Source organism: Rummeliibacillus sp. TYF005 (assembly GCF_003844195.1).
In the GTDB taxonomy this organism is placed as follows: domain Bacteria; phylum Bacillota; class Bacilli; order Bacillales_A; family Planococcaceae; genus Rummeliibacillus.
The window spans coordinates 1-47,938 of record NZ_ML122570.1; the positions used below are offsets into that span (position 1 = coordinate 1).

47 protein-coding genes, 2 pseudogenes and 1 other annotated feature are annotated in these 47,938 nt (G+C 33.8%); of the genes and pseudogenes, 11 read left to right on the forward strand and 38 right to left on the reverse strand.

Translation table 11 applies throughout. From position 1 onward, the window contains the following. Positions 1–61 precede the first annotated feature (61 nt). Entirely contained in the window at positions 62–1,279 is a 1,218-nt protein-coding gene (gene eis, locus CW357_RS13345; protein WP_241155094.1) for a GNAT family N-acetyltransferase, read from the reverse strand. 208 nt (positions 1,280–1,487) lie between these two features. Between eis and CW357_RS13350 the strand changes: the two genes are divergently transcribed. Both CW357_RS13350 and CW357_RS13355 read left to right on the forward strand, forming a co-directional pair. Then, positions 1,488–1,667 (forward strand): Fe3+ hydroxamate ABC transporter substrate-binding protein, encoded by a 180-nt coding sequence (locus CW357_RS13350; protein ID WP_119415124.1) that lies wholly within the window; start codon positions 1,488–1,490, stop codon positions 1,665–1,667. 47 nt (positions 1,668–1,714) lie between these two features. Then, a complete protein-coding gene (locus CW357_RS13355) occupies positions 1,715–2,182 on the forward strand; it encodes an NUDIX hydrolase (protein ID WP_124218299.1) in 468 nt (155 codons plus the stop codon). Here CW357_RS13355 and nagZ read toward each other — a convergent pair. Then, the gene (gene nagZ / locus CW357_RS13360; protein ID WP_124218300.1) at positions 2,179–3,921 is read right to left on the reverse strand and encodes a beta-N-acetylhexosaminidase; all 1,743 of its coding nucleotides are present in this window, start codon (positions 3,919–3,921) and stop codon (positions 2,179–2,181) included. The genes CW357_RS13355 and nagZ overlap by 4 nt on opposite strands. A gap of 265 nt (positions 3,922–4,186) precedes the next feature. Next, positions 4,187–6,148 (reverse strand): thioredoxin domain-containing protein, encoded by a 1,962-nt coding sequence (locus CW357_RS13365; RefSeq protein ID WP_124218301.1) that lies wholly within the window; start codon positions 6,146–6,148, stop codon positions 4,187–4,189. A 193-nt stretch (positions 6,149–6,341) separates the two neighbouring features. Here CW357_RS13365 and CW357_RS13370 point away from each other — a divergent pair, with 193 nt between their 5' ends. The 3 genes from CW357_RS13370 (at position 6,342) to CW357_RS13380 (ending at position 7,297) form a co-directional block, all read left to right on the forward strand. Further along, the gene (locus CW357_RS13370; RefSeq protein ID WP_124218302.1) at positions 6,342–6,647 is read left to right on the forward strand and encodes a hypothetical protein; all 306 of its coding nucleotides are present in this window, start codon (positions 6,342–6,344) and stop codon (positions 6,645–6,647) included. 258 nt (positions 6,648–6,905) lie between these two features. Next, positions 6,906–7,100, forward strand: coding sequence for a hypothetical protein (locus tag CW357_RS13375; RefSeq protein ID WP_119415129.1), 195 nt, complete (start codon positions 6,906–6,908; stop codon positions 7,098–7,100). After that, positions 7,100–7,297 carry a YwbE family protein gene (locus CW357_RS13380; protein WP_124218303.1) on the forward strand — a complete coding sequence of 66 codons (198 nt, stop codon included), beginning with the start codon at positions 7,100–7,102 and terminating at the stop codon, positions 7,295–7,297. The genes CW357_RS13375 and CW357_RS13380 overlap by 1 nt, the downstream gene beginning before the upstream one ends. 170 nt (positions 7,298–7,467) lie before the next feature. Here CW357_RS13380 and CW357_RS13385 read toward each other — a convergent pair whose 3' ends face one another. The 9 genes from CW357_RS13385 to CW357_RS13425 form a co-directional block, all read right to left on the reverse strand. Next, positions 7,468–8,571 carry a 5-methyltetrahydropteroyltriglutamate--homocysteine S-methyltransferase gene (locus CW357_RS13385; protein ID WP_124218304.1) on the reverse strand — a complete coding sequence of 368 codons (1,104 nt, stop codon included), beginning with the start codon at positions 8,569–8,571 and terminating at the stop codon, positions 7,468–7,470. A gap of 98 nt (positions 8,572–8,669) precedes the next feature. Beyond that, positions 8,670–9,587: a LysR family transcriptional regulator gene (locus CW357_RS13390; RefSeq protein ID WP_124218305.1), complete on the reverse strand. Its 918-nt coding sequence runs from the start codon at positions 9,585–9,587 to the stop codon at positions 8,670–8,672. A gap of 231 nt (positions 9,588–9,818) precedes the next feature. Then, positions 9,819–10,670 (reverse strand): DegV family protein, encoded by an 852-nt coding sequence (locus CW357_RS13395; RefSeq protein WP_119415133.1) that lies wholly within the window; start codon positions 10,668–10,670, stop codon positions 9,819–9,821. A 246-nt stretch (positions 10,671–10,916) separates the two neighbouring features. Further along, positions 10,917–11,861 carry a hypothetical protein gene (locus tag CW357_RS13400; RefSeq protein ID WP_124218306.1) on the reverse strand — a complete coding sequence of 315 codons (945 nt, stop codon included), beginning with the start codon at positions 11,859–11,861 and terminating at the stop codon, positions 10,917–10,919. Positions 11,862–11,929: 68 nt separating this feature from the next. Continuing rightward, positions 11,930–12,115, reverse strand: coding sequence for a hypothetical protein (locus CW357_RS13405; RefSeq protein WP_124218307.1), 186 nt, complete (start codon positions 12,113–12,115; stop codon positions 11,930–11,932). A 434-nt stretch (positions 12,116–12,549) separates the two neighbouring features. After that, entirely contained in the window at positions 12,550–12,897 is a 348-nt protein-coding gene (locus tag CW357_RS13410; protein ID WP_124218308.1) for a PadR family transcriptional regulator, read from the reverse strand. A 159-nt stretch (positions 12,898–13,056) separates the two neighbouring features. Then, entirely contained in the window at positions 13,057–13,533 is a 477-nt protein-coding gene (locus CW357_RS13415) for a VanZ family protein (RefSeq protein ID WP_119415136.1), read from the reverse strand. A gap of 416 nt (positions 13,534–13,949) precedes the next feature. Then, positions 13,950–14,867, reverse strand: coding sequence for a phosphotransferase (locus CW357_RS13420; protein WP_119415144.1), 918 nt, complete (start codon positions 14,865–14,867; stop codon positions 13,950–13,952). Between the two features lie 17 nt (positions 14,868–14,884). After that, positions 14,885–15,178, reverse strand: coding sequence for a hypothetical protein (locus tag CW357_RS13425; protein ID WP_119415145.1), 294 nt, complete (start codon positions 15,176–15,178; stop codon positions 14,885–14,887). 308 nt (positions 15,179–15,486) lie between these two features. Between CW357_RS13425 and CW357_RS13430 the strand changes: the two genes are divergently transcribed. Beyond that, complete coding sequence (locus CW357_RS13430) at positions 15,487–16,362, forward strand: YitT family protein (protein ID WP_124218309.1); 876 nt, start codon at positions 15,487–15,489, stop codon at positions 16,360–16,362. A 218-nt stretch (positions 16,363–16,580) separates the two neighbouring features. Here the strand turns inward: CW357_RS13430 and CW357_RS13435 are convergent, their stop codons facing one another. The 3 genes from CW357_RS13435 to CW357_RS13445 form a co-directional block, all read right to left on the reverse strand. Beyond that, the gene (locus tag CW357_RS13435) at positions 16,581–17,117 is read right to left on the reverse strand and encodes a hypothetical protein (RefSeq protein WP_124218310.1); all 537 of its coding nucleotides are present in this window, start codon (positions 17,115–17,117) and stop codon (positions 16,581–16,583) included. A 429-nt stretch (positions 17,118–17,546) separates the two neighbouring features. Continuing rightward, positions 17,547–19,139 (reverse strand): HEAT repeat domain-containing protein, encoded by a 1,593-nt coding sequence (locus tag CW357_RS13440; RefSeq protein ID WP_124218311.1) that lies wholly within the window; start codon positions 19,137–19,139, stop codon positions 17,547–17,549. Positions 19,140–19,438: 299 nt separating this feature from the next. Continuing rightward, a complete protein-coding gene (locus tag CW357_RS13445) occupies positions 19,439–20,011 on the reverse strand; it encodes a histidine phosphatase family protein (protein ID WP_124218312.1) in 573 nt (190 codons plus the stop codon). A 550-nt stretch (positions 20,012–20,561) separates the two neighbouring features. Here CW357_RS13445 and CW357_RS13450 point away from each other — a divergent pair. Beyond that, positions 20,562–21,248 (forward strand): Dph6-related ATP pyrophosphatase, encoded by a 687-nt coding sequence (locus CW357_RS13450; protein WP_124218313.1) that lies wholly within the window; start codon positions 20,562–20,564, stop codon positions 21,246–21,248. Between the two features lie 216 nt (positions 21,249–21,464). On the opposite strand, the gene CW357_RS13455 is transcribed toward CW357_RS13450, so the two are convergent. The 12 genes from CW357_RS13455 to CW357_RS13510 all read right to left on the reverse strand — a co-directional run bounded on the left by CW357_RS13455 (position 21,465) and on the right by CW357_RS13510 (position 31,709). Next, the gene (locus tag CW357_RS13455) at positions 21,465–21,617 is read right to left on the reverse strand and encodes a GNAT family N-acetyltransferase (protein ID WP_124218314.1); all 153 of its coding nucleotides are present in this window, start codon (positions 21,615–21,617) and stop codon (positions 21,465–21,467) included. Positions 21,618–21,765: 148 nt separating this feature from the next. Further along, positions 21,766–22,260 carry a S4 domain-containing protein gene (locus CW357_RS13460; protein ID WP_124218315.1) on the reverse strand — a complete coding sequence of 165 codons (495 nt, stop codon included), beginning with the start codon at positions 22,258–22,260 and terminating at the stop codon, positions 21,766–21,768. A 221-nt stretch (positions 22,261–22,481) separates the two neighbouring features. Beyond that, complete coding sequence (locus tag CW357_RS13465; protein WP_124218316.1) at positions 22,482–22,991, reverse strand: DUF2798 domain-containing protein; 510 nt, start codon at positions 22,989–22,991, stop codon at positions 22,482–22,484. Positions 22,992–23,435: 444 nt separating this feature from the next. Beyond that, positions 23,436–24,665, reverse strand: coding sequence for an MFS transporter (locus tag CW357_RS13470; RefSeq protein WP_124218317.1), 1,230 nt, complete (start codon positions 24,663–24,665; stop codon positions 23,436–23,438). Positions 24,666–24,726: 61 nt separating this feature from the next. Beyond that, positions 24,727–24,990: a binding site (T-box leader), on the reverse strand. A 313-nt stretch (positions 24,991–25,303) separates the two neighbouring features. Further along, a complete protein-coding gene (locus tag CW357_RS13475) occupies positions 25,304–25,591 on the reverse strand; it encodes a hypothetical protein (RefSeq protein WP_124218318.1) in 288 nt (95 codons plus the stop codon). Between the two features lie 142 nt (positions 25,592–25,733). Then, positions 25,734–26,105 carry a hypothetical protein gene (locus CW357_RS13480; protein WP_124218319.1) on the reverse strand — a complete coding sequence of 124 codons (372 nt, stop codon included), beginning with the start codon at positions 26,103–26,105 and terminating at the stop codon, positions 25,734–25,736. 344 nt (positions 26,106–26,449) lie between these two features. Beyond that, positions 26,450–26,974, reverse strand: coding sequence for a hypothetical protein (locus CW357_RS13485; RefSeq protein ID WP_124218320.1), 525 nt, complete (start codon positions 26,972–26,974; stop codon positions 26,450–26,452). A 195-nt stretch (positions 26,975–27,169) separates the two neighbouring features. Next, positions 27,170–28,306 (reverse strand): hypothetical protein, encoded by a 1,137-nt coding sequence (locus CW357_RS13490; RefSeq protein ID WP_124218321.1) that lies wholly within the window; start codon positions 28,304–28,306, stop codon positions 27,170–27,172. 1 nt (position 28,307) lies between these two features. Continuing rightward, a complete protein-coding gene (locus CW357_RS13495) occupies positions 28,308–29,534 on the reverse strand; it encodes a hypothetical protein (protein ID WP_124218322.1) in 1,227 nt (408 codons plus the stop codon). 5 nt (positions 29,535–29,539) lie between these two features. After that, positions 29,540–30,409, reverse strand: a complete 870-nt coding sequence (locus tag CW357_RS13500) for an ABC transporter ATP-binding protein (protein ID WP_124218323.1) — start codon at positions 30,407–30,409, stop codon at positions 29,540–29,542. Continuing rightward, positions 30,403–31,158, reverse strand: coding sequence for a hypothetical protein (locus CW357_RS13505; RefSeq protein WP_124218324.1), 756 nt, complete (start codon positions 31,156–31,158; stop codon positions 30,403–30,405). The genes CW357_RS13500 and CW357_RS13505 overlap by 7 nt, the downstream gene beginning before the upstream one ends. Next, entirely contained in the window at positions 31,155–31,709 is a 555-nt protein-coding gene (locus tag CW357_RS13510) for an RNA polymerase sigma factor (protein ID WP_164489604.1), read from the reverse strand. Before CW357_RS13510 ends, CW357_RS13505 begins: the two co-directional genes overlap by 4 nt. Positions 31,710–32,046: 337 nt before the next feature. Between CW357_RS13510 and CW357_RS18790 the strand changes: the two genes are divergently transcribed. Beyond that, complete coding sequence (locus CW357_RS18790) at positions 32,047–32,856, forward strand: methyl-accepting chemotaxis protein (protein ID WP_305794142.1); 810 nt, start codon at positions 32,047–32,049, stop codon at positions 32,854–32,856. 263 nt (positions 32,857–33,119) lie between these two features. Here the strand turns inward: CW357_RS18790 and CW357_RS13520 are convergent, their stop codons facing one another. Continuing rightward, on the reverse strand, positions 33,120–33,491 hold the full coding sequence (locus tag CW357_RS13520) for an iron chaperone (protein ID WP_119415148.1): 372 nt from the start codon (positions 33,489–33,491) through the stop codon (positions 33,120–33,122). Between the two features lie 495 nt (positions 33,492–33,986). On the opposite strand from CW357_RS13520, the gene CW357_RS13525 reads away from it, so the two are divergent. Further along, positions 33,987–34,772: a GNAT family N-acetyltransferase gene (locus tag CW357_RS13525; protein ID WP_119415149.1), complete on the forward strand. Its 786-nt coding sequence runs from the start codon at positions 33,987–33,989 to the stop codon at positions 34,770–34,772. Between the two features lie 83 nt (positions 34,773–34,855). Here CW357_RS13525 and CW357_RS13530 read toward each other — a convergent pair whose 3' ends face one another. The 3 genes from CW357_RS13530 to CW357_RS13540 form a co-directional block, all read right to left on the reverse strand. Beyond that, the gene (locus CW357_RS13530; protein WP_369973758.1) at positions 34,856–36,334 is read right to left on the reverse strand and encodes a multicopper oxidase family protein; all 1,479 of its coding nucleotides are present in this window, start codon (positions 36,332–36,334) and stop codon (positions 34,856–34,858) included. A 73-nt stretch (positions 36,335–36,407) separates the two neighbouring features. Then, positions 36,408–37,451, reverse strand: coding sequence for a sensor histidine kinase (locus CW357_RS13535; RefSeq protein ID WP_158582325.1), 1,044 nt, complete (start codon positions 37,449–37,451; stop codon positions 36,408–36,410). Then, positions 37,441–38,109 carry a response regulator transcription factor gene (locus CW357_RS13540; RefSeq protein ID WP_124218326.1) on the reverse strand — a complete coding sequence of 223 codons (669 nt, stop codon included), beginning with the start codon at positions 38,107–38,109 and terminating at the stop codon, positions 37,441–37,443. Before CW357_RS13540 ends, CW357_RS13535 begins: the two co-directional genes overlap by 11 nt. Before the next feature lie 243 nt (positions 38,110–38,352). On the opposite strand from CW357_RS13540, the gene CW357_RS13545 reads away from it, so the two are divergent. Continuing rightward, positions 38,353–39,063 (forward strand): VIT1/CCC1 transporter family protein, encoded by a 711-nt coding sequence (locus tag CW357_RS13545; RefSeq protein WP_124218327.1) that lies wholly within the window; start codon positions 38,353–38,355, stop codon positions 39,061–39,063. Positions 39,064–39,166: 103 nt separating this feature from the next. On the opposite strand, the gene CW357_RS13550 is transcribed toward CW357_RS13545, so the two are convergent. Then, positions 39,167–40,060 carry a TetR/AcrR family transcriptional regulator gene (locus CW357_RS13550; RefSeq protein ID WP_119415154.1) on the reverse strand — a complete coding sequence of 298 codons (894 nt, stop codon included), beginning with the start codon at positions 40,058–40,060 and terminating at the stop codon, positions 39,167–39,169. A gap of 221 nt (positions 40,061–40,281) precedes the next feature. Between CW357_RS13550 and CW357_RS13555 the strand changes: the two genes are divergently transcribed. Then, on the forward strand, positions 40,282–41,823 hold the full coding sequence (locus CW357_RS13555; RefSeq protein WP_124218328.1) for a DHA2 family efflux MFS transporter permease subunit: 1,542 nt from the start codon (positions 40,282–40,284) through the stop codon (positions 41,821–41,823). A 61-nt stretch (positions 41,824–41,884) separates the two neighbouring features. Here the strand turns inward: CW357_RS13555 and CW357_RS13560 are convergent, their stop codons facing one another. From CW357_RS13560 to CW357_RS18905, 6 genes and pseudogenes are all read right to left on the reverse strand, one after another. Next, positions 41,885–43,081, reverse strand: coding sequence for a chromate transporter (locus tag CW357_RS13560; RefSeq protein WP_119415156.1), 1,197 nt, complete (start codon positions 43,079–43,081; stop codon positions 41,885–41,887). A 308-nt stretch (positions 43,082–43,389) separates the two neighbouring features. Further along, positions 43,390–43,551, reverse strand: coding sequence for a small acid-soluble spore protein O (gene sspO, locus CW357_RS13565; RefSeq protein WP_241155095.1), 162 nt, complete (start codon positions 43,549–43,551; stop codon positions 43,390–43,392). A 167-nt stretch (positions 43,552–43,718) separates the two neighbouring features. Further along, complete coding sequence (locus CW357_RS13570) at positions 43,719–44,264, reverse strand: NUDIX hydrolase (protein ID WP_119415157.1); 546 nt, start codon at positions 44,262–44,264, stop codon at positions 43,719–43,721. Between the two features lie 137 nt (positions 44,265–44,401). Beyond that, positions 44,402–44,641, reverse strand: a pseudogene (locus tag CW357_RS18630) (GNAT family N-acetyltransferase); the annotation flags it as partial. A gap of 327 nt (positions 44,642–44,968) precedes the next feature. After that, a partial coding sequence (locus CW357_RS18900) for a leucine-rich repeat protein (RefSeq protein WP_371684211.1) occupies positions 44,969–46,955 on the reverse strand: 1,987 nt, incomplete at its 5' end. 1 nt (position 46,956) lies between these two features. Next, a pseudogene (locus CW357_RS18905) lies at positions 46,957–47,897 on the reverse strand (leucine-rich repeat domain-containing protein); the annotation flags it as partial. Positions 47,898–47,938 lie beyond the last annotated feature (41 nt).

Here is a 47,938-nt window from a genome sequence, read left to right on the forward strand (position 1 = left end):
GCACAACTCGGAATCCCTTTTGCACAACTCGCTCTCCAATTTAGAAACAACTATCGGTATTCTAAAAATAATCTACAAATGTTGGGACGCCTGTGGGAATGATTCTTTCTAATAAGAGGATGGAGGAGGGATCTCCTTTTATTCTTTCTATTTTATATAAATAAATTGGTCTTAAATAACCGAGCAGCATTGTTATTAAGGTTTGGACGGTCATTTGAACAACATCTTCTATTAATTCATCAGAAATTTTCTGTACTTTTAGACCTTTTTCATCGGAGTAGATTTCAAAAGTACCTTGATTCCATTCGGCTAATGGGTCACTAATAGCCCAGCGCATATGGAATTCGTTTTCTGCAAAAGGAAATTGCTTCACAAAACCGATTAGATCAACAATCCGAGCCATAAAATAAGGGGACAGACTTTGTTTGATCTCGCTATCTTGCATCAGAAATGCGACTGCCTCGTTACCGGTTGTTTTACCAAATACTTTATAGACCATGGATTGATGAGCATAGATAAAATTCCAAAGGGCTTTTCGAGCTACTTCTTTTAAAGTGATGAGTTCATCGATATAGAAATTTTCTTCCATGATTCGATAGAACATATAGCCAAGCGCGTTTCCCTCTTCATCATAATAAACAGCAGCCTGTAAATTGGCATCACTGTCGATAAACTTTTCCTCCCAGTAATCTTCCTGATACTTTTCGTTCCATGAAATTTCATTTCGAATCATCGCACCATGTGTACGCATCGCAAATTGATGATACACATTTTTCACATCTTCATCGGTTGTAGATGCACGACGCACTTGTCCAGGAATATGATCATAATGAGGAATTTGGGTATCTCGAATTTGATATTCTACAATATCACTCATAATTTCAAAACCTTTTTTTCGATAATACGGAATTGAATATGGAAATAAATAAGAAATCGTATAGCCGTCTTTTTTCATTTGCTTTAGACTTGCGTATATTAATTTATGCATTAAACCGTGGCGAGAATATTCAGGATATGTTCCAACAGCTGTGATTCCACCCATCTTGTAAACACGATTATGAATATTGACTTCAAATGGCAGATTTAATATTTGCGCAACCAAATGATCCCCGTCAAACCAACCAAGCGCAACCCCTTCATCAAACTGTGTGGATTTAGCTGACACAAAGAGACGATCTTTGTTGATGGATAAATTCATTTGAAAAACATAGTTAAGTAACTCAATCGATTGTTTAATCTCTGTTTGCTTTATTTCCCGCATATGTAAGTTCGATTTCATCATAGTTCCCCTTTTTCCGTTTTCTTTATGTTTCCCAGTTTGTATCAAACTAATCGAAATATAAGGATAAATCTTGGCAGGTCTATTTGAAGTAGTTATAGAACTTTTATATAAATAATTGATTATAGGCTTAAACATCGAGATAAGCGCTTACTAAATATAGAATAAAAATTCATATATAAAGTCTAAAAGGAATGGGGAATTAAAATTGTTTGGAGAAAAACCTAAATGTTCTGTTTGTAGTAAAGAAATTGAGGATAATGAGGTTGTTTTCGTGAAAATGCGTTATCCAAAGCATAAAGGAATGACGGAAATTAAAGCCTATCTAAAAAATGAAGGTCGTTTCATCTGTGAAGATTGTTTTCATAAGAAGACAAACCAACTTTAAATACTTAAAAACCACATGCTAAATTTTAGTGAGAGGATGAAAGAGAAATGGCTATGTCAGACTACTATGAAAAGTTAAGAGATAAACTTGGTTCAGACTTAATTTTTATGCCGTGTGTAGCAGGAATAGTTCGGAATGAATCTGGAGAAATTTTATTTCAGAACAAAGGGAACGGAGAAAATTGGAGTCTGCCTGCTGGGGCGATAGAACCTGGAGAAGCACCTGCTGAAGCTGTGATTCGAAAAGTTTGGGAAGAAACCGGTCTATATGTTGCTCCAAAAAGACTAATAGGAGTATTTGGCGGAAAGGAATTTCGTTATCAGTATCCAAATGGTCATAAAGTTGAGTACAATGTGTTCTTATTTGAATGTGAAGTTCAAAGTGGTGAACTAAACCCGATAGACGATGAAACTTTTGAATTACGCTATTTCAACTTTAATGAAATGCCTGAACTTGCATTACCATATCCTAAATCAGTTTTCGAGTTACCCGCCAACGTTGACTGTACATATTAATGCAAATAATTTTTCAAAAGGCTATTAATAGAGTTGTTTATTTCATTTATGTTCGGATTTTTTACCTTTTTGTCGTTAATGTTATATTTCCTTTTTAGTTGGATAATTCTTTCTGTACTTTCATTTAATCTTTGTTCGGAAATTTCTCCATTTTGAACAGCCCTTTTTAAAGAGGCGATAATTTTCACGACATTATCATAATTATGGCCTACTAAAATAATATCGCTTCCTGCCTTAACCGATTCTACCGCTGCTTTGCCTATATCAAAATGTTCTGTGATAGCTCCCATCGTCATATCGTCCGTTATGATGACTCCATTGAAACTAAGTTTATTTCTAAGTAAATCTGTCATGATTGCTTTTGACATAGACGCCGGATTTGTTTTATCCAATTTAGGCAATAAAATATGAGCGACCATCACAACATCTGCTCCATCATCTATCGCACGTTCAAATGGTATTAACTCTAGTTCTTTCAGTTCCTTCAAGCTTTTATTTACAATCGGGAGATCTAGATGAGAATCAACTGATGTATCTCCATGTCCAGGAAAGTGCTTAATTGTCGGGATAACGTTTTGCGACTGAATCCCTTTCATCGTTTGAATCCCAAGTTCACTTACGATTTCAAGATTGTTTCCAAATGAGCGATCTCCGATAACAGGGTTATTCGGATTACTATTAATATCAAGAACAGGTGCAAAATCGAGATTTAAGCCGAATTCTTTTAATTCTCGGCCTAAAAGTGTTCCGATTTTATAAGAAAACTCACGATTATTTACCTTTCCAATCTGTTCATTAGTAGGAAAATTAGTAAGTCCTCCGGGCAATCTTGTTACACGTCCACCCTCTTGGTCAGTACTTAAAAATAGCGGTAGACGCGAACTGTTTTCAGTTTTCAATTGATTTACAAGTTGAATGGTTTGTGCAGGGGTGTTGAAATTATTTTTGTAAAAAATAATGCCCCCAATATGGAATTGGTTTACTAATTTTTTGGTGTTAGCATCCATCGTGGTTCCAGAAATCCCAGCAAGAATCATTTGCCCAATTTTTTCTTCTAAACTCATTTTAGAAACCACCTCTGAAGGGAGTGTAACTTCTGGCTGTTTTCCAACATGTGCTTGTTGATCTATTTTCGTATAGAGTGAGATATGGTCAACTTTAGGATTTGGTTCCTGCTCTGTTGTATTAGACAATACCCATAATAATTCAGTTGAAGTAGATGCATGGTAGACAAGGATCATTTGATTATGCGTTTTGTCCTTATAATATCGAATGGCATCTGGCTCTCCTCCAACTTTCTTAATATCATTTAAGGATATCTTTTGTAGTTCGGAATCATAAGATCGTAAATCATTCACAGTCTTACCGGCATAGCCAATTGTAGATTGATGACTTTCGTACCCTTCATACCTACCTTTAGCAGCCTCTGTTACAGAATCTGACTTTCCCCACTTTTTATTTACTTCCTGCCATGCTGTTTTACCTGAAACAAAAGGAATGTTCGGAACCTTCCCTACCTTAGATAATGAAAAAGTTTCCTCAACAAGTTTTGAAATCTGCTCATCTCCCAAATCGGCTGTTTTTTTATCGGTTGGATGATAAGTTATCACTGTCTTCTCTTTTGCCGGTGTTTTTTTGTTTTCTTTAATTGCGTAAACAGCCATGAACAATGCTAAAGTTAAAAGCGGAATCGTAAAAATCAGTAGCAGCTTTTTCCACGAAAATCTTTTTCTATGCATTTTTCTAATTTCTCTTTCTCCTACCGGAATTATTTTTAACTATCCTCTTCTTTCTGGCTAAAAGCCCCATTTAAGCGAGGAGCTGTTGATGAAGGTTTAGTATAAATTCAATTTAGCGCTTATTATATCCTTCTATTTTATGTATGTATTTGGTTATTTGATCTTTCATAATTTGTTATGTGATTAATAAGGAGCTTTCTTCGTAGCTGTGTGGAGTTTATTTTCATAAAAAAAGGGACTCTACATACTTGCAAGTCCCCATTCTTTATTTATTTTTCAATACTGCTAAAGCTTCGGTTGGATCTGTGATGGCTAATTGGCAACTGTAATTTTGACATACTTGTAATTCAAAGTCGCCCTGTTGTTTTAGATGCCAAACGTCAAATGGACGATATTGTGAGAAAAGCTCGGTGCGGATTTCATCTGTAGGGTTTGTTAGATGAATTTCACTTGAGGCTGATTGATGAGTCAACATGAGTTGCAATAACCACAAGGTTGCGGACGGATAGCGATTAATATCTGCGGAAAATGCGTTAAGAACTTCGTCAGCTAGTTTGATATATTCTTCTTTTTCAGTGAGTTTTCCAAGACGCCAAAGTTGCATGGCAATGGTGCTATTCCCTGCAGGATAAGCATTATCTATAGCAGTCTTTTCTCGAACGATTAATGTTTCAGCTGCATGATTCGTAATGTAAAAGCCACCATTTTCTTGATCATGGAATTGTGAAAGCGTCTCTTCAACCAATTTTTCTGCACGATTTAAGTAAACTGAATCACCCGTTGCTAAGTAAAGCTCATTTAATGCCCATAAATAATTCGCATAATCGTCGATAAAAGCAGACTGTTTTGCTTGTCCATCTCGATAACTAACTAGCAACTTCCCATCTTGCACAAGATGCGTTTGCAAAAAATCATCCACTGATTTCGCAAGGTCGATAAATGTTTTATCTTCAAATACAGCCCCTGCTTTTGCGAATGCACTGATTAATAAAGCATTCCATGATGTGAGGATTTTATCATCTACGTGAGGATAGACTCTTTTTTCTCGATAGTCTAGCAGCGATTTACGACATTGTTCCAGTTCCTCTTGAGAAAGGAGCATTTTTTCCGTTTTAATTAGATTCGGAATATTTTTCCCTTCAAAATTACCATGCGGACTAATATTTAAAGTTTTGGCATATTTAGTCCCTTTTTCTTTTCCAAGGATTTCAATGATTTCATCGTATGACCAAATATAATATTTTCCCTCTACACCTTCACTATCTGCATCAATCGCACTATAAAATCCACCTTCTGGACTTTGCATTTCTCGTTGTAAAAATGTCATCGTTTCAAACACTACTTGCTTAAAGGAATCATCTTTCGTAATTTGATAGGCTTCTGTATAACAATGCAATAAAAGTGCTTGGTCATAGAGCATCTTCTCAAAATGCGGAACGAGCCACATTTGATCGGTAGAATATCGTGCAAAACCGAAGCCGATATGGTCGTAAATCCCTCCAAGATGCATTTGCTCTAATGTTTTTGTTGCCATCCGTAACGCACTTTCTTTTCCCGTTGAATGATAATAGCGCAGTAAATATAAAATTTGCCCCGCAGTTGGAAATTTAGGTGCTGTTCCAAAGCCTCCATAAATACCGTCAAAATTGGACTGCAAATTTTGAAATGCTTCATTCGTTCGCATTGATGGTATAGGTGAACTCTCTTGCTGTGCCATATCATGTAATGCTGTCACAACATTGTCCACAACTGTTGCAATTTGCCCCGGATCTTCATGATAAACCTTTGCTAAATTCGGGATAATCTCCATCAAGCCAGGTCTGCCATACTTACTATGCTTCGCAAAATACGTCCCCGCATAAAACGGCTTCTGATCAGGCGTCAAAAAGACATTCAAAGGCCATCCCCCTGACCCCGTCATCATCTGACACACATTCATATAAATCGAATCAATATCAGGTCTCTCTTCCCTATCCACCTTAACGCAGATAAAATATTCATTTAATAATGATGCAACTTCCTCATCTTCAAACGATTCATGTGCCATGACATGACACCAATGACAAGTTGAATATCCAATGCTGACAAGTACCGGTTTATCTTCTTCCTTTGCTTTTTGAAAGGCTTCTTCCCCCCATGGGTACCAATTCACAGGATTGTATGCGTGCTGCAAAAGGTAAGGCGAAGTCTCCGCAATGAGTCTATTGGGTTTATCAGTATTAGGCATTGGATCACCCTCTTTCTTTAATTACTTCAAACTAAATTGTAACCATAATTATTTATATTTAATAATAAAATAATGGCCCCAAAAACACTCTTTTAGGACGGAAGAGAATAAAGATCAAAAAATAATTGACTTTAAATAATTAAACCAGTTATAATAATTGGAATTTAAAGGGTATTTTAGGAGGCAGCTTAAAATGCGTAAGGTAGGAATTTTATTTGAATTTGTGCGAGTGCTCATTTTGTTGTTTTTCTTAACAGCTATTCTATATTATCCGTTAAGAACACTATATGAAACAATTGGTATCGAAACGGAAAATTATTTTTATATACTTACTTTTGCTATTTTGTTGATTGTCTATGTTATTTATACGAACAAATTACAATTTACTGGTTTTTATACTAAAGGAGCAAAAAAGATGCCTCCTAAGATAACATGGTCAATTTTATCGATTTCATTTCTATTAATATCAGTTCCTATCATAATTAATTATATTGGTTAAATATAAAAGGCAATATTGAGAGGAAAAGGTGTTCTGTTACTTTGCATGGAATACATCATAATCTTATCTTTTCACACCTTTATAAACTAAAATTCTTCTTTCGTACTTTGAGGTTATCAAGGACACTACACATAATACACAACCCAACAGATTGGATTTTTCTCAATTACAGCCCTGGTATTTTAAATACATTCTTTCACATATGAGCTATAATAGATATACTGGACTAACTATATATTTAATAAGGGGACAATTCCTATGACCGAGAATAATCATTCTGAGGCACCAAAAAAGAAAATCAGCCTGCGTGATGCAGTGAAGCAACAGCTTGAAAACAAAAAGAACCAAGCTTCCGCTTATAAAGGAAAACCGAATACCGACCATTCAACAAAAAAAATGAAAAGCCAACAAACGAAAAAAGCAAGCAATACCCGCAGAAAAATGGGTGTCTAATGAACGGACAAAATCGGAAAGATATTTTACCAAGTATGACTGTTGATATTGTTTTAAAAAAGGATCAAAGAACAGGGAAGCTTACTAGAGGGATTGTAAAAGATATCCTTACCAAATCGGCCACCCATCCTCACGGTATTAAAGTTAGGCTAACAGATGGACAAATTGGACGAGTCCAGGAAATTCACTCTAAATAAAAGAAACGAAAAAGCATTCAAGGACCAGTTCAGTTCCCTAAATGCTTTTTATTATTTTCACAATAAATGATTTATTTTGGCTATCATCTTTTGAAAGAAATAAAGTTTTTTCAGTTAAAGATGCTAACTTAGCAATCTAATTTCTCACAAATTACATATTTCCTAATTCATTACTCCCAAACTTCCTCTGCAATTTCTTTAACAAAACGAAGTTTGCGCCATTGTTCTTCTTCCGTTAAAATATTACCTTCTTCTGTGGATGAAAAGCCACATTGTGGACTTAGACAAAGTTGTTCAAGCGGTACATAAGTTGCTGCTTCTTTAATGCGCGCTTTAATCTTTTCTTTATCTTCTAATTCACCTGTTTTAGATGTTATTAATCCTAATACGATTTTTAAATCTTTACGGTTTACATATTTTAATGGTTCAAAACTGCCTGAACGTTCGTCGTCAAATTCTAAAAATAAACCATCTACGTCTAAACCACCGAAAATCACTTCAGAAGCATAATCATAGCCACCGCTTGTAAAGTAATTAGATTTATAGTTACCGCGGCAAATATGCATTGTGATTGTTAAATCTTCTGGTTTGTTTGCAATCGATTCGTTAATCATCGTTTGCAATACTTTTAATTCTTCAGCTGGATCTAAACCTTTAGCACGTAACTTATCATGACCTTCTTGTGAAAATAGATCTGCCCAAGACGTGTCATCTAATTGTAGGTAACGACAACCTGCATCATAAAAAGCTTGGATTGCTTTTTGATAAGCTACAATGGTATCTTTTCTAAATTCTTCAATGTCACTATACACTTCTTCGTTCATATCAACACGTCGAACAAGCATATTTGGACTTGGAATTGTTTGTTTAACAACTGCTTCACCGGCATGTTGTTTTAAAAATTTAAAATGTTCTATAAATGGATGTGTTGAAAAATCTATTTTCCCAATAACACGAATGCCTTCCTTACGTGTCTCCATGTTATGAAAATCTAAACCTTTATCTTTTTCGTAATATTCTACGCCATCAAGCCCGCCTAAAAAGTCAAAATGCCACCAGCTTCTGCGGAATTCACCATCTGTAACTCCTAATAAGCCATTTTCTTTTTGCTTTTCAATAATGCGGATAATCTCGTGATCTTCTACTTTTTTCAATTCATCATATGTAATTGCACCTGATTTATATTGTTCACGTGCTTGTATTAAATTGGCTGGGCGTAATAAGCTACCTACTTGATCATAACGAAATGGAATTGTAATAGTTTGTACTGTCATCGTATCTATCTCCTTTAATTTGTAACTTAAGGAGATTGTAGCATGATACATTTGGTAATAGATAACACATATAAAGTATCTCTAGCTATAGTTTTAAACTATAGCAGACCTTGTTCCTTGGCAATTGCTTCTTTTAAATACTCAATATAAATATTCGCTAGAGGGCTAGTTTTGACATTTTTATGTGTAATATACCCAACTGTTATACGTTCATCTACCTGTAAAGGAACCGCAACGATATCGTCACTATTTAATTCATGACTAATCACACCTGTAGAAATTGTATATCCGTTTAGTCCGATTAATAAATTAAAGAGTGTAGCACGATCACTAACAGTAATATTTTTAGGTCTTGAGATAGTACTTAAAATTTCCTCAGAAAAATAAAAAGAATTATAGTCTCCCTGTTCAAAGGAAAGGTATGGATAAGGAACTAAATCTGATAATGTCACAAAGTCTTGTTTTGCGAGTGGATTTTTTGAGCTGATAAATACATGTGGCTTTGCTTCAAACAATTCGTGAAATATGAGATTCCCTTCTCTAAGAAATTTATGGATCACTTTTTTATTGAAATCATTTACATATAAAATACCAATTTCACTTCGTAGATTTTTTACATCTTCAATAATTTCATAGGTCTTTGTTTCTTTTAACGTGAATTCATATTCATCTCGATTGTATTCTTTTAACAACAGTACAAATGCACTTACCGCAAACGCATAGTGCTGAGCAGATACAGAGAAATGTTGTTGTAATGATTGAGTATTTGAATAGCGATTTTCTAGAAGATCAGCTTGTTCCACTACTTGTCGTGCATACCCTAAAAACTCTGACCCTTCAGGTGTCAAAACAATTCCTTTATTGGTTCTCAAAAAAATAATTATGCCAATCTCATTTTCTAACTCTTTAAGTGCATTGGAAAGGCTTGGCTGGCTAATAAATAAATTTTGTGCAGCTTTACTGATGGAACGGCTTCTTGAAAATTCAATTACATATTTTAACTGCTGTAGTGTCATTATGCTATACCTCTTTCTATGGTGTATTTCCATCTCTCAGTCAGATGTAATTGTATGTATAGGGATTCTTTCTTCGTTCCCCTTTAGATTATAAGGTCTATAATAAAAAATATTTAAAAATCCCACGATAACTGTAACAAACTTAGATCATTTTATCTATATAATTATAGAAAAAGCAGATGGTATAGAAATGCATTACCCTTCTATACCATCTGCTTTTATATTTTCATCTTAATGTTCTATCCCTGAAATCCCGAAGCATCCAGGTCCAGAATGCGTAGAAATCGTTGGACCACCTTGTATCCAAGTAATATTTTTAAAACCATTTTCCTTCGCAAGCTCTTCCATATTCCTTTTTATACTTTCATCAAGTCCTACCGAATAGATTAAAGTTAGCTGTTTTCGGTCAATGTCGTATTGGTCTAAGAAATCTCGCATCAGTTTTTCCGCAACTTTGCTCATATTCCCACGATATTTTCTAGTCGGAACAAGCTTTCCTTCCTTTAGTTCGATGCAGGGCTTTATCTTTAACAATGACCCTCCAATAAAAGCAATATTGCTCACCCGTCCACCCGCTCTTAAAAACTCTAAACTATCCGGAATAAAAGCAAACTTTGTTTTAGAAGCAATGGATTCAATTTTTTCTATTAAATCGATATGGTCAATCGTTGGGTTTTCCTTAAGTAATTTTGCCGCGTACATTACAATTGTGGCTAATCCACCTGTCACATTTAGCGTATCAATTAAATATAGATTTTCAAATTCTTTCGCCGCGATTAAGGCACTTTGAAAAGAAGCCGATGATCTTGACGTATACCCCAAGTGTATAATGATGCTATCTGGAAATTTCTCTCGAATTCCTGAAAATAAATTATGATATTCCTGTTCATTCGTTGATGTTGTTGTTGGGATTTTTTTAGTACGATTATGATAATCATAAACTTCCTCTACAGAGAGCTCGCTCTCTAAATAATCTTTTCCATCCATGATGACATGCATCGGAATGATTTGAATTTGATATTTGTCAATAAAGTCCTTCTGTAAATCTGCTACACTTTCTGTAGATAAAACAATCTTGCTCATTGTGCATCCCTTCCAACTCACGCAGCCGTTCACGCGTACGTATATTTTGGGTTATTCTAAATATACTCCAGAAGCCAGAATAAAATTATTTTGAAAAAATGCTCTCTCCTCTCACATAGTTACTACATTTTAACTTTTGTTACTTCACCAATTGAATGTGGGCTGATATGGTACAAAGTGCAGCCAAAACTAGCTCTATTTTATACTTAGATTCATAGTCACCTTCACACACCTTATCCTTATTACCTAACGGATTTTAGACTTTTTAAATCCATCATATGCATTAACTACTGCACCAATTATAAAGATGCTAATTCCTCCCCCAACTACCCACATATTAAATTGTTCTTTTGTAATCGTAAATGCAGTGGTCATATACTCAATGAACGCTTCACTCATTAGATTCGGATTCTTCAAAATTACAATGAAGACAATGGTTGTAATGATTTGGAGAACAGTATTACTAATCGCCATTCTTTCTGTCCATTGTTCTTTGAATAGCTTATAAATTGCAAAAGCTATTTCTAATCCAATGATCATTACAATAATTGGCCAATACTGTAGTAAAACATCCTGATTTAAAGCTGGAATCACAAAATCCAATCTTTCCCCATCCCCTTTATATACCCCTAAAAGCTTGTCGGCATAAAAATAAAGGGTTGCCCAGATTGCAGTCCACATTAAACTCCCGAACACCTCAAACTTCGAAATGGCTTTTTTCTTCGGGATATAAGCAATATTTTCCAAATCATCTGCTGTCCATTTCCCCAAGCTTGCGGTTAATGGTTGCTGTTCTTTGTCCTTATCTAATCTTTCTATAATAGCAAAGGTAGCGGTTAACCAAAAGAAGACTTGAATCCCTACTTCAATGATCAACAAAATACCTTTACCAATAATGGTTAAAACAACATTTAGAATTGCCTCATCTCCATTGTAGCCAATAATATTTTGGGCAATCATTGTAATTAATGAAATGACAGCTGCAATTGGCAGAATCATTTTTAATAATGAGTGATATACATCAAAATAGCGCGGACCTATAAGATGCATTGGTTGGTCTTTGTAACCACTGGCCAATACTGCGGGGCTCCCTAATTGATTCAATACGTGCTTAACATCTTCCTCCATATAATTACTCGGTAGCATATCCTCAATCGTCGAACGTAACTCGAGTGCAATATCTGTACGCATTTTTTCAGGTAGCCTACGAATAACTTCTTGAATATCAATTCTATTAAAAGTAAAATATAATAGTATATTTATTTTATAAAAATTCCGTAAATTATTATCCCTAAAATTATTAGAAAAATTATAATGCCACCAATAGTTGGACTTCCATATAGAGTACGATTTAAAGAGTCATTTGTATTGATTTTACTTTTTTTTTCGCTCTCCCATTTTTCTCTATCTTTTTTAAATACGTCCATTTTTTTATTGTTACTCATATAAGTCACATCCATTTTTGTTATTTATTCTCTTGTCTTATTCTATTTTCTTAAGTTATTCTCCTTTTGTTTTATCTAACATAAAGGCGAGGAGAGAAGAGAAGGCTTGGCATTAGTCAACGGTAAATCGGAGCGGAATGGTTCAGCGGTCTTTGCTGATCCATGCAGTGAGAATTTAAGGAGTTGACTAATGGAGACAACCCAAACCCTCTTGGCACTGAACAAACCACGTTTGTTCCTGCCAACCGGCGAGGGCTGGAAGTTTTGAAACCTGGGTTTCAAACCGCCGGAGGCTAATGCTATCCAAGGGGCTCCCTTGGTCGTAAGTTTGAGGGGCGAAACCCTCAAGGTCTTATGCATGCTGTGGCATGCTTTGGCGATAGCCAACTAGCCTCGCAGAGCACGAAACTCTCAAATGAGAGTATATCTAAATGTCAATTAACTGCATCTTCCTCATCCCTTCTCAACAGCGTATTAAGTTCGTTCGAGATATTCATCCATTCCTTTTCCAGTTGCGAAAGGATTTCCAATCCATATTCACTCAAAACATAGTACTTACGGGGCCTACTCTCTGATGTATCCCAACTACTTGAAACCAACTCCTGTTTTTCTATTCGGCGAAGTAACGGATATAGGGTACTTTGATCAATAGAAATTCCTGATTTCTCTAATAACTGCACCAGTGAATACCCGTACTGTGGCGTTCTTAACTGACTTAAAACAGCTAATGTCAGAGTCCCTCTCCTCAGCTCTGTTGTTAATGAATCCAATAACTTACTCATACGCTCACCTCTCTTGTACTTTTATTACAAGTATTTAACCTATACTATGTGTCGTACATTATTTTAGTTCCAGAAATAATCTTTTTTTCAGCACTAAAAAAGAAACCATGATAGATATCGGTTTCTTTTATACGCTTGAAAAAAGTCATACACTTGTATTTAGTTATAAACAAAAAGAATGATAGTTAATAAAATGACAGGAATGCCTACCACTATTGATAAGATTGAGATGGCAACATGCACTCGCTCTTTTGACTTAAATATTACTTTCAATACGAGGTAGATCAAAATCCCGATTAAACCCCCTGCAGAATTTAACAACAAATCATCGATATCACTTGCTCCACGCTTAAAAATATATTGCAGTACTTCAATACCTAAGCTTGTCCCAATCACTGCTCCGAGCACTTTCCAAAAATGAAACTTTTTCATCCAGTTAGCAAAATAGATCCCTAGTGGAATAAACATCAATATATTTCCCCATACATTTAACGTAAAGCCTTGCTCTGCAATCATGTCAAAGGGAGTCAAGTTAATGCTTCGTCTAGCATCTCTTGCAAAAAACACCGTATCGATTAGTAGATACAAATAGAATAATAATACAATCCAATAGCCTAAATTTAAAAATTTTTTCATTCAGGTTTCTCCCTCTATATTTTTCCACTAGTATCATAACCTATAAAACTTTAAATAAAGGCATATAAAATCTTGTTTTTATGCTTTCAATCACAATGTACCCTATACTGCATTAATCAAGAAACGCCCTGGTGGAGCTTTTATTTCAAAATAATATTTTTCCCCTCTCTTCAAATCTTTTAATTTAATACTTTTTCCAGGAGATAGTTGAAATTCATCAATAATGAGTTATCAAAGTTGGAATTCTAATATACATTATAATTAAAGATTTTCATAAACTATAGTAAAAGCAGACGCCAATTAGAGGTATGGTACCAACACTTCTAAACCGTCTGCTTTGTATGTTTCAAAAAATATTATGTTAGTTGAAAAGAAAGCTTTCAAGTCAAGCACAACATTCACATAAGCTGATCTACCTAAATTTTATAATCAGCTGAGTTGAAAAGAATATCAACTAGACTTCTATATAAGTTATATTGGTTATGATCAAGCCAATCTTCTTCATATTCTGCCATTAACCACATAACTTCATCTAAAAAAATATGTTGTAACACTGCATCCCAAACCTCTTTTTCTAAATCAGTTATTGTCGTGTATTTTTTATATCCTTCTAAAAATAACTTCCATTGTTTTGGCGTGAATATACAATCTGGTGCTGTATCGAGCTCATTATGAAATAATAGTAAAACTAATGCTAAGTCAAAAATTCTTGGCAACCATGTAGCGTTGTCCGGGTCGATTAAAAATGGTTTGGGTGTATATACTATATTATTTGCTTTGTAATCATATGGTGTAGCCACTAAAGGCAGCTTTAAATCTTTTATAGTTGCTTGGTTTTTAACAGCTTCTAATAGTTTTTGTTCCATACCGTCTACTGAGAAAGTACGGTTTGTCTTCTGAATGTTTTGCCGAATGGATTGCATGTCGCGTAATACTTCTTGCTCAGTAAAATCAAAGACATCATATGTAGGTAAATAAAATTCATTGATCTGACTTGAAACTGAGTGGATTCTACCTAGCAACTTACCTGACTGATAAATTTCTTCATCTTTTGCTGTATATTTATTTCCATCGATAAAAGGATACATCACGTAAATGGACTCATTAATTTCTATGGGTTCAGTTAAAGGTGTCACGATATTTATTTCATGCTCTTTTAATGTTTTTAAAAAGCACATTAAGTTTTGAGCTGCTTTTAAAGGCGTTTGCGTTTTTTTAATAATTACATCTTGATCATCTTTTTTGACTTTATAAACGGGTGAGAAAGGATAAATACTAGTGGGTTCTTCATCAATTTTTATACCAAATTTATGGATAATCTCTTTTGAATTCAAAGTTTTTTCTCCTCTCTTCAATCATTTTCAGATACATCTTCGTTTCCTTTCAACGAAAAGGACTTAATATAAGTAAATACGCCAGTTAATATACCCACACCAAATAGAATACTTCCAATAATTACAAAGTTGTTTATATAATTCTCAATAACTACCTCATATCTGTTATCAAGATAACCATCTGGTTGACTTGAAGCCCAAGAGTCTCCTAAATAAGTTCCAATCGAAACACTGAAAAACATCAACACCAATCCTATAATCATCATTATGGACAAGATAATACTAAGTCCCTTAATTTGTTCTTTTGACATCGTGCTCCCCCTTTAATAGTGAAAAGCTTCCCAACCAATTTTTCAGAAAAAAAATTGGCCTGTTGCACATTTATAATCTTATAATCAATTCTACAAAAATAGCATAAGTCCTTTTTTGTTTAACACATCTTACTTCTTAGTAATAGAATTCCACCTGAATTTTTGGTGTAAATTAACCTTTTTCTACTAAATAGATACCCAGTTCATCACGTTTCCCGCATATTTTTGGTACAATTAAGTTAAACCTAGAGGAACGCTATTTGTATAAGGCAATTTTATTTAGATTGAAACAACTATGGAGGTACACTATGGGAAATAGTAAAACGAAGACAAAAATAAGTGCGAAAGGGGCTATTTTTAAAGGGATTTTAGTAATAATTGGCGCATTAATAGCTGCCTATGGATTAGAATCCATTTTAATACCAAACAATGTATCTGATGGTGGTGTGACCGGTATTAGCATTGTTTTTTCTCAGCTTTTCGGTCTTCCACTAGGCGTATTAATCGCTATTATTAATGCTCCTTTTATATGGTTAGGCTATAAACAAATTGGTAAAAGCTTTGCCATTTATTCTGTATTAGGCATCCTTTCTTTAGCGATTGGTACAGTAGCTTTTCATCATGTCGAAACGATTATCGAAGGTGATTCCCTTTTAATAACAGTTGTTGGGGGGATTATTTTAGGTTTTGGTATGGGTCTTGCTTTGCGTAATGGTGGAGCATTAGATGGAATTGATATGTTAGCCGTTTTACTCTCACGTAAACTACCGTTTGGGACAAGCGACTTGATATTATTTTTAAATATGTTTGTATTTATTCTTGTTTCAACTGTTTTTGGTTTAACAGGTGCAATTTTATCTGGGCTTGCTTACTTTATCGCTTCGAAAGTTATTCACATTGTTGAAGAAGGATTTAGTGGGACTAAAACATATAAAATTATTTCGAAAGAACCAGAATTACTTGTCGAAACTATTCGAGATCGTCTTGGTCGTGGTGCTACCTTAACAGATGTTTATGGAGGATATACGAACGAGCAATTTAAAGAAGTTACTTGTGTTATTAACCGTTTAGAGGATACTAAAATCAAATCAATTATTTTTGAAATTGATCCAACAGCATTCGTTACGGTATATGATATGGCAGAAGTAAAGGGTGGTAACTTCAAGAAAAAGAACATTCACTAAAAAACCGCAGATTCATTATTTTAATAGGAAATGCTATGACTAGCAAACTTAAAACGATTGCCATTGTTGTTTGAGGATTAGTTGTAATAGTAGAAATTGCCGTATGTATAAAGCAATGGATGATGTAATTAAAAAAAGGGGACAATTTCGTCCCCTTTACGCGTTTTAGAAGATAACTTCAAGTGCTATTATAATCATAAGGTACCAACTCTACCCGTTTATTTTACTACCTTTTTATTTGAATATCCTGTAAAGATAAAACACGAAATAAACGCAACTATTGTCACCACTATACCCAAAACTAAACCAATTGCCCCCATAAAAGTATCTTCACCAGGGTAAGAAGGCTTTAATGTCACTAACATATATATGAATATAAGAGACAAAATAATATAAAAGCTGCTCCCGACTGCTCCCATCTTCAAACGATTTCTTTTCGTACCTCGCCATGCTTTATTTATTATTATCCATAAAAAGAGACTACCGATTATAGCAAAAATCATCACAAACAAATGAACAAATGGAATTAAAAAATACGTCAACACATAAAGAAGAAGAGCTGTTGAAAAAAATAGAACAGCATTCATGGCGAATAAAAATATCCCAGATAGCCAATGATTTTGAAACCACATTGCATTTTTTAATTTAAAAATCAGAGTACTATTTTCTCCAATAATTTCTATTAATGGTCTTTTAATAAAAATGATAAAGAACACTCCCAGAAGGCCAAGAAATAAAAATAAAACCAAGGACATAGTCTCCCCCCATAATGTAAGTTTGTACAAATTCTTGCATGATCTAATTATGTTTCGATCCAATAAAAAAACGACATAATAAAGAGTATTTTCCTCGTAAAAAAGCAACACACTTATTAATAGTTAGTTTAATCCTTGTCATGCTATGAATCTTCATTCTTCATTCAATATTAATATATTATTGAATTTAATGAAAATAAAAAAGCATCTCTGTTTAGATATAGATGCTTTAAAAATATAAATTGAATCTTAAACAATCTTAGCCTTAAATGAAAACAGAAACATTTCTAAGAGAAACGTTCCCGATTGTTAAAAAAGGCATACAGATCATCTTCCTATTGAGGCAGTAATCAATAAATTGTTCAGCAACAATTCTCGCTAACCTTTTCCTCTGTATTTCGAGTCGATTATTATATCTATTTCTGCTGATCATTGAAAGCCTTTTATACAAAATTCAATTTCTTTTACGTCGCTTTTTTCTAATTTATTACCGTACTTTAATAATGTATTCTTAATTGAAACAATTTGGTTCTTAGTTGGTAAATCAAAAGTACGATTAAAATTTACTATCCAGTTATTAAAATTAGCTTTCCCTAATCTTGAGATTTCACTTTCTTCCTCATTCACATAAAACTCTATTATATAGATAATAGCATACCATTTTGAAAGTGAACTTAGTAAAAGAGCAATATTATATTTCGTATGTTTGTAATGGGTTTCTGTATACAAACTATACAATTGATCCTTCAAATCCTTATCATAAACTGTCGATAATGACTTTCTTGCAGTTTTAGATATCCCCTCATGTTTATGACCAAGCAAACCAACAAGCTCCGCCTTATGATTTTCTACATCTAATAAAGATATTGAACGGATAGCTGCCTTAACTATTGAAACATCACTATTATCTAAGTATGGAATTATCATCTCTACATGATCTTTCTTACCTACTTCTCCTAATCCTAAAATAGCTCCTCGAAGAAATTGATCAGTCTTTAACATTCGTATGTAATATGAGGCGAAATCGAATTTATTTTGTTTACTTAATATGAATCTTGCGATTGACCTAATCGTACCATTCTTATCTAATAGTGCTTTTTCAAGTTCTTTGATGCTCTCATCTGGAAAGAAAGAGTAATATTTCTCTAATACTTTTGCGCGTATCATTGGAAATTTGTCCTTCTCTAAAGTTGGGTAATATAGCTTAAATTCATCAACACTAATATCATTTATTAATTCGTTAAAAAGCAAGAGACGTAGATGCGGTTCTTTTTCTAACTTTAGATAATTGAAAAGTAATTCTTTATCATATACTTTTGAGGATATAATCATTTTGTAACAGAAATATCTAATCTTACCGAAGTTCGATTTAGTGCCTTCATCTAGAAAAGGAAATGACTCCTTTTGAGATAAAATATGAACCACCTGTTCAAAGACTTTACTGTTATCATTTCTATTTGTGTTCTTTAACTTAAATAATAATGGAAGGTTATTTACAATATTTTTTACATATGAGTGTTTTAAACGGCGCTCAACATATTTTCTAGCCGTATCCCTTACCTCTATAACCCAGTCGTTACATCTTATAAGTAAATAGGTCAATTCTTTACCTGAATCATGCTGATCTAATAAATGAAGTGCTTTTTCTCTAAAGTATCCGTTTGGATGAAAGCTACATAAACCTAGAATCATTACTCTCATTTCTTCAGTCATATCAGTTGTTAATAAATTCTCTGGAGATTCAGTTTTCCAATCATATGCCCAATCCAATGAAGTCCGCTCTCTAAACAAGTTATCAAGCTTTGATAATTCAAGTATGTTTAATGATTGAACATATGCATGGAGAACTTTCGCAGCTCTAACTTTCAATTCATTTGAACTGGTTAATAATAACTCAAAAATTGCAGGTATTCGTGATACTTCATATTTGCCAGTAACTTGTAGCATTTCTTTTATATAATCTTTTGAATATCTGTCAGCAGGATAATATGCTTGTTTCCTTTTAAATAATCCCCATTTCAATTCAGGTTTACCTCCTTTCAGCCAAATAAACTTCTTTAAATATACTGCCTATTGGGTTAAGTGTAAACCTTTACAATCTCATCAAAAGTTTAACCTAGATATCTAGATGTTGATCAACAAAATCTTACCCTTAAAAGGAAAAACGAGCGCTTTTCCTTTTTCCAAGATAGCGCAGAGGATAAGCACCTATTTTGTTAAAGTACAGTTCTTCATAATCCGTCTGTACAAAAAATAAAAGAGCTATCACACCAACAATTTTTCCAAAGACAACATGAAAATTTGTAGGTGAACCATTCAATCTAAGAGATTTCCCACAATCTTTTTACATCCACCAATTCCTGCTCATTGAATTCCATTCTGTATATATCTGGTTTTGATGTATGTAGTAAGAAATTCAAATCGTAATTAATGTCATAATATCCTATCATCAATGCCATAACAGCGCCGTGAGTTCCTACCACTACTTTCCGTCCTTGATAGGTATTTAATAATTCTTTTAATACTTTTATGGCACGATTCTGGCAATCTGTATTAGACTCTCCCCCCAACAAAGCAAAATTTGGTTCAAAAAATGATTTTTTTAATAATGGGAACAATTCATTATCAGATATTCGTTCGTCTTCAACCGAAAAAATTCTTTCCTTTAAATCTTCAAATACTATGACTTCTTGTCCTATTTGTTTAGCTAACGGTTCTACAGTTAAAATGGATCGAGTGTATGGACTTGAGATAACAGTGTTAATCCCTTCATCCTTTAAAATATCCGTTATTCTCTGAGCATCTAATCTTCCTTTTTCAGTTAAGCCTCGTGTTCTATCATTTCCCTTTTTTGGTGACTCCCCGTGTCTTACCATATATATGTATGTTTTCATAACTACCTCCGAAATTTCCCAGAATCCATTTATTCCAAATATATTTAAATAACATTTGAAAAGAATACTCGAATTTAATACATTTAAGTTCTTATTAACTAACCGTAACTAAAAGTACACTCCACCACAATCACTAATTACCTGACCATAAAGGTCCTTATCCTTTTTCCAGGATGTCACCCTTTAATTGAATAACGAAAACCAAAAATATAGTTTTTCTGTACTACTGCTAGCCATTATAAGTTTTACAATTTTCCTGTCCCCTTATTCTTTTCCCTATTAATTTGCAATAATGTAAAATAATATTCTCATCTGTTGCATTTGTTCCTACTATTCTAGTGTTTATTAAACCGTAAAAAGACCACAGATGATTCTTTTTCATATAGAATAAGGTTAAACACAAAGTAAATAGGATCAAACGAACTCAGAAATAATCTCAAAGAATATTACGGCATCGAAAATTGCGACAACTATCAAGAATTATCATATTTACACACAAACTCAATCTAGTTGCAGGTGCATTATAGGTAAATAAAGGGGAAAGATACGAATGGCAGAATTTATAGATTGGAAAAATAATGCTCGCGGGCATAAATTTATAGCTTCTTTTAGCGGAGGAAAGGATAGTGTCTTAGCTCTATATAAAGCAGAAAAAGTGGGAGAAGCGATTGGACTGATCGTGATGCTGGAAGAAGAAGGAGAACGTTCCAGATCACATGGAATGTCCATGGAATTTATACGTGCACAGGCTGAATCTATAGGTTTGCCCGTATATACAGCAGCTGCAAGCTGGAACGATTACGAAAAAGTATTTATACGCCAGTTAGAAAAAGCTAAAGGTCAAGGTGCAGAAGTATTAGTAACTGGCGACTTGGATATGCCTGTTCATGGCTGTTGGCATGATAAGGTCACAAAGAATGCAGGATTAAAGCTCGGAATGCCTTTATGGGAAATGAACCACCTTGAAGCTGTCGAAGAGTTCGTAAATCTAGGTTTTGTAACGATCATTGTGACAGTTAATTTATCACTTGGTATGCGAGAGGACGATTTAGGCCAAACGTTAACCCATGAATACATTAAGGAACTTCAAGCTCGTGGTATTGATCCCTGCGGTGAAGGCGGAGAGTTTCATACTACAGTAATAGATGGGCCCATTTTTAAGCATCCTATTCCAGTACGTAAACGTGAGATTATTACAGACAGAGAATATGCTTTTTTACCTTTAGAACTAGATTAATGTAAGTTGTATTTTATTAAATGGCTGTACTCTCAAAACCATGGATTCATGACTTTTGTGTTCAGCCATTTTACCTTCATCTATTGTTTCTTCATATCTATTTATTATTTAATTTTTCACTTGATAAATTCAAAATCTAGAATAACCTCTTCTGATTTGAAGCACACAGCTTTGTGCTGCATCATTGAAGAGTGTCAGTTCGAAAAAAGTTACAAACTATTTCATAATATAGACAGCGTATTTTTGGGGCTCGATAAAACCTAATTTACTACCTAAATTTATTGAAGCAACATTATCAACATCGCAATCCCAACGAGGTTGAATGTTTTCAGTGAGGCAGTACTTATCCTTATTCATAGAAAGAGCCATGTAAAGGAATCATTGAAAGGATGATAGCATTAAATACATTTTATTAAGATGATGTTTAGTTGTTCTACTAACCTGCCCTATTTGTTCAATAATCCAAAATATTCTATTCATTAATTTTAAAGTTCGTTTTTTTGCTAAATGTTTTTCATTAAATGAAAATGGAAATACATTCTCCCTTTGATAGTCTTGAACTAGGTTTAATGACTTGTTCATTTAATTGAATTGCTCCTTTTTCAATCTTTTCTAGGATCTGTGATCGACTCCAATCCTCAATTTGGTTTGCAAGCACTTTATCAATTCGATGTTTTCCTATTACATCGTCTAGTACAATGTGTATCACCTTTATTCCTTGTTCTGCAAAGCTGGCTATTTGAATGGCTGATATAATTGAAGATTCTTCTTTTTGCTCCTCAATTTCAGGAACATGCTCTGAGAACGTTTTATAAATAGCTAACTTTTTGTTCCACGTATGATTTTTTTCGCATTTATAAATCGCATATTTGTATATGCTTTTTCCGTTTGCGTTATGTCTTCGCACATTGGAGTCCGTAAAAACTGATAATTTGCCACACATTTTGCAGTGCTTCTTTACAGCTCGTTCTGTTATTTGAGAAAGTTTCCAATGGAATGTTATATTTAACATTAATTCTTCACCTCTTAATAAGATAAAGGTATGCAATCATCTATTTGGATATCTTGCTGCACAGTATAAAATTAAAAAAATTAAAAAGGAGATCCCACACAAGGACCTCCTTTCTTATCTCACTATGCTGCTTCGTTACTTTTTAGTACATTTCTTCGCAAGCTGTCTAAATAAAAAAGCCGGCTGATTTTTTAATAAAACCAATCGGCTTTTAACTTTATTTATTTGATTATTTCCCCATCTACTGCTTTACGTTCTTGACCTGCATGTAATTTTTTCATTGCAAATCTTGCTATCGGCTGAGCAATTAGTAACTCAATCCAGAAAGCAATTCCAAAGTTTCTAGGCCAAATATGAAGGAAATTTTGGAAAGGTTCTATACTTATTTGTTTCATACCGACCCACGTTCCTATAATGGATAGCCAAAGAGATAGCACTGTTACATTTAATACAATTGTTAATAATACCCTCGCATTAAAGCCATCGGTCTGTCCCACGAACTTTGGCACTAGTTTGCCAACAATTGGCCCTGCTATCATTCTTACTAATAGCACAACAATAATCCACATGATTGGGATAATCTTCAATGTATCAAAATAAACTTCCTTGCTGAAGCCACGTTCCAATCCAATAATAATAGGGGCAATCGTGTTCACTGATATGATTGATACTATCAACAAAAATATGATTCCTTCTTTTCCGTTTCGAGGTAATCTGGTTTCCTTATACATGCTCGTCATCTCCATTTAAAATATTTCAGATGGTAGACGTATCATGCGACATATATTTTTGATCAATAAGTAAGACCAATATCTCCACACACACTGATTATATAAATCTATCACATGTTTTAGATGAGTTTCAAGAGGTTTTAGTACCATCTTCTTTTCTATTAGTCTAGAAATATTTTTATCAAAGTATTTACTATTTATAAAGAACTCAGATAAGTAATACTAAATGGAAATATCCCCTATTTTAGAAAAAGGACCTTTTTTGCGAAGAAAGACGCTTTCTTTATTTCTCAATCAAAAAACAAATTTATTTCTTCTCTTTACTAACGCTCCACATTAGTTTAAGTATATTTCTTCCTAAACTATTAGCTGGTTAGTTCAATAATTATTAATCTGGAACAGTAAAGGCTTGCCGATTACTCTCTCGGTCAAGCCTTTTTATCATTAATTGTTTAAAGAAGAAGCACCTTTATTAAAATATCCTTGCCGTTTTACACCTGATACAGCTTTCAATGCCAATAACCCTAATAAAAAGAAGACAAATGAACCTATTAACCCCACTGGACGGATCGAAGTTAGTTCAGCAGCTAAACCGATTAAAACCGTTACAGCCACGATAAAACCTGCTTCAATGACACTAAAGAGACTTTCGAATCTTCCCATCATCCTTACAGGAACATGATTTTGGTAGAAAGTCAGATACCCTGTATTCGCAAACGTTACAGCAAACCCTATTAAAAATACACCAGGCGCTGCTGCACTATAAAAGCCGCTCGAACTATAAAATACTAGATAACCTATTGAAGTGAAAATGGTCCCAATACCTATTAAAAGATGAACAGCTAGTTGTTTTGAAAATATAGAATTAATCATTGATCCGATAATTATGCTAGCTCCGAAAACACTTAGTAAAAAACCATAATTAGTATCTGATATTGAAAGTACACCTTTCGCAAATGCTGCCTCGAGAGAATCGATTGCAGACATGAATATAGTAGTACCACTGAATAATAAATAGATCTTTGTGACATAGATATTGTCCTTACTGAAATTAACAACAACCCGAAAATCATTTTTAATCAATTCCCATGTAAATCTTTCCCCCTCTTTCTCTTTAACACTCTCATCAACATTAGGCAGCAGCCTTATAATCAGTGCCGAAGAAAACAAAGCCACTGCATTCACATAGATGGCAGTATAAGGGGTACCCATCCAAAATAACATCCCAGCAATAGCCGGACCTAGTAGTGAACCACAAGAGTTGATAAAACTACGTAATGCATTAAAACGTTGCCGATTTTCTTCAGGTATTAGTTTCGTCATATAAACCATAGATGTAGGTTGAAAAATCGCACTCCCTATATTAATGACAAACGCTAGTATATAAACATAAATAAGCGAAGGCAAAAATGGAATAATCGCAATACATATTGCTCGAAAAACGTCTAATCCCATCATCAGTCGCCGTGTATTTAGCCGATCGATGAAACTACCTGCCCAAGTATTCGTACATACAGTTGCAATTGGACCTAGTATATATAACAAAGCAATTGCAAGTGAAGAAGCTGTTTCATTCAATATGATTAAATTGAGTGCGATATGGTAAACCCATGCACCCACATTTGAAATGCCTATTCCCCCTAATAGTATTAAAGGATACTTCCATCTGGACATAATCACCACTCCTATTTATTTTTTAAAACAAAATAAAAAAACTCACCCCCAAGATATTTATCTTGGGGGCGAGTCATATCGCGGTGCCACCCCAGTTCATCTCTACATTACTGCAGAGGCCTTATCAAGTACGGCTTTGTGAATAAATCACCTGCGATACTCTATCTCTTTAACGTGAGAATACGTTGCATCATCATTGTTCCAACAAACAAATCCACTGCACAGCTCCAAGACTTGTTTCAACACATTTCCTATCCCTCTTTTTCAGCTACCAGAGGTCTCTGTATATAGTCCGTATGTTTACTCTTCTTTTCATCGCTTTTTATATAGATTTTTGTAAATTTTATCCTATCACAAACTAAAATTCAATACAAAAAAATAAGACCATCAATTATTTCTTCCCAAAAATGAAATAATTATTATTTATAATATTGGTGTTACAGAAATTATTTACTTCATGCATAACCACAACTACTTATTCTTATTCAACTAAGTTCCCCAATAGATTAAGTATATTTTTTCACAATCTTCGCTATACAATCTAATCTTTATTCAGGAATATGGCCATTTCGTGTAAAAAAGCGAATATCTATCCTCTGATCTGCACCCTTCTTTGAAATAAACTTAACGTTACCAAACTAATAATATACTATCTTTTTTACTTTTAATTGCGGATTCGTGATTAAATTAGCTTTAGCAATCCCTCTTTTAAATCTTACATTATTTAACCATTCAACAAGTGCATTTGCGTCATAACTAGGGCAAATTCTTTCACCATTTTCTATTGCCCAATATTTTATATTCTTTTCTTCATCAAAAATCCAATCTAGAAAGTCTTCCTGAATACAGTTTATCTTCCTACCTACTTTTGTTGAACAAGAAATGTATTGAATAAAATCGTCATCAAATTTAACTTTAATAATCATAAAAGTTTCAGCTCCTTAAAAATCGTTACCATTTATTTCAGAAAAACGGCCTTTTGTTGAATAACTGGATGCAGCTTGCGCTTAATGACGAAAGGTATATCGCAGCTCATGAACTTATAAGCAAATTTATGGCGAAAAGTCATCATTGAATTACATATAGGAACATTTTACAAATTAATATTGTCACTAATGCAAAAGCAACGAAGTAGGATAACATTTTCAACATTGAGATTGGAAAATAATCAGTAAAAAACCTATCCTTTTTGAGCTTCTTGCTAATAAGTAAACTTATAGTAGCAAAGACGAGATAAAGTACAGAAATAGCAAATAAATCTGTGTTGTAGTTAATTAAAAATTTTAAAAATGAAGTTGAATCATCAATCTTATTCTTTTTAATTATCATTTCAAAAATGTTTGATATGACAAAAAGCACAAATGATCCAAAGATTATTTTAATAATTTCAGTTACTGTTTTTCTTTTCTTATGTCTTTTTATGTGTTCAGTTAATTCCAAAAATAAAATCTCCTTAAAAATAGATATGTAGATAGTATAACGTAGGATTAGTTATTTGAAGAGTCATTAATTTTTATGACAACAACAACAACTAGTCAGTGCTCAAGATTTCTTGTTTTAGGATTCTTATACGTATCGATTTTATCTTGAATATCCAGTTTTGTTTGGAAGTGTTATTCCACAATAAGGCCCTAAAATGGAAATAAGTGCTCATCCTTATTCAAGAATAGGGACCTTTTGTTTAAAAAAGCGTAGATTCTTTACTTTGTAAACGCTCCCGATTGTTTAATCAGTTCGTTGGTTGTTTAATTAGTAATTTAAAACTTATCTTGGAATTCTTTTATTTAAAATGAGTTTGCAATTTCTTCTAAAGTAGACAAAGGATTATCAATCAGAATTTCCTGAATGCTTAGAATATAAATTAAATTATTTTTTTTAAATTTAAGAATCATAATACTTTTTTCATCTATTCCCGAAGTTGAGTAATAGGCTTGGGTTCCATCTTTTAGAATTATTTTAGTATCTGAAAACGGAAGTAGCTTATTATCATACTTCGCAGGGAATATATTTATTATATAATTAAAGTGCTTCTTTTCATTTAAATATTCTATTTCAAGATTCTCATTTTCTTTGCTAAACCTACCAAAAGAGTGGCTAAAATCTAATGGCGGTAGTTTTTTTGGTAATACTAAGTTTGTCTTATAATAGGCTTCAGTTTCTTGTATTGCATTTGAAACAGATTTGTACCCTAATTCATGGTAGTGTTTTTCTATACTCATTTTTTGTGTTGCTTTAACAGTTTGCCATCCACCACTGATATAATAAAAAAACCCGATGAATATAAATAAAAGTGTTACACTTTTCTTCATTCACATACCCCCAATTCGTATTTAGGGATATTTTTCCCAAGATAAGTCCAACCATACTAATTAAACTCGAACGTCATTAAGACCAATCTGTCCTGATTTTGAAGGAACAAATACCCCCTCAAATAAAAATCTATATACACAATAGAATAATCGAAAAGCCGTCCCAAACCAAATGTTTGAACGTACTCCAATTAGTTATACAATATCTCTTTTTAACTCTCTCTTCCAAACAGCCCACATTATCAACACAGTAAACAATGTAAACCCACCAAATAGACTTGGTACGAATAGTTGCGCGTAATTTAAATCAATTACATGCTGAACTACATACGTTGCTCCAACAGCAATCATCAAAAATTGCACACCAATTTGCACGCCGATTAACACGATTCGATTCGGTACAATACTTGAAATAGCCATTGTTAAAACCGTTAAAACCACAGAAAGTATAAAGATTACAATAACCGATAGTATAATATATTGCCAAAACGTTATGTCATACCAATGATAATTCCAGCCAAATGAGGTCAACGGTAAATCAAAATGTAAATGCGTATCATTCGTTCCATAAAGCGCCATATAAAATAGTAATAAGATAGCCGTAAGTAAAGTGCCGCTGAAAAGCCCCGCAAACCATTTCGTTCGGTACAATTTGCGTCCTTTTGCAGATGAATACTGTAACGGCTGAACATTCGCTATTTTATCTCGAATAAAAATCGGTGAGATTAGGATGGCTATACTGACAAAAATCGCAATCGCAATCGATGTCTTATATGTTTTAAAATTATTTGTTACAACATCTGAATAAAAAGCAAATCGCTTTTCATCTAAAAGCTGCTGCAGTCTCTTTTTCTGGCCTTCAGATACATCGTTCATATAAGTAATAATCGACTCTTCTCTAGACTGATATTCCGTGAAATACCACTCGTATGTTTGAAGGCGCCACGGAAAATCTTCATCACTATCAAAAAAAATTTTATCATGGTACGCTTTTTGCTCCTCATTCTCGTAATCATAGTTCTTAAATTTTTCATAACTATCCATGCCAACCGCAACTGCTTCTGGATCGTTTGCTAAATAAGCGTCCGCATCCGCCACCTCTGCATCATACATCCCCTGTAACTCTGATAGCTCTTCTTCATCCCACTCGGCACCGAACATAGGAATAATTTGTTGTTCAATGTCAAAATGATCGCCTGTAGGCCTTCCATTTGGAAAATAGTCTAAATCAAACTCTATTAACAACTTAAAAAGTAATACGTTTACTAATAAAATGAGCAGTAACAACTTCCAGGAAAATATTTTACGTACCTCGTAAAAAAATAACTTCATCTTACATGACATCCTTCCGATTGAAATAATGAATGGCCCAGCACACAGCGATGCTAGCAATGGATAACCATATAACCAACGTCCACACTTCATGGTACTGTGTCTCCATAAACATCCTGCCACCATCAAAATATTCATGTGGATTCATTAACAACATCGAAATATTGAAAGACGATAGCCACAAAATGACACTATTTGAAAAATACGCGGGCACAATAAACATTGCCATAAGTAATAGCACACCAATAATCCATGTATAATAGCTATTTTTCACAAATACGGCAATCGCATATGTTAGCAGCACGACAATAATTAAGACCACTAGTAAAATACCTAGCGCTAGCACGAAATACTGCCCAACAGACAAGTCCCACCATGTTATGTATGGTAATTGGTACTCCCAATTGAAGCCGCTGCTAATCGAAGCCTGCCAAACAGTTGAATAATCGTAGACGGTAAAATATGTAGCCAACGTCCCGCCAAACAAAACCGTTAACACAATGAAGCTTGCTAGCAAACTTGCTAACCCTTTATTTAATAAAAGTTTTCTCCCCTTTTTAGTAGGGTATATGACTAGCTGTGTGCGATGTTCGAACTCATAATTCGTAATGAACGCTGTCAATAGCACGACTAATAATACCCCTTCAACTGCTAGCGTTTTCATATGCGTACGAAATAGCTCTGAATGCATTCGATAATTACTTAAGAAAAACCATTTCTTATATTCGTTCTTAGCGACAATTTCATCATAACGACTTTCCCAGTCATTAAACTCTGCTACCATCTTTTTCTCTAACCAGCCTGGCATCGCGTATTGCTGTAAAAAGGCTTCTTTTTCTTTACTTAAATCAATCGCCTCATAACGTGCCTCTAAACCTTTTGCCACTTGAAGATAGGTGAATTTCAAGCTAATTTCATCTATTTGTTTTTGATCGGACACATTTGCCTGTTCATACTTCTCATATGTCATAGCCTCTAAAAACGCGGCTGTATCCGTACCACCTAATTGTTGGGCACTTTTTAAAAGATCTCCCTCCATTGTCGCGAGCACCTCATCATCAAAGGCCAGACCGTATGTTTCCACAATGTCATTTACAATTTTCAGCTCTTCCTTATGATGTGAGTTACTAATGATTAAGAATAAATTTAAGGCAAGCATTAAAAGTAGGAGAATCAAGATTACAGGTGACAACAAAGCTTTTTTCATTTCAAGCCATGTTATATACATTGCTCTCACCCTTTCTGCTCATCCTCGTACGCTACTAAAAACACATCCTCTAATTGCGGCGAGCTTTGATGCCAATGATTTAGTGGCACTTGTTCTGTATAAAAGCGGACAAGCATTTGCCCATTCTCCTGCTTTTCTGATAAAGTTAAATATTGCTTTCGGAAGCTTTGAAAGTTCTCGAACGGCATCGTTGTTTCAAAAACTTTACCATTTAATGTCTGGCATATCGTTGCAGGATCCGCTTTATACAAAAGTTTCTTATTTTTAATCATCACGATTTCGTTTGCAATTGATTCAACGTCAGACACGACATGCGTTGAAATAAGTATGATTTTATCGCGTGCAAGCTCCGAAAGCAGCTGACGAAAACGAGCACGTTCTTTTGGATCAAGCCCAGCGGTTGGCTCATCTAAAATTAAAATGTGGGGATCTGCTAAAAGCGCCTGTGCAATACCAACACGTTGAATCATTCCCCCTGAAAACTTTCGCATTTTTTTATTTTTCACATCTGACAATGCGACAACCTGAAGTACCTCATCAATCCGCTTTTCCACTAACCGATGATCCATCCCTTTTAACGCAGCTAAATAGCGTAAATACTGGGCTGGTGAATAATGCTTATAAAAACCGAACTGCTGCGGTAAATAACCTACCTGTTCACGGTACGCATCTCCCATCGCTGTAATCGGTTGCCCATTTAAATAGATTGCGCCTGATGTTGGGGAAATCAATGTCACAAGCATTTTAATCAACGTTGTCTTCCCAGCTCCATTTGGTGCAAGTAACCCATAAATCCCTTTTTCAAATTGCAAGTTCAAATCCGTCAATGCCAGAAAATCTTTATATTTTTTGCTAATATTTTCTACCTTTAACATAGCAATACGCCCTCCTGTTTTCGTAAATACATTCTTTTTAATGCCAACCAAAATAGAACTATTAAAATGACAACTAATCCCCCGTAAATAACTGTAGGTAATGTTAGAACTACCTGTACATAAGCTTCATCCGCTAACCAGACTAACCCGCTATTTACAACAACCCAGCCACTAACATACCCAATGACTTTTGGGAGTACCTGACCTGTATGCAACAAGACTAACAAACCTGTTGCGAATAGAAATAAACCTGTTAACGACAGTAGCCACAAACGCATAAAGGCTAATTCATTCATATAGGCAAGCCACAATGCAAGACTCGTATTACATAAAATCGCCATACTACTAAATGCTAGCATGCGTACACCAATCACCTGGAAAACTGTAAATTTAGTTGTCATTTCTAACTCAAATGTATGTGCTTCTCGTTTATCATAAAAACTAAATAGAGACAGACTCATAAATACAAACGGCGAAATCATAAAAAATATCGCAATCCTTGTTGCCGTAAAATCCCCTTCACTTCCGAATGTAAAACCAACCAACAAGAACAGAGCCACAATTGCGATGACAGTAAATATCCACTCATTTTGATTTGGAAACATATATCGCCAGCCCATTTGTTTGTATAATCCTTTTATTTCACTAAAAAAGGATTTCTGTTTAGGTAAACCTTTCTCAACAATTAATGTAATTTGATTTTTAATTTCCTCGTCTGTAGGATAAGGAATAAAATCATGCTCCTTCATTTATGAAGCACCTCCAATTCTCTTTTTAAATGTTTGATGGCTTTATAATATTTCGTTTTCACCGTAGACAATGGAATGTGCAGTTTTTCTGCTAGCTGTATAAACGTCAAATCATCTATCAATTTCCCATGTATGATTTGCTGTTCTTGTTCATCGAATGATTGTAATGCACTTTGAATTTCTACTAGTTGCTGATTATGAAGCACAAGCGAAACCACTTCATCTTCACCATCAAGCTCTATTTGCTCTACAACATCAGTCTGCTTTGATGTTTGGAAAGCTTTTGATCTAAAATAGTCCGTGCAATGATTTTGCGCAATTTGATACAGCCATGTTCGAAAAGAAGCTTTCTTTTCATCAAAACTATTAATCGATTGCAATGTACGAATAAAAATTTCCTGCGTCAAATCCATCGCTAGCTGCTGGTCAAACACCCGATTGTATGTATAAGCAAAAATTTCTTTATAATATTTCTGAATTAGCTTATTTGAACTTTCTTCATGCTCATCCTTTTGAATACGTCGGATCCACCGCTCTTCTACATTGAACACATACTCACATCCTTTTACAACCATATATTCGTAAAGTATCATAAAAAAGTTTTATAATTTTTCAAAAAATTATTTTCAAAAAATCATGTCATTAAATGTACCGATTGTAAAATATATAAAATGATATTATCTAACTTAAGTAAAACATATTAAAAATGCTACAGTAATCTGTATTTAAGAATCTATTTAAAGAGATATTTTCTTTGACTCTTGAATTGTAAATTAAGTGGCCACTTCTCAATGTTCTATAATGGTTATTAATATAAAAAATAGTAAAAAGGTTATATAATATTTTATACAAGCCCATTTAATACATTCATAAGGGAGATTTCTACCAATGAACGCCATTGTAAATTTCAATACAAGCACACAAAAATCGATTTTATCGGCTTTAGAATCCAATTTAGCAATGATAAAATTCAACTTAAATAAAGAAGTAATTTGGGTAAACGATAATTTCGCACGAACTTTGGGATACACTGTTAATGAAATGAAAAATATGTCCCATAGACAATTCTGTACTGAAGAATATGTAAATAGCAAAGAATATCTTGAATTATGGGAAAGTCTCTCCAAAGGCATCAAGTTTCAAGAAAAAATTGAAAGAGTTGGGAAAAGAGGGAATTTACTATGGTTTGAAGCTACTTATATGCCTATTTTAAATGAGACTGGTCAGGTAGAAGCTGTCCTTAAAATTGCTACGGATATTACAGAACGTGAAAACAAAACAACAGAAATCATTTCTCAATTAAAAAATATGCCAGTAGAATTAGTAGATTTGGTCGTTGCAAATTCTAAAGAAAAAATGGAAACGATTCATTCATTAAAAGAGCAAACCGATTTAATAAGTGAAGTATCTAAATTAATACGCAATATAGCTTCTCAAACGAATATGCTGGCATTAAATGCAGCCATTGAAGCCGCTCGTGCAGGGGAATATGGTAGAGGCTTTAAGGTTGTAGCGGATGAAGTTCGTAGATTAGCGGGAAATGTCTCAGATTCAATTAGTCAAGTAGATAGCAATATAGAAAACATCACACAAGAAGTAAAAAGGATAAATGCTATCACCGATAATTTACAAAAATCAATTCTTGAAACGCAAACCAAATTCAAGAAAACCATTGAGGACTTTGAAAACATTGAATAATAATTCTAAGTGAAAAGGAACCGACTTCCTCATGGGAATTAATCGGTTCCTTTTTACTCTAAATTAACTTTAGATGCTTACCCGCTGTCACTGTCTTTTGAATTAAATGATTATGTTATTGTCAAATACACAAAACATTTGGGTACATAACCCCTAAAGAATTCAAGCTACATTCCTCATAAAAGTTGTATTGTTTAGTGTTGACACAGCTGTTCTAGTCAATTTCACTCTAACAAAATTGATGTACTTTTAGGAGCAATAGTTTATTTCCGCCAAAAATTCATATCTCCTGCTTTATCCTGAATATTAAATTCTATTATTTCCTCAAGCAATTCGTAATTTACAGGTTCTTTCCACAGAATTCGGAACAAGCCTTTTGTGTGAGTGTAGCCAGCATTGGTAATGTCATCGGCAAAGTGTGCAATGCCAGCTTCTTCTGGGGAAATGCTCATATGATTCTTCGATGTGGAAAAGCCAATGATAAATGTTCCATGATCTGTGAACATTGGTGTATTCCACTTGATTTGTGGTTCTAAATTTGGATACTTGCTAGCAACCCATGTCAAAATTTCTTCTGTTCGTTCGCGGTGATCTGGATTATCGATACCTGATAAATATTCTGCAAAAACTTCCATGTCTTCCTCCTTTGATATTATTTATTTTAGCCAAAAGATTTATCTTTCAGCATTTGCTAGTTTTTTATCTTCTATTAGAATACATAACTATAAATACTTTAGTCCAATTTATCACCTCAACTACTACAATCTATAACTATTTATTAGTCTAGCAAAGTAAAAACCGAAGCTTATGGCAATTGTTAAAAAGAGAATGTGAAATAAACTAAATTCACCTTTAAAGAAAAAATCGTATACAATCTCACCTATTAAAACCCCAATAAAAATCCCCAAAATGATATTTTTCACTTTATTACACCGCCAATCTTTCAGTAATGATACCATAAATAGGAAAATTATAGATATAACGATAAGAAGAATCATTTATAATATTTACAATTGCAAGAAATTAAATGTTAAAATCGACTGGACAATTGAAAATAAATTCTAGAGAATGAAAAATATAGTTATATTCTCTATTTCAATTATTCAAATAAAATATAGGAGACTAATAATATGTTAAATTTAAAAGATATTCTATTACTTGATTTCGCATACTTGGAAACCTTTACGAAACGATTCGATACTTCCTGGGGTGCTTTTTTTTGCAATGAAAACCAACCAAATTATTATGATGCAAATCATGCGCATATAAGCGATTCTTTTCATGATCCAAAACAAATCCTTGATGAAGTCAAAGATTTTTATATTTCTAGAAATATCATACCTAGATTTTATATCTATAATTTAGATGTCCAACAAGACTTAATCTCTGAGCTTAAGTCAAATAATTTTGGCTATGAAGAACTCATTAGTCCTGTTCAGTTATGGGACAATCAAGTTATTAAAATCGAAAAAAGAAAACTAACCTCTATTGAAAAGGTTACCAAAAAGAATTATCAAGAAGCATTAGAAATCGAGTCTAGCATCAAGGAATTTGGTGGAAAAGAAATCATACAGAAAGTCTTCGAAGAACAATTCAATCATCCTTCTTTCACACACTATCTTCTTCGATATGATGGAACCCCTTGCTCAACAGCATGTATTTTTGAACATAATCATCAAGCTCGATTAGAGAGTGTTGCGACACTCGAAGAATATAGAGGAAAAGGCTTCGTAGGTGAACTCATTCAATTTGTACAAAAAGAAATTACGAATAACGGTCTAGAGAAACTCTGGGTATTTCCAATAAATGAATCAATCGAAAAAGTATATCAAAAATATGGATTCCAAACGGTAGATAAGCTTAGAACAGGACATGCTTTTTTAGGCGGAAAAAGTATCAAAGAAATTCAGGGGTAAGTATCCTTTCAATTTATAAATATAAGCCATTTTGACAAGATGTATCAAAATGGCTTATTGCTTTTTATTTCTAAGTATATTGTCTAGTCAACTTTAATTTGTCCCATCATGCCATTATCTTCATGTTCAAGAATATGGCAATGGAACATATAGATTCCCTTTTGTGTAAACTTCACAGCAATTTTTGCTTTTTGACCCGGTTTCAATGAAATCGTATCTTTTAAACTAGATAAATTTGCCGGTGGTTCTTTACCATCAATTGAGATCACTCGGAATTGTGTGCCATGGATGTGGAATGGATGGTTCATCCCCCCCATTGCATCTTTTACATTATCAATTTCCCAAACTTCCGTTTCATTTACCTTTTGTGTAAAATCGATTCGATTTGGGTCAAACTTCTTATCATTAATCGTCACATTGTTCATCATGCCCGCCAGTTTTATTGTTTTTGTGACCTTTTTGTTTTTCATATCATCGGTAGTACGAATAGAATTTAATTGGTTTACAGTTTCTACTGTTTTGGAATGATTTACGGTTCCTTTTAGATGAATTGGTAAAATTGTTTTCTTGTCTTCATTGACTAGAGAAACTTCATTTTCCTTCACTTTTGTTAAATCTACAATGACCTCTACTCTTTCTCCAGGTGCAACTTCAATCTCATTTGTTGTAGTAGGTTTATTTAAGAAACCACCGTCACTTGCGATTTGTTGGAATTCCATATCATTATTAAAATGTAACGTATAATTCCTCATATTAGAACCGTTTAAAATGCGTAATCGAACTTTTTTTCGCTCGATTGTTAGTTTTGGGTTTACAACTCCATTGATTAACAGCGTGTCCCCTGTCGTTCCATCTTCATTCAACACTTTGTCATAATCTAGTTGTTTATCTTTTGTAAATGTTTTATCTTGAAGAATAATTGGTAGATCGTCTTCTCCATATGATTTTGGAATATCTAATTTCTCGCTATTCTGATCATCAATATAAAGCAATCCTGCTAAGCCTTTATATACTTGTTTGCCTGTTTCATGCATTGGATGTGGATGGAACCAAAGTGTTGCTGCTTCTTGATTCACTTTAAAGTGAATGGTCTTTGTTTCTCCTGGTTTTAATACTTTATGTGGACCGCCATCTTCGTTTCCAGGAATTTCAAGTCCATGCCAATGGAAAGTAGTTTCTTCATCTAAATCATTTACTAAATGAATGTTGACGTTCATGCCTTTTTCGAGGCGAATAACAGGGCCTAAAAAGTTACCATTATATCCATATGTCATCGTTTTAACCCCATCATAAATTTCAGAAGTACCTTGTTGTGCTCGAACTGTATATGAAATTGAATTGTTCTTCTTTTGGTCTGGTCCAAGCATTTTCGGAAACGTTAATTCATTTTCTCCAAGGCTACTGTTTAACTCTGTGATGGATTCATGGCTCATATCCATATTGGTGTGGTCCATGCCCCCCATATTCATAGATGAATGATCCATTCCCTTCATGTCTTTACTGGAAGAATGATCACTATTACTTTCACTACAAGCACTAAGTAACCCAAGACTAATTATCATACTTGCTAATGCCACTTTCTTCATACATCAACACGTCCTTTCGCAACGATCATACGAAAGAGTTGTGTAGAAATTATGTAGAAAGAGGCATTTTTATATAAAAAGTTGTTCCTTCATTTTCATGACTTTTTACTGTAATCGTTCCACCGTGTGCCTCAACAAGTTTTTTCGTTATGGTCATTCCAATTCCACTACCGGGATAGAGATTTTCCCCTCGATAATTTCGCTGAAAAATCTTTTTACTTGTTTCTAAATCCATACCTACTCCGTTATCTTGGATAAGAATGATAAAGTAGTTACTTTCTTTAAATAATTTAATGAGGATTAAGCCTTCTCTTTGAACATGGTACATGGCATTTTTAATAATATTATGGAGAATTTGATTTAATCTAAGCTCGTCTACATGCGCATGGATTGATGAATCTAAATCCAATTCTAGCTGGATATCTTTTTCAAGCAACTCACTGGCAATTCCTATCACAGCTTTCTCTATTAAATTTTCGATTGTTTCTTCTTTCTTCACAACTTTAAACGTTGGACTATTAATATCATTCAGGGTATCTAATTCTCCAACAAGGAGGATGAGTCGATCAATTTCTTCCACACATGCTTGCAAACGTTCAGGAGTCGCTGTCCAAACTCCATCTTCAAATGCACTCAAATAACTTTTAATCGAAGCTAGTGGATTTCGAATTTCATGAGCAAGATCTTGTGTCATTTCCTTTCGGCGAAGCTCATAGGTTTCTAATGTTTCGTCTAGTTTTAATAAGGATTGTCCTAATTGTCCAATTTGATCATCGATTGTATATGTTATATGTAAATTCCGCTTTCCCTGTACAAGTAATAAAGCGAAATTATTCATTTCTTGAATAGGCCGTGCCAATGCACGTGCGATCAATAAACTTGAAATTAGTATGACAACGAGCAATACCGCTATAGACCAAAATGCCGTCTCTCTTAAGGCCATATCAAAATGGTGGATGACTTCTTGAGAATCTGTTATATGTAGCATCATTAAATGTTCATGCCCTTTATAAAGCAAAATGCCCGTAATCATTAAAAGCATACTTAAAGTGAAAATCGCTATTATAAATGCAACTTTTATGTTAAATTTCATCTTTTTCAACCTTTTCATTCATCTTATAACCTAGTCCGAAAACAGTTTGAATGTAGTTATCCTTTATTTTTTTACGGATATTCTTAATATGTTGATCAACTACCCGAAGATTTATATCCATATCAAATCCAAATATCTTTTTTATAATATCCTCTCGGCTAAAGACTTTTTTAGGATTTTCAACTAGTAATAGTAAAATGCTATATTCATGTTGTGTTAGTTGAAGACTTTCTTGATTTAATAATACCTGTCTTTCATTTTTGTGAATTACTAACTGTCCAAATTGAATGATTTGTTTTTTACGTGATTCAGGTAATAACCTCTCTGCTCTCACTATAATTTCTTTAGGGTGAAATGGTTTTACTACATAATCATCAGCACCTAATTCAAATCCCTTTAGCTTATCATCAATTGAGATTTTGGCCGTAAGCATTATTACTGGAATATCGTAATTTAATTTCACGTATTGACATATATCTTCACCAGCCATATCGGTTAACATTAAATCTAAAATAATCATATCCAGCGGTACCTCATCTACTATTTGAATAGCTGACTCGCCAGTATGTGCAACATAAGTGATATCTCCATTCTTTTCAAAATAAGATACCAATACATTAGTAATCTTTTCTTCATCATCTACGATTAAAACTTTCATGTATAAAATCTCCTGTTTTCTTTAATTATATTTTAAATATAATCTAATTACTTCTATAAAATATCAATTACAATAAGACATATTTGTGTATTTTATTGTATGTCATAATGAAAATAATACATATTAAAAGAAAACATGGTGCTATTCAATTGGAAATGCACCATGTTTTATTTTCTAGGAAATGAATGGGTATTTATTATCGTTTAATTTATAGAGATCGTTTATTAAAAAAGGGAGATTTTTATGTCTGAAACTGAAAGTACTAAAACAACACATGAAGAAAAACATTTTATGGCATCTGATTTCATTCGTGATATTGTGATCGGTATGTCTGATGGATTGACTGTACCCTTCGCACTTGCTGCTGGACTTTCAGGCAGTATTTCAAATGCAAATCTAGTTGTTGTAGCGGGTGTAGCTGAAATTGCTGCTGGGTCAATTGCGATGGGACTCGGTGGTTACCTTGCAGCACGTACAGATGAAGAGCACTATGCTTCCGAACTTGAGCGTGAAAGAAGAGAAATTGTGGAATTGCCGGATCGAGAACGCGAAGAGGTGGCAGAAATATTACGTGAATGGAATCTACCTGAATCTGCAGTTAATGAAGCAGTTGAAGCTATGAGTAAAGACTCTGATAAATGGGTCGATTTCATGATGAAGTATGAACTTGGACTAGAAAAACCGGAGCCAAAGCGTGCATTAACAAGCTCCGCTACCATTGGCGGTTCTTATATAGTTGGCGGTCTTATTCCTTTGTTCCCCTACATGCTAATTCAAAATGCAAATTCAGCTTTACTTCTTTCCGTCATTATGACACTTATCGCTTTGTTTATCTTCGGATTTGTAAAAGGACGTTTTACAGGTGCAAACCCATTTAAGAGTGCTTTCCAAACAACATTAGTCGGAGGTATCGCTGCAGGTATCGCCTTCTTAATAGCAAGACTGATTTCATAAAATTTGTCCAAAGAAAAACACCTTCAAAACTTTGTATATAGAAAATATACGTGCTTTGAAAATGCTCTAATGGAGATAACATCTGTTCTTTTTATTTTGTATATCATGCATTTTTTTGATTTTTATCCCTCGATAATTGCCAAATATGATTAGTAATTTCGATTGCTTCTGGTGCATGCACGGTATCGCGAAAACTATTGTAAAATTGGAATGCTACAACACTTAAAATATGAAAACGTGGCTTTTCTTTTCCTAGTTCTTCGATTAAATAATCCAGATACTCGTTTTGTTGAAAGCTCAGCTTTTCCAAATATGCTTTAAAACCTGTAACTTGTTTCAATAGCTCTTGTTGATCGACGGTCTCAACAAACGTATGTTCCTTAATATAATCTTCAAAATACGTACCAAGCATTGTTTTTTGTTTTTTAATCAGCTCTGGTATAATCGCATCAAGTTGAGTGAGAACAAAGTTTACACTATCAGTGACATTTCCACGTGGATAACCAATGATCTTTCCAATATGAAACATTTGATGCATCATACCGAACAAAAGAATAGCCGCATCATAATGATAGGGAACCAATTTAAGACCGTAGATGTCTAATAGTCGACGAGCAGTCCAATTTATCTCTTGTAGAAGCATTTGATCGACTAATTGTTTTAACTCCTTATCACCAGAATGTAGAATAGATTCAAAAATTGGCAATAGATTTTGTTCTTTATTCACCTGCAGAGAAGAAATCAGTTGAGCGGCAAGTACATTCTTGTCGTTCTTTTCTTTTCCTGTTAAAGCTTTGATTTTGCGTACATTCGTTTCTTTTCGTCCAATATCTAAAATAGCTATTAAACATTCTTTTTTAGATGGGAAATAGTTGTAGAACGTCCCTTTTGAAATTTGAGCTTCATCCAAGATATCTTGAATCGATGTTTCCGTAAAACCTTTTTCAGAGAATAATTTTACACAAGCCTTAATAATTTGTCGCTTACGGTTGTTCATATATTCACCTTTTTTTAGTATATTAAGTTGAACTAACAGTTTAATTTTACCCTATTTCTACACGAACCGGCAAGTGAATGGACTAACATTATAATTATGAAAGCCCTTTCTATTAAGGTTTCCAATACCCTCTCTATATTTTTCTTGCAATAATTGAACTGCGAGTATAAAATAAATCAAGTAAACTTAAAATATAAAAATAGGATAAGAGGGATTTAAGCATGAACACAACACATAAAAAGCCCCCTTACTTGATGATTGCAATATTATTCGTCGGGGCATTCGTAGCGTTTTTAAACAATACGCTTTTAAACGTAGCGCTTCCTTCTATTATGAAGGATTTTGATGTTGAAGCATCAACTGTTCAATGGCTAGCAACTGGTTACATGTTAATAAGTGGTGTACTTGTACCAGCTAGTGCATTTTTAATTACGCGCTTCAAAAATAAAACATTATTCGTCACTTCAATGACGATTTTCACAATCGGTACAGCATTAGCGATTTGGGCACCAAGCTTTGGTGTGTTACTAGCAGCTCGTATGATTCAAGCTCTTGGCGCATCAGTAATGGGTCCATTATTAATGAATATTATGTTAGTTAGCTTCCCTGTTGAAAAACGTGGGGCAGCAATGGGAATCTTCGGTCTTGTTATGATCATGGCACCAGCCATCGGTCCTACATTATCTGGTTACTTAGTTGAGCATTTCTCATGGCACTACTTATTCATTGTTATCTTACCATTCGCTGTAATTTCATTATTATTGGGAATCTTTAAATTCGATAATGTAATGGAAACAAGACCTGTTACAGTCGATGTATTATCCATCATCTTATCTACAATTGGTTTTGGTGGCCTGTTATATGGATTCTCTACTGCTTCATCTGCAGGTTGGAATGCATTCGAAGTTTGGGGTACTATCACAATTGGTACAATAGCTTTAATCATCTTTGTACTTCGTCAATTACGACTTGAAAAACCACTTCTAAGCATGGAAGTATACAAACACCCAATGTACGCTATGGGTAGCATAATCTCAGTAGTTATTTCAATGGCGATGTTCTCTGGTATGATCTTAACTCCATTATATGTACAAAATGTTCGTGGTATTTCACCATTAGACGCTGGATTAATGATGTTACCAGGAGCACTTGTAATGGGGCTTATGTCACCAATCACTGGTAAATTATTTGACCGTATTGGTCCTCGTCCTTTAGCAGTAGTTGGTTTAGCAATTGTATCCATTGCAACTTACTATTTATCACAATTAAAATTAGATACTACTTACACTTACTTAATCATTGCATACACTGTTCGTATGTTCGGTATGTCAATGGTAATGATGCCTATCATGACAAATGGTTTAAACCAATTACCACAACGTTTAAATCCACATGGTACAGCACTTAACAACACACTTCAACAAGTTGCAGGTGCAATCGGTTCTGCAGTTATGATCACAATCATGACAAACCGTACAAAGAGCGAAGCAGACGACCTAGACATTAAAGCAACTGTTGCGAAAAAAGTAAAAGAAAAAGCAATGGAAGCTGCTCAAAACGGTGAACAAATGACAGAAGTTCAAATGGCCAAATATGGTAAAGAAGTTGCTAAACATTTAGCTAACAAAGCCATGGTAGAAGGTATTAACTTCTCATTCTTCATCGCTATGATCATTACAATTGTAGCACTTGTCTTATCTTTATTCTTAAAACGAGTTAAAGTAACACCAGCACAAGTTGAAGAAGACAAAACAGCAAAATAAGCATTTATTCAAAGTGGCACAAACTGATATTTCAGTTTTGTGCCATTTTTTTATTTACGTATTAAAGATATGAAATTATGAAACCACCAACTGCTCCTGTTAGCACAATTACCCAAGGCGGAAGCTTCCAATATACTAACATGAAGAATAGAATTGCTGCCAGTGCAAAATCCATAGATGATTTAATCGCACTGGTCCATATTGGCGTGTATAGTGCGGAGATTAAAATACCGACAACAGAAGCATTTACTCCAAGCAGAGCTCCCTTAACCTTTGAATTTGTACGAAGCGCATCCCAAATTGGTAACGACCCAATGATCAAAAGGAATGCAGGCAAGAATATCGCAAATGTCGCAAATATTCCACCTTGCCAGCCGTTCATAACAGCTCCAATGTATGCCGCAAACGTAAATAACGGCCCTGGTACTGCCTGGGTGATACCATAACCAGCCAAAAATTCTTGTGTGCTGAGTAAACCAGTTGGCACAAATTCCTGTTCTAACAATGGTAATACAACATGCCCCCCTCCAAAAACTAGGGCCCCTGCACGATAAAAACTATCAAACATACTAATCCAATTACTAGATATTAATCTACTTAGAATAGGAAGAAAAATTAACAATATAAAGAATAACGCTAAGCTTAAATATCCAAGACGTTTTGAAATAGGAAAAAGCGATACGTTTGTTTGTCCTTCTTTTATGGATTTATTTTTATAAAGAAAATATCCAACAATTCCTGCTATTAAAATCACACCAATTTGAGTAAATGCAGTTTGCCAAATAAGTGTAACTACTAATACGAACAACGCAATCGTTTTTCTCTGAATGTCAGGCGCATGATGTTGAACCATTCCTATTACCGCATGAGCTACAACTACAACCGCTACAATCTTTAATCCACTTAGCCAGCCAGCATCTCTAATATCATAAATTTGAAGTAAAGACGCAAAAAAGATGAGTGCTATAACAGACGGTAAGGTAAATCCAAGAAACGATATTATTCCTCCAACAATTCCCCCACGCGCAACGCCTATCCCAATGCCTACCTGACTACTTGCTGGACCCGGTAAGAATTGACTCAAGGCAACGAGATCCCCATAGTTTTTCTCGTTGATCCACTTTTTTCTCCTGACATACTCTTCATGAAAATAACCAAGATGTGCTATTGGACCACCAAAAGATGTCATCCCTAGTTTTGTTGCAACCATCCAAATTTCCAACCATCTCTTCCACTTATTTTCCGCTTGCTTTTTCATCACTACCCCACTTTCGAATTTCGAAATGCGCTATATTCTTTCTGGTATGCTATCACCTCTGAGCATTGTTCTATATTTCATATTTTATCTCTCGCCATCTAAGTCTTCCTTCATTATTTGAATAGTTGCACTATGTATGTCAGAGATTACTAGCAAACTTTGCTATTATGAAGTTACCCCATCTAATTTTTTGATTCAACATAATCAATAATTATTTACAATATTTACAGTAACTTAAATAAATTTATAAAAGGCCATACTCAAAAATCGTACATTTACGACTTTCGAGACGGCCCTTTTATTTCATTCTATTGTCTTTTCTTTGTCTTTTTATTATTTAACTTTTCGGTTGCAGTCAATGGCTCATTCGCAAATTCCTGATTGAAATCTCTAGATTGTTGATCACGAGTTGCTTGTTTATTATTGAAATCCTTGCTCAATTGTTTACTCATTTTTTGATTTTCGTTCATGTTTACCACCTCCATAAGAATAGACTTTGCAAATTCTTATGAAGTATTCCAAATAAAAACCGATTGCTCTTTTAGGTTGAACAGAGTTTATTTCTTTTTTTCGATGTTTTATTTCTTTTTGATAGCTATTTATCTCTTTTTTGTATGTGTTTATTTCCGTTTAGAGCTTATTTATTTCTCTTTATGGTCATTTTATTTCTTTTTATAGCCAGTTCCTTCACTTCATTTAAAACAAGTGTTTCACGTTTTAACCAATTATTCATCTCAGGATATGTGAATAGGGTTTCATTTTGGTTTATGGCTTCTTCAAGATTAACCCATTTTGGCTTAAATTCTTGAAGAGTTTCATATGCATCTAACTCCTGATGAACTGTTTCTTTGTTCTTTAATGCACATATGTAATAGTAGGAATTCATTTGAAATAAATGATCACTTTTAAATTTGTCTATTTTTCGTTCAATAACAATTCCAAAAAAATCTTTCACGATAAAGTTTATGTAACCAGTTTCTTCTCTAACTTCCCTCAATAATGCTTCAATATGGTTTTCGTTTTCTTCTACACCGCCACCAGGAAATTTAAAGTCTCCCTTATTTGTTTGAATTAGTAGAATTTTATTTTCATGAATAATTATTGCTTTAACAGCGTGTCTTTGAATGATACTTTTAGGGTTTTTAACTAATGGAGTAGTTTCTAGTATCTTTTGAAAATGCATTTTTTCACCTCTTGCCTTGTGGCTGAAATTTACTATAATCTTTTTACAATGCCTTATAATTACTAATAGCACAAACCCGTCTTTGATTTGTGCTACAGTTTTAAATACTATATGTGAATGCAGCCCACTCATCCAAATTATTTGTCTGAATTCCCCGACTGCATTTGGTAATTTCTTAAAAGCATTGCATTTGATCGAATCATCCCAAACTTCTCATAATAAGGAATTAAGTCTTCATCGCAACATAAATCTATCATATAAATTTCGTCCAGTTCTTGTAACATTCATTTTACTAATTCTTTGCCAATTCCTTTATTTTTGTATTTTGGTAATACTTCTAGTAACGGAATGTAAGCAGATAGAACGCCGTCACTAATAAACTCCAAAATTATTTTTAGTTAGTTAGTAGATGATATATATCAAAAAAATAATAGCAACATAGCGACCTCCAAACACTTTTCAAATACTATACATATTCTACTCAAATACCGAAAACTCCTGCTTTATACTTTAAAAGATTGAATGATTAAAAGATATCCCTCAGCTTTATAAATGTGTTTATAATTTTATAGTTCTCAAAAGGAATCCGACTGTATATTCATACAAATTTTAAATTTATATAAAAAGAAATGAGTTTTAAAGACTCTATTAAAAAAAGATAGAAGAGGTTAATGTGTTCTCTTCTATCTTGCATCGTGTTCACCCTATTTCACAGTTACATTTTTTATAGTACTCCAAGAGCCGTAATATGATTTACCAGATAAGGTTTTATACGCTCTTACTTTCACATAATATTTTTTGCCTTTTTTCAAGTTTTTTATTGTTTTAGTTACCGTATTTTTACTTGCTATTGTGACGCTTTTTGTTTTACTACTTGCAAATTTGCTACTAGTGGAATATTGAATTTGGTATCCACTAGATGAAGCAATACTCTTCCAGTTTACTTTTATACTGTGTGCTTTATCTTTTTTAACGCTCGATACTACAGTTCCTGGATTAGTAGTGGTCTTTAAGACATCGCTGTAGGGTCTGTACTGATTCGTTTTACCATTCGTTTTATAAGAACGAATTTTAAATTGATACGTTGTTCCAGGAGTAAGCTTTGATAATTCGTAACTGTTTGACTTACTTGTAATAGTTTTTAACAATTTGTTTTTACTATCATATTGATAGATTTTGTAACCCGTTACATCATTTTGTTTAGACCAAGTTAGTTTTAAGGAATTACTACTTCTCTTAGAAATAACAAGATTCTTTACCTGAGGAAGATTGGTCGTAATTGCAATTTCACTACTTAACGTACCGTAGTAATTCAATATCCCCAACGTTTTAAATGATCGAACTTTATAGCGATATGTTGTTCCGGCACGTAAGTTGCTCATTGTATAGCTACCTATATTCCTTGAAATAGTTTCGAAAAGTTTATAGCTATTGCTGTCCGTATCATACCTGAAAACTTGATAGCCCGTTACATCTTGTTTTTTCCATTTAAGTTTTAAAGAATCTGATTCGATGATACTTGCATGTAAATCTTTAATTTGAGTGGGATAATCAGTTAATCTATAATCAAAAGTATCCAAGCCAAATCGCGTTACACTATCAGGAATAGTAACACTCGTTAATGGATTATTACTAAATGCATGGTCTCCTATTTTCGTTACGCTTTCCGGAATATCTACATTCGTTAATCTATTTTGATTAAATGTACTCTCCGAAATTTCAGTTATACTATTGGGAATAGATACATTTAACAAGATATTATTACTGAATGCACCATCTCCTATACTTGTTACACTATTAGGAATAATGACGCTCGTAAGTTGATTATTTTTAAATGCATAATCTCCTATTTTCGTTACACTATTCGAGATAAGGAGACTAGAGAGTTGATTCCCCTTAAATGCAAATGATCCAATTTTCTTTACTCCATTCGGAATGGTGACGTTCGTTAACTGATTATCTTCAAATGCAGAATCGTATATACGTGTTACACTATCAGGAATGGTGATACTTGTTAATTTATTTCCTTCAAATGCAAATGGTCCTATTTCCGTAGTTCCATCTGGGATGGTAACACTTTTTAATGGATTATCACTAAATGGAGATTTCTCTATTATTAAACTTTTCGGAAGGTTTATACTCGTTAGTTGATTAGAACTAAATGCATACTTTCCTAAACTCGTCACACTATCGGGGATGGTTATACTCGTTAATTGATTATTGTAAAATGCATAATCCTCTATAGTTGTTACACTATCGGGGATGGTGACAGATGTTAATTCATTATGATCAAAAGCAGAATTCTGTATTTTCGTCACACCATTTGGAATGATTACATTGGTTAATCGATTAGATTTAAATGTATCATGCACTATTGTCGTCACGCTTTCTGGAATCGTGACATTCGTTAATTGGTTTTCACTAAATGCAGAAGACCCTATGCTAGTTACACTATTGGGAATAGATACACTTTTTAGTTGATTCTTTTTGAATGCACCATCCCATATTGCTTTAACGCTATTTGGAATGTCTACTTTTTTTAATTGATTATTTTCAAATGCACTATCCCATATTGTTTTAACGCTATTCGGAATGTCTACTTTTTTTAATTGATTATTTTCAAATGCAAAATTTTCTATACTCACTACACTGTCTGGGATTGTCACACTTGTTAACTGATTACCTTCAAAANAAATTTTCTATACTCACTACACTGTCTGGGATTGTCACACTTGTTAACTGATTACCTTCAAAAGTTCCTGCCTCTATTATAATTACACTTTTGGGAATGACTACGTTGGTTAATAGATTATTTTCAAATGCAGAACTCTCTATATACTTTACATTATCTGGTATATCAACACTTTTTAATTGATTATTTTCAAATGCTCCAGTTCCTATACTCTCCACTTTTCTAGGAATCAACACACTAGTTAACTGATTATAGCTAAAAGCATGACCACCTATATTCGTCACATTATCAGGGATTGTTACACTCGTTAATTGATTATTACTAAAGGCATTGACTCCTATATTCGTCACACTGTCTGGAATCGTGACACTCTTTAACTGATTATAGCTAAAAGTATAATTACCGATACTCGTCACATTGTCAGGGATTGTCACACTTGTTAGTTGATTATGATCGAATACACCATCGCCCATGATTGTCTTACGATTATCTGGCATTGTTATATCTGTTAGTTGATTTGATTTAAACGCATACTTCCCTATTATTTTAATACTTTTCGGAATAGTTAAATCCGATATTTGATTAAAACCAAATGCAAAATTGCCTATACTTATTACACTATCGGGAATAACGAGACTTTTTAATTGATTATAAGCAAATGCATCTTCTCCTATTGTCGTCACACTTTCAGGAATGTTGACATTGGTCAGTTGACAATCATGAAATGCATAATCACCTATATTCGTCACGCTTTCTGGGATAGAGATGCTCGTTAAATCTTTTCTATTAAAAGCGTAATCCCCTATACTCGTTACAGGCTTATTATTCAGTTCACTTGGAATCTCCACATTTTTTGATTTCCCATCGTAACCTATAATTTCTACTTTTCCATTTATATCAATATATTTAAAATTGCCTTCTTGAAGTGTTTCCGCACTCACTGGAATAATTGGAGAGTATAAAATATTTTGTGTAAATAGAA

What these genes read in the sequence shown, in the direction of transcription:
- CW357_RS13415 (WP_119415136.1), bottom strand. Translation starts at nt 13,533, where the DNA reads ATGAAAAAATTTTTAAATTTAGGCTATTGGATTGTATTATTATTCTAT.
- CW357_RS13370 (WP_124218302.1), top strand. Translation starts at nt 6,342, where the DNA reads ATGCGTAAGGTAGGAATTTTATTTGAATTTGTGCGAGTGCTCATTTTG.
- CW357_RS13380 (WP_124218303.1), top strand. Translation starts at nt 7,100, where the DNA reads ATGAACGGACAAAATCGGAAAGATATTTTACCAAGTATGACTGTTGAT.
- CW357_RS13365 (WP_124218301.1), bottom strand. Translation starts at nt 6,148, where the DNA reads ATGCCTAATACTGATAAACCCAATAGACTCATTGCGGAGACTTCGCCT.
- CW357_RS13435 (WP_124218310.1), bottom strand. Translation starts at nt 17,117, where the DNA reads ATGTCCTTGGTTTTATTTTTATTTCTTGGCCTTCTGGGAGTGTTCTTT.
- nagZ (WP_124218300.1), bottom strand. Translation starts at nt 3,921, where the DNA reads ATGCATAGAAAAAGATTTTCGTGGAAAAAGCTGCTACTGATTTTTACG.
- CW357_RS13490 (WP_124218321.1), bottom strand. Translation starts at nt 28,306, where the DNA reads ATGAAGTTATTTTTTTACGAGGTACGTAAAATATTTTCCTGGAAGTTG.
- CW357_RS13520 (WP_119415148.1), bottom strand. Translation starts at nt 33,491, where the DNA reads ATGGAAGTTTTTGCAGAATATTTATCAGGTATCGATAATCCAGATCAC.
- CW357_RS18790 (WP_305794142.1), top strand. Translation starts at nt 32,047, where the DNA reads ATGAACGCCATTGTAAATTTCAATACAAGCACACAAAAATCGATTTTA.
- CW357_RS13540 (WP_124218326.1), bottom strand. Translation starts at nt 38,109, where the DNA reads ATGAAAGTTTTAATCGTAGATGATGAAGAAAAGATTACTAATGTATTG.
- CW357_RS13445 (WP_124218312.1), bottom strand. Translation starts at nt 20,011, where the DNA reads ATGAAAACATACATATATATGGTAAGACACGGGGAGTCACCAAAAAAG.
- eis (WP_241155094.1), bottom strand. Translation starts at nt 1,279, where the DNA reads ATGAAATCGAACTTACATATGCGGGAAATAAAGCAAACAGAGATTAAA.
- CW357_RS13375 (WP_119415129.1), top strand. Translation starts at nt 6,906, where the DNA reads ATGACCGAGAATAATCATTCTGAGGCACCAAAAAAGAAAATCAGCCTG.
- CW357_RS13410 (WP_124218308.1), bottom strand. Translation starts at nt 12,897, where the DNA reads ATGAGTAAGTTATTGGATTCATTAACAACAGAGCTGAGGAGAGGGACT.
- CW357_RS13560 (WP_119415156.1), bottom strand. Translation starts at nt 43,081, where the DNA reads ATGAAAAAGCAAGCGGAAAATAAGTGGAAGAGATGGTTGGAAATTTGG.
- CW357_RS13555 (WP_124218328.1), top strand. Translation starts at nt 40,282, where the DNA reads ATGAACACAACACATAAAAAGCCCCCTTACTTGATGATTGCAATATTA.
- sspO (WP_241155095.1), bottom strand. Translation starts at nt 43,551, where the DNA reads ATGAACGAAAATCAAAAAATGAGTAAACAATTGAGCAAGGATTTCAAT.
- CW357_RS13505 (WP_124218324.1), bottom strand. Translation starts at nt 31,158, where the DNA reads ATGAAGGAGCATGATTTTATTCCTTATCCTACAGACGAGGAAATTAAA.
- CW357_RS13355 (WP_124218299.1), top strand. Translation starts at nt 1,715, where the DNA reads ATGGCTATGTCAGACTACTATGAAAAGTTAAGAGATAAACTTGGTTCA.
- CW357_RS13525 (WP_119415149.1), top strand. Translation starts at nt 33,987, where the DNA reads ATGTTAAATTTAAAAGATATTCTATTACTTGATTTCGCATACTTGGAA.
- CW357_RS13475 (WP_124218318.1), bottom strand. Translation starts at nt 25,591, where the DNA reads ATGATTATTAAAGTTAAATTTGATGACGATTTTATTCAATACATTTCT.
- CW357_RS13400 (WP_124218306.1), bottom strand. Translation starts at nt 11,861, where the DNA reads ATGCGTACAGATATTGCACTCGAGTTACGTTCGACGATTGAGGATATG.
- CW357_RS13450 (WP_124218313.1), top strand. Translation starts at nt 20,562, where the DNA reads ATGGCAGAATTTATAGATTGGAAAAATAATGCTCGCGGGCATAAATTT.
- CW357_RS13385 (WP_124218304.1), bottom strand. Translation starts at nt 8,571, where the DNA reads ATGACAGTACAAACTATTACAATTCCATTTCGTTATGATCAAGTAGGT.
- CW357_RS13390 (WP_124218305.1), bottom strand. Translation starts at nt 9,587, where the DNA reads ATGACACTACAGCAGTTAAAATATGTAATTGAATTTTCAAGAAGCCGT.
- CW357_RS13550 (WP_119415154.1), bottom strand. Translation starts at nt 40,060, where the DNA reads ATGAACAACCGTAAGCGACAAATTATTAAGGCTTGTGTAAAATTATTC.
- CW357_RS13530 (WP_369973758.1), bottom strand. Translation starts at nt 36,334, where the DNA reads ATGATAATTAGTCTTGGGTTACTTAGTGCTTGTAGTGAAAGTAATAGT.
- CW357_RS13495 (WP_124218322.1), bottom strand. Translation starts at nt 29,534, where the DNA reads ATGTATATAACATGGCTTGAAATGAAAAAAGCTTTGTTGTCACCTGTA.
- CW357_RS13425 (WP_119415145.1), bottom strand. Translation starts at nt 15,178, where the DNA reads ATGTCAAAAGAACAAATTAAGGGACTTAGTATTATCTTGTCCATAATG.
- CW357_RS13430 (WP_124218309.1), top strand. Translation starts at nt 15,487, where the DNA reads ATGGGAAATAGTAAAACGAAGACAAAAATAAGTGCGAAAGGGGCTATT.
- CW357_RS13485 (WP_124218320.1), bottom strand. Translation starts at nt 26,974, where the DNA reads ATGAAGAAAAGTGTAACACTTTTATTTATATTCATCGGGTTTTTTTAT.
- CW357_RS13535 (WP_158582325.1), bottom strand. Translation starts at nt 37,451, where the DNA reads ATGAAATTTAACATAAAAGTTGCATTTATAATAGCGATTTTCACTTTA.
- CW357_RS13545 (WP_124218327.1), top strand. Translation starts at nt 38,353, where the DNA reads ATGTCTGAAACTGAAAGTACTAAAACAACACATGAAGAAAAACATTTT.
- CW357_RS13470 (WP_124218317.1), bottom strand. Translation starts at nt 24,665, where the DNA reads ATGTCCAGATGGAAGTATCCTTTAATACTATTAGGGGGAATAGGCATT.
- CW357_RS13570 (WP_119415157.1), bottom strand. Translation starts at nt 44,264, where the DNA reads ATGCATTTTCAAAAGATACTAGAAACTACTCCATTAGTTAAAAACCCT.
- CW357_RS13465 (WP_124218316.1), bottom strand. Translation starts at nt 22,991, where the DNA reads ATGTATAAGGAAACCAGATTACCTCGAAACGGAAAAGAAGGAATCATA.
- CW357_RS13395 (WP_119415133.1), bottom strand. Translation starts at nt 10,670, where the DNA reads ATGAGCAAGATTGTTTTATCTACAGAAAGTGTAGCAGATTTACAGAAG.
- CW357_RS13460 (WP_124218315.1), bottom strand. Translation starts at nt 22,260, where the DNA reads ATGTTAAATATAACATTCCATTGGAAACTTTCTCAAATAACAGAACGA.
- CW357_RS13455 (WP_124218314.1), bottom strand. Translation starts at nt 21,617, where the DNA reads ATGGCTCTTTCTATGAATAAGGATAAGTACTGCCTCACTGAAAACATT.
- CW357_RS13405 (WP_124218307.1), bottom strand. Translation starts at nt 12,115, where the DNA reads ATGAGTAACAATAAAAAAATGGACGTATTTAAAAAAGATAGAGAAAAA.
- CW357_RS13500 (WP_124218323.1), bottom strand. Translation starts at nt 30,409, where the DNA reads ATGTTAAAGGTAGAAAATATTAGCAAAAAATATAAAGATTTTCTGGCA.